At 61.5% G+C, this 55,854-nt stretch carries 51 protein-coding genes, 1 tRNA gene and 8 pseudogenes (1 of these 60 cut by a window edge); 33 read left to right on the top strand and 27 right to left on the bottom strand.

The annotated features are described in order from the left end of the window. From IVB22_RS16835 to IVB22_RS16825, 3 genes are all read right to left on the bottom strand, one after another. Positions 1–721 carry the 5' portion of a carbohydrate ABC transporter permease gene (locus IVB22_RS16835; protein WP_247518431.1) on the bottom strand. The gene continues 131 nt to the left of window position 1, outside the view, so the window shows 721 of its 852 coding nt (coding positions 1–721); its start codon is at positions 719–721; its stop codon lies beyond the left edge, outside the window. Then, entirely contained in the window at positions 718–1,590 is an 873-nt protein-coding gene (locus tag IVB22_RS16830; RefSeq protein WP_247518430.1) for a carbohydrate ABC transporter permease, read from the bottom strand. Before IVB22_RS16830 ends, IVB22_RS16835 begins: the two co-directional genes overlap by 4 nt. A gap of 221 nt (positions 1,591–1,811) precedes the next feature. Then, the gene (locus IVB22_RS16825; protein WP_247518429.1) at positions 1,812–3,197 is read right to left on the bottom strand and encodes an ABC transporter substrate-binding protein; all 1,386 of its coding nucleotides are present in this window, start codon (positions 3,195–3,197) and stop codon (positions 1,812–1,814) included. A gap of 1,164 nt (positions 3,198–4,361) precedes the next feature. On the opposite strand from IVB22_RS16825, the gene IVB22_RS16820 reads away from it, so the two are divergent. Further along, positions 4,362–5,138 carry a ThuA domain-containing protein gene (locus tag IVB22_RS16820; protein ID WP_247518428.1) on the top strand — a complete coding sequence of 259 codons (777 nt, stop codon included), beginning with the start codon at positions 4,362–4,364 and terminating at the stop codon, positions 5,136–5,138. 150 nt (positions 5,139–5,288) lie between these two features. Here IVB22_RS16820 and IVB22_RS16815 read toward each other — a convergent pair whose 3' ends face one another. Beyond that, entirely contained in the window at positions 5,289–5,468 is a 180-nt protein-coding gene (locus tag IVB22_RS16815) for a DUF3072 domain-containing protein (protein WP_247518427.1), read from the bottom strand. Positions 5,469–5,564: 96 nt separating this feature from the next. Between IVB22_RS16815 and IVB22_RS16810 the strand changes: the two genes are divergently transcribed. The 4 genes from IVB22_RS16810 to IVB22_RS16795 all read left to right on the top strand — a co-directional run bounded on the left by IVB22_RS16810 (position 5,565) and on the right by IVB22_RS16795 (position 6,919). Next, a complete protein-coding gene (locus tag IVB22_RS16810; RefSeq protein WP_247518426.1) occupies positions 5,565–5,975 on the top strand; it encodes a hypothetical protein in 411 nt (136 codons plus the stop codon). 147 nt (positions 5,976–6,122) lie between these two features. Continuing rightward, on the top strand, positions 6,123–6,350 hold the full coding sequence (locus IVB22_RS16805; RefSeq protein WP_247518425.1) for a hypothetical protein: 228 nt from the start codon (positions 6,123–6,125) through the stop codon (positions 6,348–6,350). Positions 6,351–6,456: 106 nt separating this feature from the next. After that, on the top strand, positions 6,457–6,687 hold the full coding sequence (locus IVB22_RS16800; RefSeq protein WP_247518424.1) for a hypothetical protein: 231 nt from the start codon (positions 6,457–6,459) through the stop codon (positions 6,685–6,687). Between the two features lie 4 nt (positions 6,688–6,691). Beyond that, positions 6,692–6,919, top strand: coding sequence for a hypothetical protein (locus IVB22_RS16795; RefSeq protein ID WP_247518423.1), 228 nt, complete (start codon positions 6,692–6,694; stop codon positions 6,917–6,919). A gap of 176 nt (positions 6,920–7,095) precedes the next feature. On the opposite strand, the gene IVB22_RS16790 is transcribed toward IVB22_RS16795, so the two are convergent. Further along, complete coding sequence (locus IVB22_RS16790) at positions 7,096–9,021, bottom strand: AsmA family protein (RefSeq protein WP_247518564.1); 1,926 nt, start codon at positions 9,019–9,021, stop codon at positions 7,096–7,098. A gap of 281 nt (positions 9,022–9,302) precedes the next feature. Here IVB22_RS16790 and IVB22_RS16785 point away from each other — a divergent pair, with 281 nt between their 5' ends. From IVB22_RS16785 to IVB22_RS16775, 3 genes are read left to right on the top strand one after another with little or no spacing between them, the layout of a single operon-like run. Further along, complete coding sequence (locus IVB22_RS16785; RefSeq protein ID WP_247518422.1) at positions 9,303–10,010, top strand: CoA transferase subunit A; 708 nt, start codon at positions 9,303–9,305, stop codon at positions 10,008–10,010. A gap of 21 nt (positions 10,011–10,031) precedes the next feature. Then, positions 10,032–10,682, top strand: a complete 651-nt coding sequence (locus tag IVB22_RS16780; RefSeq protein WP_214490657.1) for a 3-oxoacid CoA-transferase subunit B — start codon at positions 10,032–10,034, stop codon at positions 10,680–10,682. Between the two features lie 7 nt (positions 10,683–10,689). Continuing rightward, positions 10,690–11,340 carry a GNAT family N-acetyltransferase gene (locus IVB22_RS16775; protein ID WP_247518421.1) on the top strand — a complete coding sequence of 217 codons (651 nt, stop codon included), beginning with the start codon at positions 10,690–10,692 and terminating at the stop codon, positions 11,338–11,340. 103 nt (positions 11,341–11,443) lie between these two features. Here the strand turns inward: IVB22_RS16775 and IVB22_RS16770 are convergent, their stop codons facing one another. From IVB22_RS16770 to IVB22_RS16760, 3 genes are all read right to left on the bottom strand, one after another. Then, positions 11,444–13,090 (bottom strand): iron ABC transporter permease, encoded by a 1,647-nt coding sequence (locus IVB22_RS16770; RefSeq protein ID WP_247518420.1) that lies wholly within the window; start codon positions 13,088–13,090, stop codon positions 11,444–11,446. Between the two features lie 103 nt (positions 13,091–13,193). Next, positions 13,194–14,219, bottom strand: a complete 1,026-nt coding sequence (locus tag IVB22_RS16765; RefSeq protein ID WP_247518419.1) for a Fe(3+) ABC transporter substrate-binding protein — start codon at positions 14,217–14,219, stop codon at positions 13,194–13,196. A gap of 186 nt (positions 14,220–14,405) precedes the next feature. Then, positions 14,406–15,362, bottom strand: a complete 957-nt coding sequence (locus IVB22_RS16760; protein ID WP_247518418.1) for a threonine/serine dehydratase — start codon at positions 15,360–15,362, stop codon at positions 14,406–14,408. A 55-nt stretch (positions 15,363–15,417) separates the two neighbouring features. Between IVB22_RS16760 and IVB22_RS16755 the strand changes: the two genes are divergently transcribed. Further along, entirely contained in the window at positions 15,418–15,735 is a 318-nt protein-coding gene (locus IVB22_RS16755; RefSeq protein ID WP_247518417.1) for a helix-turn-helix transcriptional regulator, read from the top strand. A 64-nt stretch (positions 15,736–15,799) separates the two neighbouring features. Here IVB22_RS16755 and IVB22_RS16750 read toward each other — a convergent pair whose 3' ends face one another. Genes IVB22_RS16750 through IVB22_RS16740 form a run of 3 tightly spaced genes read right to left on the bottom strand, consistent with a single transcriptional unit; the run spans position 15,800 to position 18,749 of the window. Further along, positions 15,800–17,299: a tripartite tricarboxylate transporter permease gene (locus IVB22_RS16750; RefSeq protein WP_247518416.1), complete on the bottom strand. Its 1,500-nt coding sequence runs from the start codon at positions 17,297–17,299 to the stop codon at positions 15,800–15,802. Then, complete coding sequence (locus IVB22_RS16745; RefSeq protein WP_247518415.1) at positions 17,299–17,784, bottom strand: tripartite tricarboxylate transporter TctB family protein; 486 nt, start codon at positions 17,782–17,784, stop codon at positions 17,299–17,301. The genes IVB22_RS16750 and IVB22_RS16745 overlap by 1 nt, the downstream gene beginning before the upstream one ends. Further along, positions 17,781–18,749, bottom strand: coding sequence for a tripartite tricarboxylate transporter substrate binding protein (locus IVB22_RS16740; protein ID WP_247518414.1), 969 nt, complete (start codon positions 18,747–18,749; stop codon positions 17,781–17,783). Before IVB22_RS16740 ends, IVB22_RS16745 begins: the two co-directional genes overlap by 4 nt. 312 nt (positions 18,750–19,061) lie before the next feature. On the opposite strand from IVB22_RS16740, the gene IVB22_RS16735 reads away from it, so the two are divergent. Further along, a complete protein-coding gene (locus tag IVB22_RS16735) occupies positions 19,062–19,781 on the top strand; it encodes a glutathione S-transferase family protein (protein ID WP_247518413.1) in 720 nt (239 codons plus the stop codon). Between the two features lie 107 nt (positions 19,782–19,888). Here IVB22_RS16735 and IVB22_RS16730 read toward each other — a convergent pair whose 3' ends face one another. Beyond that, positions 19,889–23,074 (bottom strand): PAS domain-containing protein, encoded by a 3,186-nt coding sequence (locus IVB22_RS16730; RefSeq protein WP_374207548.1) that lies wholly within the window; start codon positions 23,072–23,074, stop codon positions 19,889–19,891. A gap of 264 nt (positions 23,075–23,338) precedes the next feature. Here IVB22_RS16730 and IVB22_RS16725 point away from each other — a divergent pair, with 264 nt between their 5' ends. From IVB22_RS16725 to IVB22_RS16695, 7 genes and pseudogenes are all read left to right on the top strand, one after another. Beyond that, on the top strand, positions 23,339–23,722 hold the full coding sequence (locus IVB22_RS16725; protein WP_247518412.1) for a phasin family protein: 384 nt from the start codon (positions 23,339–23,341) through the stop codon (positions 23,720–23,722). Between the two features lie 259 nt (positions 23,723–23,981). Continuing rightward, positions 23,982–24,416: a phasin gene (locus tag IVB22_RS16720; RefSeq protein WP_247518411.1), complete on the top strand. Its 435-nt coding sequence runs from the start codon at positions 23,982–23,984 to the stop codon at positions 24,414–24,416. A 230-nt stretch (positions 24,417–24,646) separates the two neighbouring features. Next, positions 24,647–24,723, top strand: a tRNA-His gene (locus IVB22_RS16715). 106 nt (positions 24,724–24,829) lie between these two features. Then, positions 24,830–25,894, top strand: coding sequence for a site-specific integrase (locus IVB22_RS16710; RefSeq protein ID WP_247518410.1), 1,065 nt, complete (start codon positions 24,830–24,832; stop codon positions 25,892–25,894). Then, positions 25,804–26,259 carry a hypothetical protein gene (locus IVB22_RS16705; RefSeq protein WP_374207547.1) on the top strand — a complete coding sequence of 152 codons (456 nt, stop codon included), beginning with the start codon at positions 25,804–25,806 and terminating at the stop codon, positions 26,257–26,259. Before IVB22_RS16710 ends, IVB22_RS16705 begins: the two co-directional genes overlap by 91 nt. A gap of 3 nt (positions 26,260–26,262) precedes the next feature. Next, a pseudogene (locus IVB22_RS16700) lies at positions 26,263–26,986 on the top strand (SOS response-associated peptidase). 290 nt (positions 26,987–27,276) lie between these two features. Then, a complete protein-coding gene (locus tag IVB22_RS16695) occupies positions 27,277–27,465 on the top strand; it encodes a hypothetical protein (protein WP_247518408.1) in 189 nt (62 codons plus the stop codon). A gap of 57 nt (positions 27,466–27,522) precedes the next feature. On the opposite strand, the gene IVB22_RS16690 is transcribed toward IVB22_RS16695, so the two are convergent. Beyond that, a complete protein-coding gene (locus tag IVB22_RS16690) occupies positions 27,523–28,365 on the bottom strand; it encodes a ribonuclease HII (protein WP_247518407.1) in 843 nt (280 codons plus the stop codon). A 319-nt stretch (positions 28,366–28,684) separates the two neighbouring features. Here IVB22_RS16690 and ligD (IVB22_RS41225) point away from each other — a divergent pair. Continuing rightward, positions 28,685–29,631, top strand: a pseudogene (gene ligD / locus IVB22_RS41225) (non-homologous end-joining DNA ligase). 78 nt (positions 29,632–29,709) lie between these two features. On the opposite strand, the gene IVB22_RS16675 reads toward ligD (IVB22_RS41225), so the two are convergent. Both IVB22_RS16675 and IVB22_RS16670 read right to left on the bottom strand, forming a co-directional pair. After that, positions 29,710–30,168, bottom strand: coding sequence for a metallophosphoesterase family protein (locus IVB22_RS16675; RefSeq protein WP_247518406.1), 459 nt, complete (start codon positions 30,166–30,168; stop codon positions 29,710–29,712). Continuing rightward, a complete protein-coding gene (locus IVB22_RS16670) occupies positions 30,165–30,668 on the bottom strand; it encodes an NUDIX domain-containing protein (protein WP_247518405.1) in 504 nt (167 codons plus the stop codon). Before IVB22_RS16670 ends, IVB22_RS16675 begins: the two co-directional genes overlap by 4 nt. A gap of 374 nt (positions 30,669–31,042) precedes the next feature. Here IVB22_RS16670 and IVB22_RS16665 point away from each other — a divergent pair, with 374 nt between their 5' ends. The 3 genes from IVB22_RS16665 to IVB22_RS16655 are packed head-to-tail and all read left to right on the top strand — an operon-like array spanning position 31,043 to position 33,495. Further along, entirely contained in the window at positions 31,043–31,249 is a 207-nt protein-coding gene (locus IVB22_RS16665) for a hypothetical protein (protein WP_247518404.1), read from the top strand. Continuing rightward, positions 31,250–32,932, top strand: a complete 1,683-nt coding sequence (locus IVB22_RS16660) for a DNA polymerase/3'-5' exonuclease PolX (protein WP_247518403.1) — start codon at positions 31,250–31,252, stop codon at positions 32,930–32,932. It begins immediately after the preceding gene. After that, positions 32,932–33,495, top strand: coding sequence for an MOSC domain-containing protein (locus tag IVB22_RS16655; RefSeq protein WP_247518402.1), 564 nt, complete (start codon positions 32,932–32,934; stop codon positions 33,493–33,495). The genes IVB22_RS16660 and IVB22_RS16655 overlap by 1 nt, the downstream gene beginning before the upstream one ends. A gap of 48 nt (positions 33,496–33,543) precedes the next feature. Here IVB22_RS16655 and IVB22_RS16650 read toward each other — a convergent pair whose 3' ends face one another. Next, positions 33,544–35,748 (bottom strand): exonuclease domain-containing protein, encoded by a 2,205-nt coding sequence (locus IVB22_RS16650; RefSeq protein WP_247518401.1) that lies wholly within the window; start codon positions 35,746–35,748, stop codon positions 33,544–33,546. 106 nt (positions 35,749–35,854) lie between these two features. On the opposite strand from IVB22_RS16650, the gene dinB reads away from it, so the two are divergent. From dinB to IVB22_RS16630, 4 genes and pseudogenes are all read left to right on the top strand, one after another. Next, the gene (gene dinB, locus IVB22_RS16645; RefSeq protein WP_247518400.1) at positions 35,855–36,934 is read left to right on the top strand and encodes a DNA polymerase IV; all 1,080 of its coding nucleotides are present in this window, start codon (positions 35,855–35,857) and stop codon (positions 36,932–36,934) included. A 137-nt stretch (positions 36,935–37,071) separates the two neighbouring features. Next, positions 37,072–37,782 carry a haloacid dehalogenase type II gene (locus IVB22_RS16640; RefSeq protein WP_247518399.1) on the top strand — a complete coding sequence of 237 codons (711 nt, stop codon included), beginning with the start codon at positions 37,072–37,074 and terminating at the stop codon, positions 37,780–37,782. 43 nt (positions 37,783–37,825) lie between these two features. Continuing rightward, positions 37,826–38,277, top strand: a pseudogene (locus tag IVB22_RS16635) (NUDIX domain-containing protein). Then, positions 38,274–38,510, top strand: a pseudogene (locus IVB22_RS16630) (DUF1810 domain-containing protein); the annotation flags it as partial. The pseudogenes IVB22_RS16635 and IVB22_RS16630, both read left to right, overlap by 4 nt. Positions 38,511–39,190: 680 nt before the next feature. Here the strand turns inward: IVB22_RS16630 and IVB22_RS16625 are convergent. Further along, positions 39,191–39,364 carry a hypothetical protein gene (locus IVB22_RS16625; RefSeq protein ID WP_247518398.1) on the bottom strand — a complete coding sequence of 58 codons (174 nt, stop codon included), beginning with the start codon at positions 39,362–39,364 and terminating at the stop codon, positions 39,191–39,193. A gap of 130 nt (positions 39,365–39,494) precedes the next feature. On the opposite strand from IVB22_RS16625, the pseudogene IVB22_RS16620 reads away from it, so the two are divergent. Continuing rightward, a pseudogene (locus IVB22_RS16620) lies at positions 39,495–39,717 on the top strand (pirin-like C-terminal cupin domain-containing protein); the annotation flags it as partial. A gap of 149 nt (positions 39,718–39,866) precedes the next feature. Here the strand turns inward: IVB22_RS16620 and IVB22_RS16615 are convergent. The 4 genes from IVB22_RS16615 to IVB22_RS16600 form a co-directional block, all read right to left on the bottom strand. Continuing rightward, positions 39,867–40,502 (bottom strand): LysE family translocator, encoded by a 636-nt coding sequence (locus IVB22_RS16615; protein ID WP_247518397.1) that lies wholly within the window; start codon positions 40,500–40,502, stop codon positions 39,867–39,869. 220 nt (positions 40,503–40,722) lie between these two features. After that, on the bottom strand, positions 40,723–41,844 hold the full coding sequence (locus tag IVB22_RS16610; protein WP_247518396.1) for a DUF305 domain-containing protein: 1,122 nt from the start codon (positions 41,842–41,844) through the stop codon (positions 40,723–40,725). A gap of 14 nt (positions 41,845–41,858) precedes the next feature. After that, on the bottom strand, positions 41,859–42,038 hold the full coding sequence (locus IVB22_RS16605; RefSeq protein ID WP_247518395.1) for a CsbD family protein: 180 nt from the start codon (positions 42,036–42,038) through the stop codon (positions 41,859–41,861). Positions 42,039–42,051: 13 nt separating this feature from the next. Beyond that, positions 42,052–43,227, bottom strand: a complete 1,176-nt coding sequence (locus IVB22_RS16600) for a zinc-dependent alcohol dehydrogenase (RefSeq protein ID WP_247518394.1) — start codon at positions 43,225–43,227, stop codon at positions 42,052–42,054. A 129-nt stretch (positions 43,228–43,356) separates the two neighbouring features. On the opposite strand from IVB22_RS16600, the gene IVB22_RS16595 reads away from it, so the two are divergent. Then, positions 43,357–44,142, top strand: a complete 786-nt coding sequence (locus IVB22_RS16595; protein WP_247518393.1) for an SDR family oxidoreductase — start codon at positions 43,357–43,359, stop codon at positions 44,140–44,142. A 50-nt stretch (positions 44,143–44,192) separates the two neighbouring features. Here IVB22_RS16595 and ligD (IVB22_RS16590) read toward each other — a convergent pair whose 3' ends face one another. Further along, positions 44,193–46,886: a DNA ligase D gene (gene ligD, locus IVB22_RS16590; protein ID WP_247518392.1), complete on the bottom strand. Its 2,694-nt coding sequence runs from the start codon at positions 46,884–46,886 to the stop codon at positions 44,193–44,195. Between the two features lie 50 nt (positions 46,887–46,936). Between ligD (IVB22_RS16590) and IVB22_RS16585 the strand changes: the two genes are divergently transcribed. The 5 genes from IVB22_RS16585 (at position 46,937) to IVB22_RS16565 (ending at position 50,214) form a co-directional block, all read left to right on the top strand. Then, positions 46,937–47,953, top strand: coding sequence for an ATP-dependent DNA ligase (locus IVB22_RS16585; protein WP_247518561.1), 1,017 nt, complete (start codon positions 46,937–46,939; stop codon positions 47,951–47,953). A gap of 708 nt (positions 47,954–48,661) precedes the next feature. Next, positions 48,662–48,841, top strand: a complete 180-nt coding sequence (locus IVB22_RS16580) for a hypothetical protein (RefSeq protein WP_247518391.1) — start codon at positions 48,662–48,664, stop codon at positions 48,839–48,841. A 35-nt stretch (positions 48,842–48,876) separates the two neighbouring features. Next, a complete protein-coding gene (locus tag IVB22_RS16575; RefSeq protein ID WP_247518390.1) occupies positions 48,877–49,116 on the top strand; it encodes a hypothetical protein in 240 nt (79 codons plus the stop codon). 165 nt (positions 49,117–49,281) lie between these two features. Next, positions 49,282–49,491: a DUF6496 domain-containing protein gene (locus IVB22_RS16570; protein ID WP_256467424.1), complete on the top strand. Its 210-nt coding sequence runs from the start codon at positions 49,282–49,284 to the stop codon at positions 49,489–49,491. Between the two features lie 312 nt (positions 49,492–49,803). Continuing rightward, positions 49,804–50,214, top strand: coding sequence for a hypothetical protein (locus IVB22_RS16565; RefSeq protein WP_247518389.1), 411 nt, complete (start codon positions 49,804–49,806; stop codon positions 50,212–50,214). Between the two features lie 83 nt (positions 50,215–50,297). On the opposite strand, the pseudogene IVB22_RS16560 reads toward IVB22_RS16565, so the two are convergent. The 4 genes and pseudogenes from IVB22_RS16560 to IVB22_RS16545 all read right to left on the bottom strand — a co-directional run bounded on the left by IVB22_RS16560 (position 50,298) and on the right by IVB22_RS16545 (position 53,060). Further along, a pseudogene (locus IVB22_RS16560) lies at positions 50,298–50,728 on the bottom strand (CBS domain-containing protein). Positions 50,729–50,822: 94 nt separating this feature from the next. After that, on the bottom strand, positions 50,823–51,074 hold the full coding sequence (locus IVB22_RS16555; RefSeq protein ID WP_247518388.1) for a hypothetical protein: 252 nt from the start codon (positions 51,072–51,074) through the stop codon (positions 50,823–50,825). 112 nt (positions 51,075–51,186) lie between these two features. Then, positions 51,187–52,434, bottom strand: coding sequence for a DUF763 domain-containing protein (locus IVB22_RS16550; protein WP_247518387.1), 1,248 nt, complete (start codon positions 52,432–52,434; stop codon positions 51,187–51,189). Positions 52,435–52,493: 59 nt separating this feature from the next. Beyond that, positions 52,494–53,060 (bottom strand): alpha-ketoglutarate-dependent dioxygenase AlkB, encoded by a 567-nt coding sequence (locus tag IVB22_RS16545; protein WP_247518386.1) that lies wholly within the window; start codon positions 53,058–53,060, stop codon positions 52,494–52,496. 131 nt (positions 53,061–53,191) lie between these two features. On the opposite strand from IVB22_RS16545, the pseudogene IVB22_RS16540 reads away from it, so the two are divergent. Beyond that, positions 53,192–54,048: pseudogene (locus IVB22_RS16540) on the top strand (SDR family oxidoreductase). 20 nt (positions 54,049–54,068) lie between these two features. Here the strand turns inward: IVB22_RS16540 and IVB22_RS16535 are convergent. After that, positions 54,069–55,847: pseudogene (locus IVB22_RS16535) on the bottom strand (thiamine pyrophosphate-requiring protein); the annotation flags it as partial. Positions 55,848–55,854: the final 7 nt, after the last annotated feature.

The raw sequence follows: 55,854 nt of genomic DNA, 5'->3' as shown, positions 1-55,854 counted from the left end.
CCAGGAAGTTGCCGAGGGCTACGGGAAGCGTGATCTCGGTGTCCTTGGAGAGCAGCAGGAAGGCGTAGAGATATTCGTTCCAGGCGAGCAGGATCGCGTAGGTGCCGATCGCCACCAGCGACGGCATCATCAGTGGCACATAGACCAGACGGAACAATTGCAGCGTGGTCGCGCCGTCCATGGTGGCGGCTTCATCCAGTTCGACCGGCAGCTTGTCGGAGGCCTGCTTCAGCACCCAGATCGCGTAGGGCGAGGCGATGGTGACCATGGCGAGGATCAGCGACCAGTGATTATTGAGCAGGCCGTAATTGCCCATGGTGCGGTACATCGGCACGGCGAGGAACGCCGCCGGGATGAAATAGGTGAACAGCGCCAGATTCATCACCCAGCGCCCGCCGGGCACGCGCAGCCGCGAGATCGAAAACGCCGCGGCAGTCGCGATCATCAACGTCAGCGCGCCCGCCGAAAGCGCGATCACCACCGAATTCAGGAACTGAATCCAGAAATCGCGCAGGAAGTAATGCTGCTGGTGGAACACGATGTTGAAATTGTTCAGCGTCGGATGCGTAGGCCACAGCTTGCCTGAAAACGCGTCCTCCTTCGGCGAGATCGCGAACAGGAACATGTGGTAGATCGGCACCATGGTCCAGATGAACACGGGAATGCCGATCAGCAGAAGTTTTGCTTCGGTACCGATTTCGCGGAGTGTTGGCAGCTTCATCGCGACAACCGTTTCATCATGAAATAGACCAGCGGCAGCACGAAGGGCAGCGCGCAGACGATGGAGGCCATCGCGAGCGAGAGCTGATCGAGCCGGAGATAGCGGATGCCGAGTGTGGCCAGCACGTGGGTGAGATCGGCGGGACCGCCGCCGGTTAAGAGATAGACGCTGTTGAAGTCACCCAGCGTCCAGATCATCGAGAGCAGCGTGCAGGTGATGTAGAGCGTCTGCATCGACGGCCAGGTGATGAAGCGGAACTTCTGCCACCAGCTCGCGCCGTCGACCTCGGCGGCTTCATACAGATCATGCGAGATCGCGAGGCGTCCCGTCATCAGGATCAGGGTCCAGAACGGCAGCGATTTCCAGATGTGCACGCCGATCGCCATGCTAAGCGCCACCGTCGGGTCGTTCAGCCAGTTCGGGCCGTCCTCGCCGGTGAACTTGAAGATCAGCTGGTTGACCACGCCCCATTCCGGATTGAACATGAACCGCACGGAGAGAATGGTCGGGATCGACGGCACCGCCCAGGGCAGGATGAACAGCACCGACAGCCATTTGATCCAGGTGCGCTGCTGGGCGAAGAAGCCGGACAAAAACAGCGCGATCGCCATTTTGATATTGATGCCGACCAGCAGGAAGATCAGCGTGTTGACGGCGGCGCGCGCGAAGATCGGATCGTGCCAGAGCGCGACATAGCTCGCCGGATGCCGCGCCAGCCACAGCCCGTAGCCGACCGGATAGACCACGAACGCCAGGAACACGAGGATATAGGGCGCCAGCAGCACGATGCCCCAGACTTGCGGGGTGGTGAGCCGTGCGGATAGCGGAGGACCGGGTGTCGCGTGGTCGCCCGAAAGCGTGATTGCCATACGTCTACTCTTGCAGGCTTAGGTGATGCCGGCTGCGGCTACGCCGCCGTCCCTGCGAACGCAGGGACCCATAACCACAGGATGTTGTTATTGTGCAAAGTCGTTGACCAGCATCCTTCAAAACGGCCGCCGCGGCGTATGGGTCCCTGCTCCGTGCGCAACCGCGCACTCGGCAGGGACGACGAGGTTACATACTTCCGCAGCGGCCGGCATCGGTTACCTTAACCCGCGACCTGCTTGATGCGGGCGATCAGTTCGTCGACGGCCTTTTCGACCGGCACCTTCTCGCTCACCACGCGGTTCATCGCCTTGGCCCAGACGTTCTCGTTGTTGAGGATCGTGAACTTCCAGTTCTTGGTGAAGTCGAACGGCGTGGTGCCGCCGGTGAACTGATTGTACACGGCCTTGCGATGGCGGTCAGCCTGCCAGAACGGGCTCTGCTGGCTGGCCGTCGTCACCGGGAACCAGCGGCCGAGCGCGCCTTCGATATAGGGCCGAAGGTTTTCCTCCTGCAGCAGGAACTTGATGAACTCCTTGCCCTCGGCCTTGTTCTTGGCGACCGTGAACATCAGCCCGGTCTTGACGTCCGAGCGGTACTTGATCGGCGTGCCGTCCGGCTTGTTGGGGAACGACGCGGTGATGATGGTCTCGTCATAGTTCTTCTTGCCGAGTGCCCGCTGTTCCGGCGTCAGTGCCGCGTTGTTGGAGTCGTCGAGCCATTTCGCCGCGATCGAGATCGTGAAGTTGTGCGTCATCACGATCGTCTTGTTGTGGAAGGCGACGTTGTTGTCCGGGTCCTTCCAGGTGGTGGAGGAGGGCGGCGAGCAGGTCTTGAGGTAGGTATCGGTATAATCCTTCATCGCCTTGATCAGGTTTTCCCGCACCTTGGGATCGTCGACCAGGAGCTTGCCGTCGTCATCGACCAGCTTGACGTTGTAGGCGTCCATGAAGGTGTAGAACGACTGGAAGGCGTCGGTGGATTCCACGCCCATCGGCTGGCCGACGGCGTAGACACGCTGGCCGGTGGCCTTGCGGATCGCGGGCTGCACCTTGTCGCACCAGAACGACCAGTAATCTTCCCACTTGGTCGGGATGTCGCTTTGCTTGAAGCCGGCCTGTTCCAGCATGTCCTGCCAGATCTGGACGTGCATGCTCTGCTGCTTCAGCGGGAAGCCGTAATAGGCTTTCTTCTTGGCGACGTCGTTATAGAGCAGAGCGGTTTCCAGCGTGTTCGGCGCGAACGCCGATTTCATCGGCGTCAGGATGTCGCCGAGATCCTCAAGCTTGCCCTCGAACGCCCATTTGCCCTGCGCCTGCACGTCATAGCTGTCGGAATAGGCGACGTCGGGTACGGTTCCGGAATCCAGCGCAGCCACCGTCTTCGGGATCATGTCCTGGATGGCGTATTGCGACAGTTCGACCTTGATGCCGGTCTTGGCCTCGAATTTCTTGATCGCCTCAAGCAGCGCATCGTCCTCGGATTTGTAAAAGCCCTTGCCGAACCAGACGGTGATGGTTTTTTGCTGGGCGAGCGCGGGTGCCGTTGCGTAAAACAGCCCGACGGCTGCGACCGCGAGTGAAAGCCCACCTAATTTCTTGGATATCACGTTGTTCTCCCTCAAAACCCGGCTTTTAACCGGTTGGATAATGATAGCGCAACCATGCGGCGTTATCCAGATGGCAAACCCCAGACTTGCGTAGGGGAGGGACCGTTTGTGGCGTCATTACGGGCGAAGGCGAATTGTCCGCATTAGCGCAACGGGCGAAAGGAAGCGATCCAGACTCTCGCCGCACAAAAACTGTCATGCTCCGCGAAAGCGGGGCATCCAGTACGCCGCGGCCTATCGATTCAATCACTGCTGTCTCTGGAATACTGGGTCGCCACGCCAAGGCTTCGTCGAGGCCTTTCCTCGCTGGCTTGCCGGAGCTTTAGCGGAGGCGGCAAGCCGGGCGATGACAACTGAATATGCATCCGTAATCTCGCGGCGCGATGCGCCCGAGGCTTGACCGAAGCTCTCGCCCAATGAGGGCGCAGGGAAGACCGGGTGCGCGCTGCACCCGCGGTCTCGTGTGCAATGTGCACAAAGAAGTGCGCACACGAGCATACAGGTCCAGCGGAGAGCATCCGGCCTTCCCTGCGCAATGGTTTTACGGCTTATGCCGCGCTCTCCCCGGAGACGAATTCCTCTTGCCTCCGTCATCGGCGAATTAGCGGTTTTGCGAGACCCGGTTGGGCTTGCGAAAACCTCCGCCGATTTGACACCAGCAACGGGTGCCAGGACCACACAGTTTTGCCGTACGCAGCTTCCTTCACCAAACCATTCAACCGGCTATGTGCGACCGGCCGAAGTTCTGGGCGGAGGCGTTTAAGCGCCGTTCGTCTACACGCTGTCGATCGCTCACGGAAAACCGCCCTGCGAACATGCCTGCGCGCCCAACGCTGCCGCGTCCACCGCACCCCATCCCAACGTTTCGTGACGATCGCGATACGCCCCTCGTTCAAGGGGATGAGGAGCCGGAGTTATGGGCGTGGTTTTGGGGGAAACGGGAAGGGGAATATTTTTGGGGAAGGGGGCTGGACGGGTCGAATGCTGCAAGTAGCCCGCATGAGTAGAGCGATATGCGGGATCCACTTGCTGGCTGGCCATTGACGAATGTCGCTAAGCCGCGGCGCCATGAACTGAACGTGGGCGTTGCATACGACGGAGGGCGATCCCGCAGGGCCAGCGCCGGGCTAGATCTATGCTAAGCTTCTTCCAGCAGATGGTTGGTTGGGTTTCGCGGAGAGGATTGTGAGGCGACGTGAGTTCATCGCGCTCCTCGGCAGCGCGGCGGCAATCCGGCCACTCGGCGCGCATGCCGAGCGCTCGCCGGAGCGCATCCTCTATTTCACACACTCGGCCGGCTACCGGCACGATGTCATACCGCTTTCCAAGACAGTCCTGCATCAGCTTGGAAGCAATTCGGGTGTCTTTGAAGTCAATGCAACGGAAGACACGTCTGAATTTTCCGCCGAAAACCTCGAGCGCTACGCCGCGGTGATGTTCTACACGTCAGGAGAACTTCCGATGAGCGGCGCGCAAAAGACGGCGCTTCTCAACTTTGTGCGCTCAGGCCGCGGGTTCCTCGGCGTTCATTCGGCGACGGACACATTCTACAGCTGGCCGGACTATCTCGATCTGGTCGGCGGCTACTTTAATGGTCATCCCTGGCATCAGGCCGTGACGATCGAGGTAATTGATCCCCGCGATCCCCTGGTGGCTTTTCTCGGGAATTCGTTGCAAATCGAGGACGAGATCTACCAGATCAGCGACTTCGACTATCGCGGATCACGCGTGCTCCTGCGCCTCGACCCAAGCTCGGTGGACGTTGGCAAGGCCGGCGTGCATCGGCGATTCTATGGTTGGCCTCTCGCATGGACGCGAACTTACGGCGAGGGACGCGTATTCTATACGGCGCTAGGCCACGAGCCGTCAGTCTGGCAGGACGCCCGCTACCAGCGAATCTTAGCGAATGCGATCCTCTGGTCTATTCGACGATCGCCCTAGCAAGCGGCCCGCATGAGCACAGCGATACGCGGGATCAGAGACAAGGTCCCGGATGTCGCAGAGCCTGTCACCACTGTGCGAGCGCAATTGCGCTCGTTGCTGGGCACGCAGTCGCGCGAGCCGTTGGCTCATCCGGACTACGCTTGCTTATCAAAACGAATTCGCCAGCTCGATCTCCGCCTTCAGCGCCGCGATCCGCCGCTCGGCTTCCCTTGCCGTCAGATCCCTCTCGAACAACTTCGGCTGATAGGCCTCGGCGCTGAGGGTGCGGAGCGTCGCCAGTTGGCGCGGTGTCATCGGCGCGTCGACCTGGTCGGGGAGGCGGGGCATCGGGAACTCCAAAGAATCTTTGCTTGGGGGCCGACTCTTAACTTGAAATTTGTTCTTTATTTGTTCTTATAGGGTTCAACCCGAGCGAGGTGGCCCATGGACAATAAATTGAATGAAATTCGTAGAAAAATCAGGTTCTTGCGGGCGGAGATGTTGAGCGCGGAGGATAATATCCGCAAACGGGTCAACCGGGATGAGGACTGCTCGGAGGCCGCCATTCACCTGATGTCCATGCGGGTCGTCATGCTCGGGCTCATCAGCGAGCGGAACCGGCTCGGCGGCGAAGAGCGGCTGCTCAATGTCGACGAGCGGCTGAAGCTGGATGTCCGCGCGGCCAGCAGAAAACCCGCGAACGGGGTGCCAGCGCGTTTTCCAGCGAAAGCCGGCCCCGGATTTGATCCGGGGTGGGGACCGGTTCGCGTCAAGAAAACGCGTCCAATCAAAAATCCAGAGCACCGTTTCGATTCAATCGGAACGGAAAAGGCTCGAGGCCGCCGTGAGCGATGATCCGATTCAAGCCCTGCGCCGGCGGATTGCCGAGCTGGACCAGCTTACGCGTCAGCTCGATCAATCCGGCCTCGACAATGCGAGGGCGCAGCTCCTGCTCTCGCGCAAGCGGGCGGAGCTGGAAGACTTCATCAACAGGGGCCAGCGATGTCAGGACCGCTCAGATGGTACGACCACAATGCGGATAACCCGCCATGGATAAAAGCCCTGGCGGAGGTCCGCATCCAGGCGACGCGGGAAGGCTGGTGCCACGCGCATGTGCAGGCGATCATCGTTGCGATCGACCAGTATGCCGAAGCGGCGTTGGGTAACCGGAGTTATTTTCTCAACAAGCCTTATGGGGTTGGGGGTGGCCGGAGCAATGACGTCCCCTAATTGTCTGGAATTTGTATAGCTATGGCCCGATGACAGACTCGGTTCGCCCTCGCAAGTTATCCGACCGGCTATTGACCCTGCCAGACAGGCCCGGCAGGTTCCTGCCATGCGTTTCGAGATTCTTGGTGAAATTTCCGGCATCGAAACCTTCGCGACCGGGTCCGGTATTCGCGAGATTGCGCGACTGCGACGAATCTATGGACGAGGCCGCTGGCGCAAGCGCAAAGGCATTGCCCGCGTAAGATTATCCGATGGCTCGACCCACGTGGCTGAGTTACACTGGTACGAGGCGACTGGGATCGGTCGCAAGGAATTCAAAATCAAGCACCTGCTTTGAGGCCATGACCAAGACACAAGCAAAACAATTGGTCGTTTGCGTTGAAAACGACGGCTATGCGGTTTCGCTTGAGAAGCGCAAGATCTACGTGGCGCTGCGCGATGCCGCAGCCGACAAGCACGATATGCTGCGGATTGTCGATGAATCCGGTGAGGATTACCTCTACCCGAAGGCTTTCTTCCGTTCGATCGCGCTGCCGCAGGCTGTCAGAAGGGCCGTGTTGGCTGCGTAGCCCGCGTATTGCGAAATAGCGAATCCTTACGCCGAGTCAGGCCGCCGATAGCCACACCTTGAACCTGCTGCCAAACAGCAAGTAGCCCGCATGAGCGCTGCGATATGCGGGATCGGAGATAGAATCCCGGATGTCGTTGTCGCTCATCCGGGCTACGCGGCCACGACCAGGCTAGTCTAGTTCGCCTTCGCTCCATCCGCCGTTTCCGGCGCCGCCGGCTGCCGTCCACCGCCGGTAAACCGCTCGATCACCGAGCGCACCGCATCGCGTGTCTTGCGGTCCTTCACGGCATCCAGCAAGGGCGCTGCACCCGGCGAGCGGCGGATCAGGCTTTCGGGATCGGGGAATACCAGGGGATCGTCCCATGGGCCCTGCACCACGAACGGGAGTTCAAATCCCTTGTCGCCGCCGGCCGCCGCAGGCGTCAGGCTGGCGACGCCCTTGAGGTCGTATTCGCGGGATGGCACCGAGGCGGTGCCGGTCAAGGTCAGGCGCGTCGTCGGTCCGTCGACGCGGACGTCCTCGACGGTGGCGATGCCGTCGTTGAAGCGCACCGAGACGTTAAGATTGTCGTAGGGCGTCGAGCCGCTGCGCAGATTGCCGGCGCCGGTTAGCGGCCGGCGCTCCAGCCGCTTCAGGAGTTGTTCGACATTGAAGCCGGCGATCGCGCCATCATGGCCGACCAGCGTGGCGCTGCCGTCGAGCGAGGAGGCGAGGCCGAACGGGCTCGAGCCGGAGGCCGTCAGCGAAACCCCGAGATTGCCGCGGCCGGATAGTTTAGTGATGCCGAACAATTCGTTGGCGCAGGTCTGCAGATCGACGTCGGTGAACTGCAACTGCGCCTTGACGTCGGCCACTGCGTCCGAGCGCGCGATGCCGAATGAGCCCTTGGCAATGCCGCCATACATCTGCGCTTCGCCGACCGAGAGCGCCAGCGCGCCGTTGCGCAGGTTAGCGCCCAGGGCGGTGCGGCCGAGCTTGGTCCCGCCGACCGTCACCTTCGCCGCCGACAGGCGCATGTCGAGATCGGTGGCGGACAACGACGTGAGGTCGAACAATTGCCGGTTCCAGTCCCGCGCGCCGCTCGCCAGCAGGCGCACGGTGGAGATGTAGGGCGTGAAATCGAGGTTGCCGGCAGCGAGGGTGGCCTGCAGCGTCTGGCGGCCGTTGTTGGCCACCGTCATCACGCCTTCGGCGGCGTTGCCGTCGAGTTCGACATTCACGTTGGTCAACGCGACCGAGGCGCCGACGACATTGGCGCGGGCTCTCAGTGTAAAGCGGCCGAAGCCGCCGCTGCCGGGCACCGGCTGTCCCATCCAGCGCATCGCATTGCGCAGCGACAGGCTGTCGACGGTCACGGTGCCTTCCATCATCAGGCTGGTGCGGTTGGCGACCGAGCCGTCGAAGGCCAGTTTCAGCGGCGCGCTCACGAGGCGCGCCTTCAGGCCCGAGCGGTCGCCCGACAGCATCGCGACGAAGTCGCTGGCCGAGATCGAGCCGTCGACGCGCTCGTTGCGCCAGTCGAATTGCCCGGTCGCCGCGAACGAGCGCGAGATCGACGGCCAGGCCAGCGAGAGATCGATGTCGGCGAGCTGTTCTTTGACGTTGTTGGCGGCGTCCTCATATTTGAGCTGGCCGTCCTGGATCCTGATTTCGGAAAACGACACCTGGTTTTCGGCGCCGGGCTTCATCGTGCGCGCGATCCGCTCGACGAACGGCGTCCAGTTGCTCTCGCCGCCCGCTTCCCTGACGACGCGGATATGCGGCCGCAACATCATGACATCTGCGATTTCGAAGCGGCGCAGCAGCAATGGCAGCAGGCGCAGGTTCGCGGTCAGCACATCGACCTGCAGCGCGGGGTCCATGGTGCCGCCGCCCTTCAGCCCGACATTGTGAAAGGAGACGTAGCTTCCCGGAAACACCGAAACGTCGATGGCGCCGGCAACGATCAGATCAAGCCCGGTGACATCGCGGATCTGCGCCTCGACCGCCTGCCGCAGCGCGTCGCGGTTGAGGAACCAGGAGGTTCCGATCAGGGCGAGCACCGCCAAGCCGAACAACGCCGCAATCGGCATCCCGAGGCGCTTCATTCCTTGGGCCATCGTCAATGACATATCCGGATCTGGCTAAACCGAACTCGGGTTGCTGCTACGGGGACTTGTTGATTAAGGGTCTATCATGATTGGGGCAGGCGCCGTGTCGGTAAGCCCGTGCCAACCCACGCAACTTGAAGGGTTTTCTTGACGCTTTCAAGGCCGAGGTGGCGCCCGGTGGGCGGTTCGGCGGCATAATCCCCCTGTCATTGACGCACCGCGAAGAATTCGCCTAATAATCCGGGACATAATGCCGGCCTACGGCCGTTCCCTCCATCAGGTCATATTCCATGAACAAGGTTTATCCCGACGCCAAATCGGCACTCGATGGCGTTCTCAAGGACGGCATGATGATCATGTCCGGTGGTTTCGGTCTGTGCGGTATCGCCGAAACCCTGTCGGACGCGATCCGCGATTCCGGCGTCAAGGGTTTGACGGTCGTCTCCAACAATGCGGGCGTCGACGGCATCGGCCTCTCCAGGCTCCTGGAGACGCGGCAGATCAAAAAGATGATCTCGTCCTATGTCGGCGAGAACAAGCTGTTCGCGCAGCAATACCTCGCAGGTGAACTGGAACTCGAATTCAACCCGCAGGGCACGCTGGCCGAGCGCATCCGCGCCGGCGGCGCCGGTATCCCGGCCTTCTACACCAAGACCGGCGTCGGCACGCTGATCGCCGAAGGCAAGGAAGTGAAGGAATTCGACGGCGAGAAATACATCATGGAGCGTGGCCTGTTCGCTGATCTGGCCATCGTCCACGCCTGGAAGGGCGACACTGCCGGTAACTTGATCTACCGCAAGACCGCGCGCAACTTTAACCCGATGATGGCGACCGCCGCGAAGGTCACGGTGGCCGAGGTCGAGCAACTGGTGCCGGCCGGCGAACTCAATCCCGACCACATCCATACACCCGGCATTTTCGTCAAACGCATCATCGAAGTGGGCACCGGCACGAAGCGGATCGAGTTCCGCAACACCCGCCCGCGGCCCGCAGCATAAGCGCGACACAGGAGAACTGACATGGCCTGGACCCGTGAACAGATGGCCGCGCGCGCCGCGAAAGAGTTGCGCGACGGCTATTACGTCAATCTCGGCATCGGCATCCCGACGCTGGTCTCGAACTACATTCCCGACGGCATCGACGTGAACCTGCAGAGCGAGAACGGCATGCTCGGCATGGGCCCGTTTCCTTACGAGGGCGAGGAAGACGCCGACCTCATCAACGCCGGCAAGCAGACGGTGAGCGAACTGCCGTCGACCAGCTATTTCTCCTCGGCCGATTCCTTCGGCATGGTGCGCGGCGGGCATATCGATCTGTCGATCCTCGGCGCGATGCAGGTCGCGCAGAACGGCGACCTCGCCAACTGGATGATCCCCGGCAAGATGGTGAAGGGCATGGGCGGCGCGATGGACCTCGTCGCCGGCGTCAAGCGCGTCGTCGTCGTCATGGAGCATTCCGCCAAGGACGGTCCGAAGCTTTTGAAGACGTGCAATTTGCCGCTGACCGGCGAGAAGGTCGTCGACATGGTGGTGACGGATCTCGCGGTCTTCACCATCGACAAGCATGGCAAGGACGGCATGGCGCTGATCGAGCTCGCCGACGGCGTTACGCTGGACGAGGTGAAGGCGAAGACCGAAGCCGAGTTCCGCGTCGCGCTGAAGAACGCGTGAGCCGCTGATGGGGCGATCGGCAGTCACGATCCGCCCCGCACGTCCCGAAGACGCAAGCTTCATTGCCCGCAACATCCTGTCGTCGCAGCGCGGCCCGTTCCCGCGCGGCTGGTTCGACATCGCGCTTGGCTGGGACGAACCGCAATGCCTTGCGTTCGTCGAATGCATCGCGATCGCGCCAACGCAATCGTGGTGGCACATCACCCAATTCATCGTCGCTGAGGTCGAGGGTGAACCGGCCGCATCGCTCTGCGCGCTGCCCGCTGAAGGCACCGAGGCTGCCGCGCGGGCGGCGATCCGGGAGGTGGCGACCGCGATAGGGCTGAGCGCCGCCGATCTGATGGCGATCTTCCGGCGTGGCGCCTATGGAGCGAATTGCTGGGTGCAGGGCGGCGACGGCGAATGGCTGATCGAGCATGTCGCCACGCTGCCGGAATTTCGTGGGCGCGGGTTGGTGCAGGCCTCGATCGATCACGCCCTCGCCGCCGGCAGGGCTGCGGGATTCGAGCGGGCCTCGATCTCTTTTTTGATCGGCAACGAGGCGGCGGAGCGATGTTACGCCAAAGCGGGTTTTACATTCGCTGAAGAGAAGCGCGACCCGGCGTTCGAGGCGATCACGGGTTCACCGGGCTTCCGCCGCTTCGCGCGCGCGATCTAGAAAATTTCGTAGGGTGGGCAAAGCGCAGCGTGCCCACCATCTATCCTCGACCATTATCCTGAATGGTGGGCACGCTGCGCTTTGCCCACCCTACGATTCTCGACTACGCCGGCCCTGACGGTATGTCCGAGAACCGCGTCAGCCACGCCACCGGGCCGATGCTGGCGGCGACGATCAGTAACGCCGCCAGCGCGCCTTCCTCAAAACTGCCGCGGCTGGCGTACTGGTAGATCGAGGTGGCCAGCGTTTCGACGTTGAGCGGCCGCAGCAACAGCGTTGCCGGCAACTCCTTCAGGCAATCCACGAACACCACGATGACAGCGCCGAGCATGGCAGGGCGCAGCAGCGGCAGATGGATCAGCCGCATCGTCGTGGTCTGGCCGGCGCCGACGGCGCGCGCGCTGTCGTCGTAATCGCGCGGAATCCGCTCGAACCCTGCCTTGATGAATCCGGTTGGTACCGCGAGAAACCGGATCACATAGGCGATGACGACGGCGGCGCCGGAGCCGACCAGGATCAGTCCCGGCATCGATCGTCCGAGCGATGCGGCGAGCGTGTTCAGCGCGTTGTCGATGGCGAGCAGTGGCGCCAGCAGCCCGAGCGCCAGCACGAGCCCGGGCAGCGTGTAACCCAATTGCGCGATGTTCATCGCAACGAAGCGCAGCCTGTTCGGCCGCCAGCGCCAGGCCAGAATGGTCGCGAATCCCAGCAGCAGCGCGGCGAGTGTGGCAAGGCTCGCGAACGCTATCGAGTTGAAGGCATCGCGCCACAACGCCATGTCGAAATTCGCAAACAGCCCGCGCTTGAAACTCTGATGCGCGAGATACAACAGCGGCACCAGAAATCCGAGGCACACCGGCAGCAGGCAAGCCGCGAATGCTAGACCGCCCTTGATGCCGGCAAGCGTCGTCCGTTGCGTCAGCCGCGGGCTCTCGGCGGAAAATTCCGTCGTGACGTTGCGCCGTCCGTAACGCTCGATCGCGATCAGGCCTGCCACGATCGCCAGCATGAAGCAGGACAACTGCGCGGCGCCGGCAAGGCTGCCGCGGTTGAGCCAGGTCGTGAACACCGAGACCGTGAGCGTGCGGACGCCGAGATATTCGCTGGCGCCGATGTCGTTCAGCGTTTCCAGCGATACCAGCGCGACGCCGACCGCAAGCGCCGGCCGTGCCATCGGCAGCGAGATGCGCCAGAAGGTGGTCCAGCGGCCGGCGCCGAGCGTCTTCGCGGCCTCGGCGAACTCCGCGCTCTGGAACTGAAACATCGTGCGCGCCGAAAGATAGACGTAAGGGTAGAGCACCAGCGCGATTACGATGATGGCGCCGGGCAGCGAGCGCAAATTGGGAAGCACGCGCACCGCGTCCTGCAGCGGCAGCCAAAGTGCGAGCGTCTTGTGGACCAGGCCGAGCGGCTCGAACAAATCGACATAGACATAGGCCGCGAGGTAGGTGGGGATCGCGAGCGGCAGCGGCAGCAGCCAGAGCAGCATTTGCCGGCCGCGGAACTCATGCAGCGAGATCAGCCACGCCGTGCCGGTGCCGATCGCGAGCGACAGGGCGGCGACGCCGAAGAGCAGGAGCGCGGTGTCGAGAAGGCTCCGCGGCAGCACGTATTTGATGAGGGTCTGCCAGACATCAGGCGCAGGCTGCATCGCCAGCACGATGATGGAGATGACGGGAGCGGCAACAAGGATGGCGGTCGCGACCGCGATCAATGCGGCGATCCGGCCCGAGCGCGTGGTCCGGGTCACGCCAGCTCACATCGGCAAGAAGCCGGAAGCCCATGCAGCATTATGCCCTCTCCCGGGGTGGGAGAGGGCATGTTGGCGTAATTACTGTCGCGACTTGGTGCGATCAATTATCGAATCCGACCTTGTCCACCAGCGTCGAGGCTGCCTTGCGGTTGGCGGCGATCTTGGCGATCGGGAGCGGATCGGCGGTGAGCTTGCCGTAGCCCGCAATCGTCGGGTTGACGCCGACGCCGGCGCGGACCGGGTACTCGTAGTTGGAGTCGGCGTAGATCTTCTGCGCCTTGTCGCCGACGAGCCACTCGATCAGCTTGACGCCATTGGCCTTGTTCGGCGCGTTCTTCGCCAAGAGGACGCCCGAGAGGTTGACGTGGGTGCCGCCGCCCTCGAAGGTCGGCAGGATCACCTTAGTTGCTTCCGCCCACGGCTTCTTCTCGGGATCGTTGTTCATCATCAGCGCCCAGTAGTAGGTGTTGCCGATGCCGATGTCGCACTTGCCGGCCGCGACGTCGCGCGCGGCTTCGCGGTCGCCGCCGGAGGGCTTTTGCGCCAGATTGGCCTTCAGGCCTTTCAGCCATTCCTCGGCCTTGGCCTCGCCGTACTTCGCCGTGTAGGCCGCGAACAGGCCGTTGTTGTAGATGTGCTGGCCGGAACGGATGCAGATCTTGCCCTTCCACTTGGGATCGGCGAGCTCTTCATAGGTGATCTTGTCCTGCTTGACGCGGTCCTTCGAGGCGTAGATCACGCGCGCGCGCATCGAAATGCCGGCCCAGTGTCCGTCAGGATCGCGGTACTGCGCCGGCACGATCTCGTCGATCACGACGGATTTGATCGGCTGGGTGACGTCGGCCTTCACGGCGTCGTCGAGACGGCCGAGATCGACCGTGAGCAGTACGTCGGCGGGGCTGTTGGCCCCTTCGGCTTTCATGCGCTGCTCGAGACCTGAGCTTGCCGAGACCACGTTGACCTTGATGCCGGTGTCCTTGGTGAAGGCATCGAACAGCGGCTGGATCAGCTTGGTTTCGCGATAGGTGTAGACATTGACCTCGCCGTCGGCGGACGCCGGCGAAGCTCCGAACGCGGTCAAACAAAGCAACGCTGCGGTTGCGGCGGTAGCGCGAAATTTGGTCATGAGAGTTGCCCGACAAAGCTGGTGAAGATGCCGGTGTCAGTAGCGCAGCGGCTGCCATGCCGTCAGCGACTGGATGTCGCGAACGGCCCGATTTAGAAGGATTCCAGCGTTATGATTTAGAGTGATTCCAAAGTGGACGAGCTGCCACCGTGTGCGAACCGTGTGCGGGGACGCAACCATCGGCGCTCAATGGGTGAGGTCGAAATTGACGGCAGCGGTGTTGCCGCCGCTGATGATGATGGCAACGCGCTCGCCCGTGACGGGCCTGTAGGCGCCCGACAGGATCGCCGAGAATGCCGCTGCGCCACCCGGTTCTGCCACGATGCGCAAGGCGCGCCAAAGCGTCGCCTGTGCGTCGGCGATTGCGGCGTCCGAAACCAGCACGGTTTGTCGTGCGTATTTCTGGACGATCGGAAAGACCCGTTCACCCACGCGTCTCGGCGCCAGTGAATCCGCCGCCAGCCCACCGGCCTCCGCATCGACCGGATGGCCAGCCTCAAAAGCCCGGGTCAGCGTGGGCGAAGCAAGCGGCTCGACGCCGATCACCTTGATACGGCCAGCGTACCAGGCGGCAAGTCCTGCGACCAGTCCGCCGCCGCCCACCGATACCAGCAGCGTATCGATATCCGGCGCCTGGTCGGCGAGTTCGAGGCCGAGCGTTCCCTGTCCCATGATGGTCTCGTTCTGGTCGAAGGCCGGCACTTGCAATGCGCCGGTTTGCTGCGCCCATATCTCGCTTGCCGCGAGCGCGTCGGCATAGCGATCGCCCTCGATCGCGAGGTCGGCGCCATAGTCGCGGATACGCTGCAGCTTCGCCGGCGAAGAGATGTTCGGAACGAAAATCTTGGCCGGCTTGCCAAGCTTCATCGCGGCATAGGCGACCGCCGCGCCGTGGTTGCCTCCGGACGCCGCGACCACGCCGGCCTTCGGTACGTCACGGGTCAAAAGATTGGCGAACGCGCCGCGCGCCTTGAACGAGCCGGAGTGCTGAAGCAGCTCCAGCTTGAGCGTCAGCGTCTGGCCGGGAAGGCCGAACTCGGTCGCATCGACGTCGACGACCGGCGTTCGCCGGATGAGGGGCCGAATGAGCCTCTCGCATTGTTCGATCGTTTCCGAAGTTACCGCATCCACCGGCGCGTTCATTCCCAAGTCCCCCACGGCTTGTTGACAGAAATTAGTCATTTAGCTAATTAGCAATATGGCTTCTTTCGAGGATGACGTCGAGTCTGCTTTTCGCGCGCTCGCCAGCGATCGGCGGCTGTTGATCCTGGAATGGCTGAAACGCCCCCGGGCGCATTTTCGCCCGCAGGTCGACGGCGATCTGGTCAAGGACGGGGTCTGCGGGGTGTTGATTGCCGAGAAGCTCGGCGTCAGCCAGCCCACCGTGAGCGAGCATCTGAAGATATTGTCGCAGGCCGGACTGGTGAGCGCCAAGCGCGTCAAGCAGTGGACGTTCTACAAGCGCGATGAAGCGCGCATCGCCAAGCTAAAAGCCGCCATGCTCGAAAAGATCTGATGCTCGGTCTTCGGCCGAATTCTGTCGGCCGTGATCTCAAACGGGATTATCCCTGATAGAGGGACTAATCCTCGCTCGCCTTGAACCGGTTCATCCCCTTCAGCACGAACGGCGCCAGCAGCGCGATCAGCGCAATGCCGAGCAGCGTGGCCGACATCGGACTTTGCAGCAGCACCATGGGATCGCCGAGGCTGATGGCGAGCGCGCGGCGCAACTGGCTTTCGGCGATTGGCCCTAAGATGAGACCGACGACGACAGGCGCGATCGGAAAATCGAACCGGCGCATCAGAAAGCCCAGCACGCCAAAACCCGCCAGCATCGACAGTTCGACGACCGATGGCTTTGCCGCGATGGTGCCCATGGTCGCGAACACGAGAATGCCTGCGTACAGCCACGGCTGCGGGATCGCGAGCAGTTTTACCCACAGGCCGACCAGCGGAAGGTTGAGAACCAGCAGCATGACGTTGGCGATGAACAGGCTGGCGATCAGGCCCCACACCAGGTCGGGCCGCTCGGCGAACAGCAGCGGTCCCGGGTTCAGGCCGTATTGCTGAAATCCCGCCAACATCATCGCAGCCGTTGCCGAGGTCGGAAGGCCCAGCGTCAGCAAAGGCACGAGCGTACCGGCGGCGGAGGCGTTGTTGGCGGCTTCCGGCCCGGCGACACCTTCGATCGCGCCCTTGCCGAATTCCTCCGGATGTTTCGTCAGCCGCTTCTCGGTCGAATAGGACAGGAATGTCGGAATTTCGGCCCCGCCGGCGGGGAGCGCGCCGATCGGAAAACCGAACATCGTCCCGCGCAGCCACGGTTTCCATGACCGCTTCCAGTCCAGTTTCGTCATCCACAGCGAGCCGCGCACCGGCTCGATCTTCTCCTCGGCGTGATGGCGGCGCGAGGCGACGTAGAGCGCTTCGCCGAGCGCGAACAGGCCGACCGCAAGTGTCGTCACTTCGACGCCGTCGAGCAGTTCGGGGATGCCGAACGCAAGCCGGGCCTGGCCGGTGAGCTTGTCGATACCGATCAGGCCGAGCGTCAGCCCGATGAACAGGCTGGTCAGTCCGCGGATCGGCGAATCTCCGAAGGTTGCGGACACCGTGATAAAGGCCACGCACATCAGCGCGAAATAATCCTCAGGCCCGAAGCGCACCGCGAAATCCACCAGCCACGGCGCCAGAAAGGCGAGGCCGATGGTGGCGATGGTGCCCGCGACGAACGAGCCGATCGCCGCCGTCGCCAGCGCCGGCCCGCCGCGGCCGGCCTTGGCCATCTTGTTGCCCTCGAGCGCCGTCGCCATCGATGCGCTCTCGCCGGGCGTGTTGATCAGGATGGCGGTGGTCGATCCGCCATACATGCCGCCGTAATAGATGCCGGCGAACATGATCAGCGAGCCGCCGGGATCGAGCTTGTAGGTAACCGGCAGCAGCAACGCGACCGTGAGCGCCGGACCGATGCCGGGCAGCACGCCGACCGCGGTGCCGAGGAACACGCCGATCAGCGCGTAGAGCAGGTTCATCGGCTGCACGGCGACAGCCATGCCATGCGCGAGCGCAGCGAAAGTTTCCATTACAGCAGTCTTTCCAGAGGCCCGGTGGGGAGGCTCAACGTCAGCAGCCGATCGAAAGCGAGATAGATCAGGGTGGTCATCACGATGGCGATGGCGGAGTCGGCGAAAATGGCGCGCCGTCCGAAAGCAGCCGAGGTAGTGACGAACAAGGCCGAGGTCGCAAGGATGAAGCCGCCGCCAAGGCCGATGATGGCGATCAAAAGCGCCAGGCCCCCGAGGATCAGCAGCACGGCCGTGGGATCGGCGCTCTCGCGCTCCGGCAGGTTGCCGCGCAGCGCGTCGATCAGATTGCCGATCGCGAGAAGGCCAAGCCCGATGGCGATGACGACCGGCATCACCTCGGGCCCCATCCCGTACATCGTCGTGGCCGGCAGTTGCCTTGAGTCCCATACCAGCACCACGGCAAGTGCCGCGAGCGCGAGCGCAATGACGACACCGGCGCGATCGACGCGCCGCGCCGCCGGACCTTGCGGAAGATCCGTCATGATTTGACGAGGCCGACCGACTTCAGCACGTCGGTGACGCGCGCGGTTTCCTTCTTCAGGAAATCGGCGAACGCATCGCCGCCGAGATAAGCGTCATCCCAGCCCTTCTGCTTGAGGATGTCCTTCCAGGCGTCCGACTTGACCATGTTCTCCACCGCATTGCTCAGGGTCTTGCGCTGTTCCGGCGTGATGCCGGGAGGCGCGACCACCGAGCGCCAGTTGGCCAGCACGAGGTCGATGCCTTGTTCCTTGAAGGTCGGAATGTCGCTGCCGGCGATACGCTTCTCCGACGTCACGCCGAGCGCGCGCAGCTTGCCGGACTTGATCTGGCCTTCGTATTCGCTCAGTCCCGAAATGCCCGCGGTGACTTTGCCGCCAAGAATGGCCGCCAGCGACTCGCCGCCTCCGGAGAATGGAATGTAGTTGACCTTCTTGGCGTCAGCGCCGATCGCGCCCGCAAACAGCGCCGCCATCACATGGTCGACGCCGCCGGCCGAGCCGCCGGCGAAGGTCACCTTGGCGATGTCGGCCTTCACGGCAGCGGCAAGATCCTGCGCCGTCTTGATCGGCGAATTCGCCGGCACGACGATCACCTGGATCTCCTCGGTGAGGCGCGCAATCGGCGTCACCTGTTCGAGCGTCACCGGCGACTTGTTCATGGCGAGCGCGCCGACCATGACGAAGCCGTTCACCATCATCTGGTTACCGTCGCCCTTGGCGCCGTTGACGAACTGCGCGATGCCGACACTGCCGCCAGCGCCGGCCACGTTGGTGACCTGCACGCTGCGGGCGATCTTGGCGGCGACCAGCGCCTGCTGCATCGACCGGGCGGTCTGATCCCATCCGCCGCCGGGTGCGGCGGGCGCCATGATCTTGAGCTCGAGCTGCTGCGAGAGGGCAGGTGCTGCGGCTGCAAGCGTCAACGCGAAGACCGCGCCGAACAGGCGCGTATGAAACGGGATCATGGGGGTTTCCTCCAGGCTCACACAGAGCGGCTCTGTGTCAATTCGCCGCATATCAGCCGGAAAAGGCGCCGCTGTCCAGAAGGACCTTACGTGTCCGAACCGGATCTCAAAGATTTCGCTAGGGCTTTGAAGCGTGTGCGTTTTTGGCCTTCGGCACTTGCCTTGAACGAAGTGAAACGCCAACTGCTCGGCACGTCCGAAGAGGAGCCGTGCTTTGCTTCGCCTTGGCTAGGGCGCCTGAGTAGAACGCGATGACGAAGGGTGGCCAGGACCTCGGGGTCGAACGCGCCGGCGATGATGGAAGGGAAATCAATGCACGAGAATTCTCAATCCGGCCGAGAAGCCGATCGAAGCAGCGGCCGCAAGATGCGGCTGTTCTCCGCCGCCTTGAGCATGTTCGGCGCCAAGGTTCAGATTGCTGCGCACGAGAAGGACATCGACTTCGAGCTGGTCATGGTCCCCTTCACCCAGAAGGAGGGTTATGCGCCAAAGCATCCGGAAGTCCTGCGCATCAATCCGAAGCGCCAGGTCCCGGTGCTGATCGACGGTGACCTCGAGATTTTCGATTCCACCCAGATCTTCGAGTATCTCGAAGACATCATGCCGAATCCTGCGCTGTGGCCCGCGACTCCGGCAGCGCGAGCCTGGGCTCGCCGGCTGGAGCATGAATCGGACGAGGTCTATTTCCCGCATATCATCAAATTGATGCCGCTCTGGAATACGCCAGACGATCCCGCCGGGAAGCCCGCGCGCGAGGCCGCTGCCGCTTTTTACCGAACGATGGAGCGCGCGCTTGGCGACCGCGAGTTTCTCGCCGGCGAATATTCCTTTGCCGATATCGCGTTCTATATGGCCCAGCTGTTCGGCGCCCGCATGGGGGCCGACATGACCAATGAGACGCCAAACCTTCTGCAATGGCGGCAGCGCATGACGGCAAGACCGGCTGTCATCAAAGTCGTCGCACCGATGGCCGATTATTTGCGCAGCGATGGCCGCAGCGTTCCAGCGTTTCTCTCGCCAATAGCGAGGTGATCGACGCTAGAGCCTTTCGGTTCTGATTGAATCAGAACCGGGCTCTAGATTCTTGTTTTGACGCGTTTTCTTGACGCGAACCGGTGTCCACTTCGCTCGAAAACGCTCTAAGTGCGCACCACCGCGTGCGGGAACACGATCTCGATCAGCGTGCCGGAATGGCCGCCGGTCTTGATCTGGAATTTGGCGCGGTTGGCTTCGACAAGGGCTTTGGTCAGCGACAGGCTGACGGCCGAACTCTCGGCCCGATCCGATGGCGCAGCCGTCCGGAACGGCTGGAGCGCGGCGGCAACCTCATTATCGTTGAGGCCGTTGCCGGTGTCGCGGACCCGCAGCATCACCTCGCCGAAATCGGACAGCGCGGTCGAGACGATGACCTGGCCGCCGGCATTGGCGAGATGGATCGAATTGCCGATCAGGTTCAGCGTGATCTGGCGCAAGGCCCGCGCATCCGCGATCACAGGCGGCAACATGCGCGCGAGTGACGTGCGGATGATGATGCGCTCGCGATTGGCCTGCGGCTGCAACACCGCCACGCAGCTCTCGACCAGTTCGTTGAGGTTCTGGTTGGTGAAAGCCAGATCGAGTTTGCCAGTTTCGATCCGGGACAGGTCGAGCAGGTCGTTGACGATGGCGATCACGCGTTCGCCGGAGGCGCGGATGTCCTTCATGTATTCGAGGTAGCGCTCGTTGCCGAGCGCGCCGAAACGCTCGCCGATCATCACTTCGGAAAAGCCGATGATAGCGTTCAGCGGCGTCCGCACCTCGTGGCTGATTCGCGCCAGCACGTCGGCCTTGGCATTGGCGGCGCGTTCGGCCAGCCGCCGTGCCTCGCGCAATTCGCTCTCGTTGTGCTTGGCTTGCGAGAGATCGCGGAACACCGCGAAGAAATTAGGGCCGTCAGGGCGGGTGCGGCCCATGGTCATCGACAGCGCGATGATGCCGCCCTTGCTTTCGCGGCCCAGCACCTCGCGGCCGTGATCGAGCAGGCTGGCGACGCCGGAAGCCTTGATGCCGGCGAGATATTCGAACACGCCGTGCTGGCTTTCGGGCGCGAACAGCTCCGAGAGATTGCGTCGTGCAAGTTCGTTGCCGTCATGGCCGAACAGCGCTTCGGCGCTGCGGTTGGCCGCATGGATGTTGCCCTCGGCGTCGAACATCAGGATGCCTTCGGCCGTGGTGTCGAGGATGGCGGCGAGGTCTTCGGCGTTGGCATGCCCGACATCCGACGGTTCGGGAGCGTCAGGTTCGGATACCGACGCGAAGACGTCAGGCTCCGATACCGCCGGTTCGGACACCGATACCGGCTCGGCTCGCGCGATGGCGGCCGCGATCGCCGCGCCCTCATGGCGCGTGCCCGAGAAGATCAAGGCCAGCGCCGAATCGCCGTCCCACGAGATGGTGTAGAGGCGCGCGTCGGCCGCCGCTGCCGGCGTATCCGCGTCCGCGGGCTGGCTTGCTGAAATCGTCACCGGCTTGCCGGTGTCCGATGTCGAGGAGGCGTTTGATACGCCGGGTTCGACATAGAGCGCGTCGAGGCCGCCGGCATCTTCCAGCGCGTGCAGGCCCGGATAGCCCATCTGCGTCAGGAAGGCGGGGTTGGCATAGAGCAGCCGGTCGAGCCGGTAGATCAGGATGCCGACCGGCAGCAAATCGAGCAGCGCTCTGTCGCGCGCCGTTTCGCCTCGCGCCGGCGGCTCGGGCGGCGCCAGCCATTCCGGCGGCGCGGGAGCCGGTTCGCGCGCGGCCAGCGGTTCAAAGATGGTTTCGCCGTCGGCGTCCACCGCCTCGTTGCCGTTCTCGGTGTGGAGCCGCGCCGACAATTGCCGCGCCAGTTCGTCGAAGGCGCTGTTTTCAACCGGCGTCAGCGCTGGCTGCTGCTTCGCTTCGCCCGGGGCGCGGAACGGCAAGACGTTTGCAGCGGCGTCTGCCGGCAACTCCGTTGCGGTTTCCGTCAGCGTGTCCTTGGCGATTTCTCGAACGCTTTCTCGAACGCTTTCTTGGACGCTTTCGCTGACGATTTCCTGGACGCTTTCCTCTAAGGCTTCCTTGGGAGGTTCCACGGGCGTTTCCAAATCTTCTTGATGTGAAGGCTCTGCAGCAGAAGCCTCTGCAGCAGAAGGCTTGGCAGCAACCGGTTCGGGCAATTCGTCTGATGAAGGCGATGCAACGCTGGCCGGCTCGGCAGATGGCGCAGCGGACGGTTCTTGCGGCGTCACCATTTCACCGGACAATTCCGCCAGGCGCCTGGCGGCGAGCCGCGCCAGCGCATCGAAATCGCGGCAGACGCCGAAGCCGCGATAGCCGATGAAATTCCGTGCCTCATCGAAGATCGGCAGGCCGGACAGTTCGACGGGCAATGTGCCGCCGCCATCGACTGGCCAGTTCAGCGTGATGCCGCTCCAGGTGGCGCCCGTCGCAAAGGCCTGCATCATCCGGCCGGTCGAATCGAATCCGAAGGTCTCGGCGATCTCGCGCCATGGCCGGCCGAAAGCGGCCGTGGTGCGCGGGCCGATCAGGCCCAAAAATTCGTCGGTGCCGAGTGTGAAGCGGCCGTTGCGATCCATCTGCCAGGTGAAGCGCAGCGGCAGGCGGCGCGCCTGCGGCTGGCCGGCAAACGCTTCGATGGCAGGTGGTGGCGCGCGCGCAATGGTCTCAGTCGCGGGTGGTTCGTCTGCGGCGACAGGTTCGGTAAACGCATCGAACAACGCAAACCCGGCGGGCGCTTCGCCCGATGGTGCCGGCTGCGGGTAGTCGGGAGCCGGTTGCGGCACGACCGGTTGCTCCATGACGGGTGCGCTCGGCTGCAAAACTGGCTCTGACAAGACTGGCTCTGATGCCGCGGTGGCTGGCTGCATCTCGTTATCGGACTGCGCCTGCGCCGGTCGCGGCGCGATCAGCGCGATGTTGCCGGCGGCGATCAGAACGCCGTGGCTGCCGTTGGGAAAGTCGAACCGCGAAGCGCCGCAGGTCGCAAGCCCGCCGGGCGCCGCGCCAAATCCCTGCAAGCGTTCTAGCCGGATGGCGCCGTTGGCGAGCAACCGGCCTGCGAGCCGTGCAATCTGCCGCCGGTGCCGGTCGGCCGGCCCGAAGGTTTTTTCGGCAAGGGCTGCAGCACTCGCTGCGCCCAACACGCGGACGCCGGCCGGATTGGCCCACAGGATCCGCGTGCCGTCGGCGGTCCACAGCCATGCGGGCAGGGGGCTCGCCGCGTAAGCCGCCAATCGGGGATCGCTCAAGGCCAGCCACTGAAATTCCCCATCCTTCATCGCAACCACATGACCGCCCAGCATCAGGATCGGCAGCCAGATGCCGACAGCGTTAAGGGAACATTACTATCGCAAGCCGGCAGCGGCAGGTCCACGGCCCGGCAGGTTGGCGGAAATTAAGCAGCGGATAACCTTAACCCGGCGGGACCCTTTGGCCGGCCGCGGCGTTGGGTGGTTGCAAACGGCCGTCACGGGTTCAAAGAGGAACCTCCCCGGCGCCGCATCCGTCCCCGGAGCGGCCCCCTGACGTATCCGGACGCAATCCCTGCCAATGCAAAGGAACGCACCATGAGTGACGAAGTGCGAGACCGATTCGAGATACCCAAGGAAATGCGATCGATGGCGGAAGCGAGCGTCGAGCAGGCCCGCAAGGCTTTTGAGAAATTCGTCACCGCCGCGCAGACCACCGCCGATACCATCGAGGAGCGCAACGCCACGGTTCGCGCGGGCGCCAAGGATGTCAGCGGCAAGGCGATCACCTATGCCGAGAGGAACATGCAGGCCTCGCTCGATCACGCGCAGTCACTTCTGAAGGCCAAGGACCTACCCGAGGTGATGCGGCTGCATGGCGAATATGTGCAGGCGCAGATGCGCTCGCTGGCGGAGCAGGCCAGCGAAATGAGCCAGGTCGTCGGCAAGGCCGCCATGGACGCGGCCAGGCCGAAAGCCTGACCGGCCGCCACTGGCGGGAGCTACCGCTGGATCGCCTGTTGGAACCCGCATGCCGCGTTAAATTTGTGGCGACGCACCAGAAATTGCAGTGCAATGCACAAATTTGACACGATATGGGTGCGTATTGGGCGAGCCCGCGAATGGGCACTTTCCGTGAGTGTGTGTGTGAGTACGTGATCCCTTCGGCGTCCCGGCTGATTACCTGCCCGGCGTCCGCGAGGGGGAACAGTGTTTAACCCCATTGTGAAGGATGCAAGCCGTGACCAGCTCCACCGATCCCTTCTCTGCCTCCATCATTCCCTTCGAAGTCCCCGAGCAGATGCGCGCGCTTGCCGAAAAGGGCGTTTCGCAGGCTCGCGACAGCTACGCCAAGTTCAAGGATGCGGCCGAAACCCATAACGGCACCATCGAGGCCGTGTTCACCTCGGCCAGCAAGGGCGCCAGCGAGTACAACGCCAAGCTGATCGAGTTCTTCAAGGCCAACACCTCTGCTGAGCTCGATTTCGCGCAGGAGCTGTTCGGCGTGAAGACGCCGGCGGCGGCGATGGAGCTGTGGACCTCGCATGCCCGCAAGCAGTACGAGACCCTCACGGCGCAAGCCAAGGAGCTCGCCGAACTCGGCCAGAAGGTCGCGACCGAGACCGTCGAGCCGATCAAGGCCTCGGCCTCGAAGCTCTACAAGCCGGCCGCCTGACAGTTTCAGCTATTAATCACGAAAAGCCCGGGCCAAGCGACCCGGGCTTTTTGCTGCGCGGGGTGATTTTGGCAGGCTGCCGGGGCTTGGCCGAGGGGCCCGTCAATTGAACGCAAAATGCCCTCGGGACGACTATAATCAGACGCTTCGCGGCCTTGCCAAAGCGAGGCGTTGCACCTAGTTTCCGGCCCATTCGCAGGCCCCCTTTTTGAGGACCTCGCGTGAGAGATGCAGTTGTAGCTCAGTTGGTTAGAGCGCCTGTCTGTGGAACAGGAGGTCGGTGGTTCGAGCCCACCCAACTGTACCAACAAGATCAGACAGTTAGAGAGCACCTTCGGAAGAGGGGACCTTCTTAGCTACCACCCAGCTACCATCAAGCACGAAGGTTTGTCTTTGGTCGAGACGATTCAATTTTGATCGCTGGCTTACTTCGCCTGCTTCGCTGTTCACCCCTAACGCCCGCTCAGCACCGCCGCTTCCTGTTCGGCGACCAAGTCCGGGCTTTCCTCGAAAGCAAGAATCTGACGCTTGCGCCCACAACCTTCGACTCATTCGTCAAAGAGTATCTCGAGGCGAAAACCCAAGCTGAGAGCGTATTGGCGCGCAACGCACGAGGCGACTTCAGCCCCGACCGGAGCGCCGACAGATTTCCCGAATGGACTCCCATGTCCGACGAGCAGCGGCTGGCGAAACTATGGGAAGAGTTCGTCGCCGATCGCCAAGTATCGCGGAGCACGCGGAAGAAGTACAAAGGCATCCTGGACGGCTTGGTCGCGCGCATGGGAACGGACGACATGTCGGCGGTGACCGAAGTGCACCTCGCGGAGTGGATCGACGAGCTCAAGAAGAGCAAGTCGAGGAAGACCGTCAAAGAGGGGTATGCCGCCGCGTTGAAATCCTTCTTCGGCTGGGCGCGGCGCAACAAGAAGCTTCCTGCCAACCCCGCCGCGGAAATCTTCGTCGAGCCTACGGCGCGAACGCCGCAACGGAAACGTGGCTTCAACGATGCTGAGGCGAGCCTCATCCTTGCCGCGACGCTCGCGCCGGTCAGTCGCCTGATGACGCCCGAAAACGTCGCGGCCCGCCGATGGGTGCCGTGGCTCTGTGCGTACACCGGCGGGCGCGTCAACGAGATGACGCAGCTGCGGGTGAACGACGTTTTCTTGGTCCTCGGTCTTCCGTGCATCCGGATCACCCCGGAGGCGGGTTCGGTGAAGGATACGAAGACGAGGATCGTCCCGCTTCATCCTCACCTCATCGATCAAGGTTTCCTAAAATACGTTGGGTCCCGTCCCAAGGGAGCGCCACTTTTCTACTCGCTCGCGAGACAGCGGAAGAAGGATCGTGTCAACCCGATTTATGCAAGCGTGGGCAACAAACTTGCCGAATGGGTCCGCGGTCTCGGCATCGACGACCCCAACGTAGCGCCCTCCCACGGATGGCGACATCGCTTCAAGACTGTAAGGCGCGCGCGATGACCAACATCCTGGCCGCCCAGTCGGCGGAGATGCGGGCCAAGGGCGAGGCAATGCCTCAGCAGGCCGACAAGCTGCTCTGCGAAAGCTGGAACGAGCGGATGTGGTCGGACGGCGAGCCGATCGATCCGTCACCGACGATCGACCAGGCCGTCAACGCCGGCTTTTCCTGGTTGGAGATCCGCTGCGCGCGGTGCAAGACGCCCAGCGACGTCGACCTCGCAGCCATGAAACATCCGCCGACGACCTTCGTCCACGACCTCGCGAGCCGGCTGCGCTGCCGCAAATGCGCCAAGGCGGGCCGGCGCCCATCAGCGACTCTGTTACAATTAGGGTGGCAGCCGCGCCATCCTCGAACCGAAGCCTGAACGATGTGCAATCTGTATTCGATCACGACCAACCAGGCCGCCATCAGCGCGCTCTTTCGCGTCGTTAACCGATACGTTGGCAACCTGGCGCCGATGCCGGGCGTGTTCCCGACTACAAGGCGCCGATCGAGCGCAACAGTGCCGACGGTCGCGAGCTCGCCACGGCGCGGTGGGGCATGCCATCGTCATCGAAGGCGTTGATGGACGCCACCAAAAAGCGTGCCGAAAAGCTGCAGGCCAAGGCAAGACCGTCGACTTCAAGGAACTGCTTCGCATGGAGCCGGACGGCGGCACGACCAACATCCGCAATTTAAACAGCAAACACTGGACGCGTTGGCTAGGAGTCGAGAACCGCTGCGTGGTGCCGTTTAATTCCTTCAGTGAGTTCAACAAGGCCGAGGGCGGTGACATCTGGTTCGCGCTCAACGAGGCCCGCCCGCTTGCCTGCTTCGCCGGCATCTGGACCAACTGGACCTCCATGCGCAAGGTTAAGGAGGGCGAGACCACCAACGACTTGTACGCCTTCCTCACGACGGAGGCGAACGCCGAGGTCGGCGCTGTCCACCCCAAGGCAATGCCGGTCATCCTGACGACGGCCGATGAGGTCGAGACCTGGATGACGGCCACTCCGGATGAGGCTCTCAAGCTGAAGCGGCCGCTGCCGGACGGGGCGCTGCGGATCGTCGCCCGCGGCGTCAAGGAAGAGCCGATCAGATCAGCGACGTGACGTTCGAAGAGGACGGCCGCCAAGATGGGCCGTGGTCTGCATTGAGTGCCAAAGCGGAAATCGACCTTGGCCCATTCGACTCCGATTTTGCCCCAGCCAGTGTCTTAGGGGAGATGCTGCTTGTAATCTTCGATGGCGGGTTTTCCGCTGTTTAGCGACTCCATTACGCCGGGAGGCCACGAGCCTCAAACGGAACTGGAACAATGTCCGAGCGAGCTGATTGGAAATTTTTGCTGGGATAGACAAGAAAGTATTCTTGGAGAACCGTGTTTATCAGGGAAGGAAATCAAATGAACAACGAGCGAAAATCATCAAAAGCGGGGGAACGGGCCGCTGAAGGCTTGCGCGAGGCAACTGCTAAGGACGAAGCGAAAAACGAGAGCAAGACGGGACACGATCTAGCTAAGGGCGCTGATCGCTTCGAAGAACGCTCTAAAAGCTCCGATGGAAGGAGCGCACAAGAAAAACAGAAAGAGTGAACGAACTATACGGCAGATCCGGCGCCGCGTTTCCGTGCAACTCGGTGGCTGCAGGCCTTATGCCTCAGGCCCTGACGTGGCACTGGCGCGTTCCGATGCCACGGGCCAGGGCGGTAGCGGCGGCAAGCCAAGGACCTCGCGCACAGGGCCAAACGAACGTCTATGAGCAGGGCACGCACCCAGCTGAGCTAAGGCATTGTAGTGAGCGCGAACAGGATAACCCTTGTGATCGGCGAAGCCGTAACCGGGATGACGCGTGTCGAGCGTTCGCATCAGCGCATCGCGCGAGACCTTCGCTAGAATGGAAGCAGCCGCGATACTGGCGGATTTCGCGTCACCCTTGATAATCGCCTGCTGCGGGATCGCTATCTCTTTCAAACGTTTCGCGTCGATCAGGAGATGCTGCGGGACTACTCCCAGGCCTTCAACAGCCCGCCGCATCGCGAGAACGCCCGCCCAGTAGATGTTGATGGTGTCTATCTCCTCGACTTCGACAAACGCGACAGACCATGAAGCCGCCTTTTCTTTGATTTCCTTCGCAAGAGCCTCACGCGAATTCGCATCCAGCTTTTTCGAGTCGTCGATACCGGCGATGCGCGTGCCGGGCTTTAGGATAACCGCGGCAGCGGCGACGGGTCCCGCAAGCGGGCTCATTCCGGCCTCGTCGACGCCCGCAACGGCATCCTGCCCCTCATCCCACAAAAGCGTCTCAAAGCGCAGCATCTTGCGAAGCCGCTGCCCTTCAGACCGGTTTTCAAAGCGGCGCTTTTCAATCGAAGCAAGGATAGCGCGCGCTCCCGCTCGGGTGTCGGCGCGCAGGATTTCTTCGAGGCTCGCCTCCAGCGGCCTACCCTCAATAATATAACGCTGACGTAGTTCATCCAGTGAGTAGCGGGTCACGATAGCCTCAAGCTGCGCCGCCGAGGTGTCGCCGAGCTTTGTGGCGAATGTCTGAAAGGGGCGCTCTGAGCCAGTGGAACTTCACGGAAAGGCGTAAGGCCGCCTCATCAACGAAGCAGTGATCGCCTGGTCGAAGCAGCCCAGCGACGTCTGGTAGGTTTAGTCTTCTAGCCATCTGTCTCGCCGCCCTCCTGGATCATGAACGCCCGCGCCCTTGTTGTCCGGCGCATGACGGAACATGGCGCAGCCCTGGAGCGTTCCCTAATCCTTGAAGGACGTCCATGCCTTACGCAACGAGTTCTGAAGGATTGTCCCGCGAATGAGCCGGACGTTGATCCTGCCCAAGCGCCTGCAGCCGATGCTCGCTACGCTCACCGACGCGCCGTTCGACGACACCGGCTGGGTTTTCGAGGACAAGTATGACGGCTTCCGGATGATCGCGGAAATCCGGCGGGGCAAGGTTGCACTCTACAGCCGCAACGGCAAGATCATCAGCCACAGCTATATCGAGGTCGCCAAAGCGCTGGAGGGCGTGAAGGGCGACGCCGTGATCGACGGCGAACTCGTCGCGATCGGAAGGACGGCGTCTCGCATTTCCAGCTGCTTCAAAACGCGCTGCGCCATGAAGCAAAGCTGCTGTATTGCGCCTTCGACCTCATGTTCGAGAACGCAGCGGACTTGCGCAGGCAGCCTCTCCTTGAGCGTAAGAAGCGGCTGAAGGCGATTTTGCCGCGCGACAAGCTGATCGCCTTCAGCGCTCACCGCAAAGGGGACGGTACGAAATTCTTCACCGAGGCCGAGCGGAAGGGCCTCGAAGGGATCATGGCCAAGCGCGCCGACAGCGTTTATGCGTCCGGAAGCCGGACCCCGGATTGGCTGAAGATCAAGACGGCAAAGCGACAGGAAGTGGTGATCGCCGGCTTCACGGCGCCCAGGCGCACCAGGTCGTTCTTCGGCGCCCTGGTCCTCGCCGTGCGGGAAGGCGACGCATGGCGCTACATCGGTCATGTCGGCACCGGCTTCAGCCACAAGGTCCTGGAAGACCTCCATGTCAAGCTCGTGAAGCTGACGGCCTCGAAGTCACCCTTTCCTGCCAAAGTGAAGGACGAGGCCAACACGACCTGGGTCAAGCCCTCGCTAGTTGCCGAGGTCAAATTCGCAGAGTGGACGAGCAAGGGCGAACTGCGCCAGCCGGTCTATCTCGGGCTCCGGACCGACAAGCGGGCGAGGGATGTCGTGCGCGAGCGAGAACGTCCGCGCAAATAGCGTTTCTGCGTAGCCGGCGGACGGAACGAATTTATGCATTCGCCTCTCCGCTGTGAATTCCCTGCCGCGATAGCGAGTCTAGCTGCCTCCAAGGTCGTGGATTGCCGGTCGCATGCCCGCAGGCGTGACTTCAAGCGTCGCAAGCGTGATAGGCAGCTTGAAGCGCCGCCGTCCCGCGCTGCCGGGATTGAGGTAAAGCACCCCGCCGACGGTGTCGATCTTCGGCACGTGGGAATGCCCAGAGATGATGACGTCGACGCCGGGATCGGCCTGCAGCGTCTTCAGGTCGTGCAGAACATAGATCGACTTTCCCGCCAGGCGCACGAGTTTCGTGTCGGGATATTGGTGGGCCCACTCGCCGCTGTCCACGTTTCCACGGATGGCCGTGACAGGCGCGATCCGGCGAAGCGCGTCGACGATCTCGGGGCGCCCGATGTCGCCGGCATGAATGATGTGATCGACGCCCGCCAGGCCTCGTTCCGCCTCGGGCCTCAACAGGCCGTGCGTGTCCGAAATGATTCCAATCCTGAACGTCATTTCCCGGCGCTCTCAACCGCGATCGCCACAAGACGATCGAGAAGCTCTACCTGCCCGGACAGCATCTTCGTCCGCGCGAACTCGATATTGAACCATTCCGCGCGGTCGACTTCGGGAAAGCTCTGCCGTCGACCGCTTCGTGGCGGCCATTCGATCTCGAAGGTATTGCTGGTCAGCGCCGCCGGGTCAAAATCGCCCTCGCCAGCGAATGCGACGACGCGCTTCCCTCCTCGCTGTCGGATCTCCCCCAGCGGCCGGAGTGGACCAATCGAAGCGCTCGGGCCGAGCTCCTCGGCAAACTCACGCCGCGCGACCTGTTCTGGAGCATCAGCGCCATCCATTTCGCCCTTCGGAATAGACCAGGCACCACCATCTTTCTTGCGCCAGAACGGACCGCCGGGGTGAACGAGCAGGACCTCGAGCCCGCGAGCGCCTTTCCGGTAGGCCAGAACGCCCGCGCTCGTTGTCGATCTTCCGGAGGTGGTTTTCAGCGCAGCCATATCGCTTCCATTCTGCAGAGCAATCGAGCGCCGAGCAACGGCGGAGGAGACGGGACGACGCTGATTCCGCGGCAGAGATCGTTCGAAGCAGCACAGTAGCGCAGCGGGCCTTGGATACACCTCAGCGCGCCGACTTTCTGCAATGCCGGAGGACGCCAAGCTCCCGCGGTGAGGGGTTCCAAACGAGCCGCCGACCGCGGGCTCCCGCCAGTTCCGGGCGTGAACCCCGGAGCAGGCCGCCTACGATTCTCACGACCGCCGACAGAACTAAAGGTCAGAGCTGGCGTTTTATCAATATGTCGGACGCATTTGACTACTTCCGGGCGTACGCCGTCCGAGCTCTTGGCAAGGCGCGATCAATGCCGCATGGCAGGATGAAGCGTCTGCAGCTAATGGCCGGCCGCATCTATAATCTGCTCAAGAAAGAAGCCGCTTATAGCCCGAACACGCAGCATCTCGAGGACTTCCGGGTAGCGCAGAAGCTTGAGCGATCCGTCGAAGGTGGGGCGGATGTCGGTTCGACTGTTCAAGGTCGCTTTGACCCGCCGAGGCGCCAGAACGCCGGACGGGAGGCTCGTTGAGTGCCCTCCCTCGACGCTCGCGCCATAGCAAGTCTCCTGCGAGAGTACGCGCAGCGAACCGCGTTGCGCGGCGGCAACCCCTATAGGGCCAAAGCCTATGGGCGCGCCGCCGATAGTTTGACGGCGCTCGCTGTACCTCTGCATGTGCTCGTCGCCGAAGACCGGCTTACGGAGATACCCGGGGTCGGCGATGCCATAGCTGACATCATCACCAAGCTTAGCAAATCGGGTACTCATCCGAGTCTTGAAAAGCTCCGGAAGGAGATCCCCGAGGGAGTGCTCGAGTTGCTTGCCGTGCCAGGTCTCCGCCCCGAAAAAGTGCTGCGTCTCTACAAGGATCTCGGCATCGCCTCGCTCGCCGAGCTGGAAGCCGCGGCCAAAGACGATCGCGTCAAGAAGGCCAAAGGATTAGGCGCTGCGCTGCAGACCAAGATCCTACAGAACTTGGCCATCGCAAAAAACGGAGAAGGTCGCCTCCACCTGCATCGAGCCGCCGCTCTTCTCGCGCACGCCAAGGATTCGCTCCGTAAGGCCCGGCCCGAGCTCAAGCGCGTTGCAGTCGCAGGCGACTTCCGCCGAGGCTGCGAACTCGTCGGTGAACTCATGATCGTCGCAGAAGCGCCCAAGGTAGCCAAAACGTCGAAGGCGTCCCTGGCCGATGGATTGCAGATCCGCTTGACCGACCGAAAGCACTTCGGCGCTGCCCTTCTCTTCGCCACCGGCTCTGCCGCTCACGTTGCCCAGCTCCAGGCGTTGGCTGCCGAGAAGGAAATGCGGTTAGAGGCCGACGGCTTGCACAAGGGCCGCTCCCTGATCGCCGGCGACGAAACCGAGATCTATCGCGCCCTCGGCCTGCCCTTCATCGATCCCGAACTCCGGGAGGGGCGCGGCGAGGTCGAGCTTGCTCTGAAGGGCAAGTTGCCGAAGCTCGTTAACGACCAGGACCTGCGCGGGATCCTTCACTGCCACACGGATGCCTCCGACGGCACCGAGACCCTGGAGGCAATGGCCAAAGCTACGCGTCAGCGCGGTTTTGAGTATTTCGGCGTCGCCGACCATTCAAAGTCCGCGCACTACGCCGGTGGTCTCTCGGTCGACGAGATCGCGCAGCAGCACCGGGAAGCGGACCGCTTGAACAAGCGCTTCGGCAAAGATTTTCGGATCCTCAAAGGCATCGAGTCCGACATTTTGGCGGACGGATCGCTCGATTATGAAAACGACGTGTTGGAAGGCTTCGATTTTGTGGTCGCGAGCATCCATGGCCGATTCAAATTGGACGGTAAAGCACAGACTTTGCGCCTGCTTCGGGCCATCTCGCATCCTCATACTAACATCATCGGACACATGACCGGGCGCCAGCTCCAGCGGCGGCCAGGCTACGAAATCGACATCGAGAAAGTGCTGCGTGCCTGCGCCAAGCATGACGTCGTTGTCGAGATCAACGCTCATCCATGGCGGCTCGATCTGGATTGGCGCTGGCACCAGGCCGCCCTTGAGTTCGGCTGCATGCTCAGCATCAATCCGGACGCGCACTCGATCCCCGAGCTCGACCACATGCACTGGGGCGTCGCGATGGCGCGCAAGGGCGGTGTCCCCGCCGACCGCGTCCTCAACGCGATGCCTCTTCCGGAAATCACGCGATACCTCCGTCAGAAGCGGCGCTCGCTCGCCCGGGCGGCCTGATGACGCAGCAGGACGCGCTCTCATTGGAGGGCACTGTGGTCGCGGTCGCCGCCGATGGCGGTCACCGCTTCAGCAAGCAAACTCGGGATCGGATCGTGCTGTTGGAAGGCCATGGCGTCGAAGGCGACGCACACGCAGGTTCATTTGTCCGACACCGTTATCTGGCCCGCCGCCGGCCCCGCGTACCCAATCTCAGACAGGTCCACTTGATCCCGTCCGAGCTCTTTAGATCCCTCTCGGAAGCGGGCTTCGAGGTCGCAGCGGGTGACCTGGGCGAGAATATCACGACAACCGGCCTGGACCTCGAGCGGATGCCGCTCGGGACGCTGATTGAGCTCGGACCCATGGCGATGATCGAGCTGACCGGCCTCCGGACGCCGTGTGTCCTCATCGACCGTTTCCAGGCGGGCTTAAAACGGCAGGTGCTCTCGTCGGATGAAACGGGCCCTCCGTTCAAATGTGGGGTGCTGGGCGTGGTACGGTCCGGCGGACCGGTCGCGGCCGGCGACGCCGCGCGGGTTCGGCTACCGTCGTCCCGGTTTCGCGCCTTGCCGGCTCTGTAATAGTAAGCGCACGTCCACCGGCCGCTCCAAATTTATAGATTCTCGCCCTTAGGCCGCGTCTTCAAGTGCTGACGGCAGGGCTGCTTCACGCTTTTGATTGATAAGGTTTAGAAGATGGCCCGTTGCACGGGCATCGCACAGCGCACGGTGGTGCGTTTTGAGTTCGATCCCGTAGAATTCACAGAGTTTTCCAAGGCTATATGACTTATGCCCCGGATAGCGCCGACGCATTCCTGCGACGGTGCATAGCTTCGGAAAACGAAAGCGGCGCTCAAGCCGTTCATATTCGTAGCTGATGAAACAGTAGTCGAAATTGACGTTGTGCGCGACGAAGATACCGTCGCCCATGAACTGCATGAAGCTGTCCGCGACTTCCGCGAATATCGGCGCATCGCGAACCATCTCGTTCGTGATGTTCGTGATCTGCGTTATTCTTGCCGGAATGGTCCGCTGCGGATTCAACAGGGAATGCCATTCGTCGACGACCTGATGGTTGCGAACTTTAACCGCGCCGATTTCCGTTATCCGATCCCCCGCCGCCCAACTGCCGGTCGTCTCCACGTCGACCACGACATAATCCTGCTCGGGGTCGAAGCGGTAATCGACCCTCCCGATTTCCGCACGGATGCCGGCGTTCCCAAGCTGTTTCAACCGCGTGAGTTGATTGCGTCGGATAACGTCGCCCTCGGCTTTAATCTCCATGAATGAGACGGTGCCGTCCTTCTCCAGCATGAGATCCGGGAATCCGTCCCGCATGTCGCGAAAGTTCTGGCATAACGAGCGGACGATCGTCGCGATTCCTTCCCCGCTGGTTCCCGACAGCAGCAGCCGCAACGCGTCGACGTCGACATGATCCCAGGCGAAGATGCCGTTCGGACGGCCCCAGTTTGCCGCAAGCGGGCGTAGCAGCAGATTGAGAGCACTTCCGGATCGAACGGCATCCAGCTTGTCGTCAATCTGGGCGGCAAACCGACGCGCGAAGCTTCGGTCCTTGAGGCAATGAGGCACCCAATCGAAACTGCTGGGAAGCAGCTCGGACTCGAAAAGCTCGTCCCAAAACAGCAACCCGAACAGCGAATGCCAAAGTGTATTTTCCGCGAAGAAAACCCGGTAGCCCCGGCGGCGCATCACACCGGCGACACCCCCTTCCGGGTTGCCGCGGAAAACGTCATCGACCGTGAGAGTGACTCCCGCGCGAAGCAGATCGGTGCACGATCCAGTCCGGCGACCGCCGAATTTCCGAGAATAGAAATCAGTAGCGAAGACAAATTCGCCGTCGCTGGCCGGATCGTCGATCATCCGCCGCAGCAGATCTTCCGCGTCCTCCTTATCTCCGGCGCCGTAAAGCAGGCGGACCAACCGCTCATTGCATTCCGGCGACGAATCCGCACGATAAAGCTGCCTGGCGAGATCCGTTTCAGCCCTCTTCTCGAAAAACTGACCGACCAGCCAGGCGGCGCGACTGCGGAGATCAGCGGCATAATCGCTAGAGCAACCGGGCCCGCCGAAGATGTCGGTGACTGCATCCTGGTAGATGGTCAACGATTTGACTTCGAGCCGATCGAGGAGGCGGCTATAATGAAAGCAAGCCCGTGCCTCGTCGCCATCCGTGAAACGGGCCTTGAACGAAGTGGCCTTGTTGGTCCGCATGATTCCCAGATCACGCAGCGCGAAGTTCTTCAAGTCGTTCTCGGTCTTGCCGAAGTAGAGGTAAAGCAGGAACTCGAGCGGCCGAATGTCGTCCAACGCGATGAACTTCGACGCGGTACAATGCTCGGCGGCGACCTCAAAAGGAACCTGCGCCAAAAAATAATCGGCCAGCTTCGCTTTCGGCCATGAGACGCGGACGTCCGTCCGGCCCGCCGCCTTCGCACCGGAGAGCAGGACGTCCTTTGGCAGGCACGCCAGGAACGCGGAATAGTCCTCGTCCCTGAGAAATCGCGCTTGGCCGCACGCCAATAGGTCGTCGACCGCGCGTTCCAGATCCGAAATCTCAGCGTACCTGAAGAGCGACCGATTGAAGATCGTACCCCGCCGATTGACCATCCGGATCAGCAGGCATTGCGCATCCTTGGAAAGATGCTGGAAACGCGTGACGAAGGCCTCGTGCTCATCCGTCAGGATCGAGCCGTAGGTAGCTCTGACGAACGCGAGCATCTCGACGAAATGGTCGTGGTAATAATAGATAGGTAGATCCGGCCGTTTCATCCGCAGCGCCCTTGGGCCTTCCTGGATCACACGCAAGAGCGCCATGCCACGCGCAGTCGGTTGCCGCTGCGCCGGAGATGTTCTATCTTTGTTCTAAAGCAGGCCGATTTGTCAAGGTCCGCTCGAGGCGGCCGCAAATCACTGGAGTGCAATGGACGAAACCCGTCAGCGGAAGATCATTCACGTCGACATGGACGCCTTCTACGCGTCGGTCGAGCAGCGGGACAATCCGGATCTCCGCGGCAAGCCGGTCGCCGTCGGCGGATCCCGCGAGCGCGGCGTCGTGGCGGCAGCCAGCTACGAAGCCCGCAAGTTCGGCGTCAGGTCGGCGATGCCGTCGGTGACGGCCAAAAGGCAGTGTCCGGACCTGATCTTCGTCAAGCCGCGCTTCGAGGTCTACAAGGCGGTATCGCAGCAGATCCGCGAGATATTCGCCGAGCACACGCCGATCATCGAGCCGCTATCGCTCGACGAAGCCTATCTCGACGTCACGGAGAACCTGCGGGGAATTCCGCTGGCGCGCGACGTCGCGCTCGCGATCCGCGCGAAGATCAAGGAGGTGACCGGCCTCAACGCCTCGGCCGGCATCTCCTACAACAAGTTCCTGGCGAAGCTCGCTTCCGACCACCGCAAACCGAACGGCCAGTACGTCATCACGCCGGAGATGGGGGCAGCGTTCGTCGAGACGCTGCCGGTCGGCAAATTCCACGGTATCGGGCCGGCGACCAGCGCGAAGATGAACTCTCTCGGTCTCCACACCGGCCTCGACATGCGCAACCAGTCCCTCGAATTCATGCAGGCGAATTTCGGCAAGGCCGGCAGCTACTACTTCTGGATCTCGCGCGGCATCGATAACTGCGAAGTTCGGCCCGACAGAATCCGGAAATCCGTCGGTGCCGAAAATACATTCTTCACCGACCTCACCGAGTTCGAGGCGATGGTGTCGGAACTGCAGCCGTTGATCGACAAGGTCTGGCGCCATTGCGAGAATAAGGGCACGCGCGGCCGGACGGTGACGCTCAAGGTGAAATTCGCCGACTTCGAGTTGATCTCAAGGAGCCGAACGGTTGTCGCTCCGGTCGTGCGCCGCGAGGAGTTGGCGAACGTGATAACCGAATTGTTGATAGCACTCTTCCCGATGAAGAAACCCGTCAGACTGCTCGGCGTGTCAGTCTCCGGGTTTGTCGGGGAGGATACCGACGATCCAGCGCAAATCGCGCTTAAACTATGAAGCCCACGCCCACCATATCACTCACGGCTCCGGGCGATATAAATGCTTAATTCCGGTAAGACAGGCTGTCTGTTTGGACCCCGACTCTAGCGAAATCTCTTCGGAGAGCTCGCGCTCCCAGTGTAGGAACCAGCAAAGTGTCAGGGTCTCCCCTCGATCTCACCCGCGTCACCACCCTCACCTTTGATTGCTACGGCACGCTGATCGACTGGGAAGCGGGCGTGATCGACGTGCTGAGGCCGTTGCTGGCACGATATGGGATTGCCCAGTCGGACGACGAAATCGTCGCGACCTTCCAAGACATCGAGGCACCGCTGTGTGAGCCGCCCTACAGGTCGTATCGCACGGTGCTTGCCGACGTGGTCGAGCGCTTCGGGCGGCGCTTCGGCTTCCCAGTCGGGTACGCTGAGCGAGAGGAGCTCGCGGTATCGGTCGCGTCATGGCGACCGTTCCCCGACACCGTGCGCGCGCTACGCGCCCTCGAGGCGCGCTACAGGCTCGCTATAATCTCCAACATTGACGACGACCTGTTCAAGACCACCGTGCCGCAGCTCGGTGTCTTCTTCGATTGCGTCGTCACGGCGCAGGCAGCGCGGTGCTACAAGCCGGACCAGGCCATCTTCGAGCTGGCGCTCGGGCGTCTCGGGGTAAAAGGGCATCAGGTCGCCCATGTCGCAGAGGGCGTCACAGAAATCTCGCCCGCACGGCGGCTCGGCTGCGCGACCGTCTGGGTGCGCCGGCGCGGCCGCTCCGCCCGGCTGCTGACCGAGGTACCCGACCTCGAAGTGCCTGACCTGTCGTCCTTGTTACCGGAAGTCGGCAGCGACGCGGAAGGCATCGTTGTCTGACCTGAAATCCCGGCGCCGGTCCGTACCGAGTGCGGGGATCTTAATGTACCGGCGAGCCGGTGAAGACCTGGAGGTGCTCCTGGTGCATCCAGGCGGCCCCTACTGGCGCAAGAAGGATGAAGGGGCATGGTCGATCCCCAAGGGCGAGATGGATGAAGGCGAGGACGCCGAAGCTGCTGCGCGCCGCGAGTTCATGGAGGAAACCGGCCTCGCCCACTTGGGGCCGCTGGATTCGCTCGGCGAGATTCGCCAGCGTGGCGGCAAGCGGGTGATTGCGTTCGCCGTCGAAGGCGATGTCGACGTCCAGACCATAAGAAGCAACACTTTCGAAATCGAATGGCCGCCGAAAGGCGGACGGATGAAGAGTTTTCCTGAGATAGATCGCGCCAGTGGTTCGACCTGCCATCCGCCCATGCAAAGATTCTCGAGCGCCAGCGTCCACTTCTCGATCGGCTCGCCGCATTCGTTAACCAACGTGGAAGGAGCGCGCCATGACGGACGCCTTCGATCTCCAGCGCTTCCTCGATGCGCAGACGCCAATCTACGCGCGGGTCCTCGCCGAATTGCGCCGCAGCCAGAAGCAAAGCCATTGGATGTGGTTCATCTTCCCGCAGGTTGCCGGACTCGGACATAGCGCGATGGCCCAACGCTTCGCAATCGCCTCTCGGGGAGAGGCCGTGGCCTATCTTGGCCATGCCGTCCTCGGATTCCGGCTTAAGGAATGCACGGAAGGCGATGCCATCCGGTATCTTAAGCATTCGATCTGGTCTCGCCGGGTCCGGGGCCCGCGTCGCGCCCGCGACCGGCTGCCGCCGCGCGAGCGCACGGACATGCGGCTCCGACGAGTGACCAGCAGGGCGGCGATGCGCGGAGGCCGTTCGACCGGTCGGTCCCGGCTTCCCGCCTTTAGCGCGCGGCCGGCGCGCCGCCCGGCCCGGCGCGTGCCGCCGCTGGCGTCCGGCGGCGGGGTTCGGGAATTCGAGTCCTTGGAAACCGAATTCCAAGGATTTGAGTTTTCAAGGACTCGAACTTCGTGAATTCGAATCCTTGAAATCGAGTCCTTAAAAATTGAATCCTTGAAAGCGCGTCAATTTCGAATCCTTGAAGAACGAGTCCTTGAAAATTGAATCCTTGAAAAATCGAATTCTTTGACACGAGTCCTCTGGAAACTAGACTAGTGCGGGCCGCAGACCCCGCCGCGGCGGACCGGGCCCGGCCCGGCGCCGCCCGGCGCGGCCGGCGGGGCCCCGCGGCCAGCGCCGGATCTTCCGTCAGCCGGCCAGGTCGGAAACGGTCGCAATGCGCCGAGGCGCCGCGCATCGGCGTCGGGGGTAGAATCGCGCCGGAGGAAGTCCCCTCTGCGTCTCTTGCGAGGGCGCCTCGAGCTTTGCCGCGAGCGCCGCAATTCTTACTTGCGCGTGAGATGACGGATCGTTGCGACGTCGTCGTGAACTTGCGAATGCCCGAGATCCGCCACGACTTTTAGCGGGTATTGGCCCACGGGACGGGCGCTTTCGATCGAGAGATTTCCTCCTGATTTCGCGACCAGCGACTGCAGGCGTTCGAATTCGCCACACACCATAACGTTTCCATGTCGCGATCCCGCCCCGGGTCACGCGTTTCCGCCGGAATCCCGATGCCCACGGCCCTCACCTGCAAGACATCCGACTGCGACCCACCGGAGAGTTCGACTCCATATCCGGGATTGGACGATGGTCTTCAGGTCTGGTGACAGGATCACCGTCGCGGCCGGCGGACGAGGTGTACGGCTGATGATCCTCGGCGGCGCACCGCTCAGCGGACCGCGCTATATCTGGGTGGAACTTCGTCGCCTCCTCGAAGGACCGCATCGAAGAACCGAAGGCCGAATGGCGCGCCGAGGACTGGGGGCAGCGTTTCGATCTCCCGGTCGATGATCGGGATGAGCACATTCCCTTCCGGAATGACCGGCGCCGGCAAGGGGACGGCAGTTTGTCTTTCGCTAGTCGCTCGATAACACTGTCGATGACGGCTCCATCATATTCGGTCGTTTCAACGCAATAATGGGCGTGCGACTAAGGCTGTTGCGGCTAGTTCCAGGCCAACTAGCGGCTGGCACCGCCACCAAGAGCCATTCGAATGCCAAGACCAACGATGAAAAAGCCTGCGACCCGCTGTTGCCAGAGCCTCACACGAGGTCGCTTCATGATCCAAGAACCGAGGCTGCCAGATGCCACGGCATAGGCGCCCAACACCAATGCACCCGTCATTTTCTGAGTAGCGCCTAACACGAGGAGTTGCAGACCTACGGAACCGGCATGCGCATCTATGAACTGCGGAAGGAAGGCGACCATAAACGTAATGGGCCAAGGATTAATCAAGTTGGCGATCATTCCTTCTCGGGCCGCTACAAACGGGCTAATTCCGTGCACGATCTGCTGGACTGGCATGTCCTTGGTCCTGAAGACTAGCCGTAGTCCTATCCAAACGAGATAGGCAGCTCCTAACCATTGAAGCATCGCGAATGCAAACGGGGATGCTCTCACGAGAGACGAGACACCGAGCGCGAGCAACGGCAGTTGCACCATGCCCGCACCGGCTGTCATCCCCAACACGGTGAACAGCGCAACTAGACGCCCTTGTCCGATTCCGCGCGCCATCACCAGCATGCTGTCCGGCCCTGGAGGCATCTGCATCACGATGACCGTCCCGACGAACGCTATCCAGAGGGCGGAGTCCATGAGCAGTCCGTGGTGTCCTAGGTTTGTGTGCGGTGACATCGCTCGGCAGCGTCGCGATTGGAGGATCGAGCCGCAACTGGCGCTCCTCCCGCTGGCGTCCCTCAAGGCGCGAGATGCACACGAGCAGAACCAGAATACGCACCGCGAACCGTTCGCTATGAACAAAAGCGACAATCGCGTGCAGATGAATAGGTTCCAATTCCGGCTGGACTAGCAAGAATCAACGATTGACGTTGTCCGCGATCATATTCCGGAGTGAGGCGTAGACCGCATCAAACCCGCTGGCACTGTGCATGAGGTAGATCTCGCCCTGCTGTCCGTGACGGATCGCGTGCGCCATAACGCGGAGCCGAGGATCGCCTTGCCCACGCCAGGCTTGATCGGCCATCTTCACTGCGCCGGCGTGATGGATGCTCATGAGATGGATGAACAGGGTATCGAATTGGTCTGGCGCAGCCGATTTGATCTGCTGCATTTGACCGTCGGAAAGCAGATCTGGCATGGCCGCGAGTTCGGACGCCGAGCATAGCGGCATCGACGCATCGAACCAGCTGCGCCACCAACGCTCGAAAATTCTGACTTCTCCAGTTTGGCTCGCGACCATCAGCATGCTAAGTGAACGAAGATGCGGGTCGCGGGCACGGCTGACGGCGAGATTTGCCAACTCGATTCCTTGGGCATGGTGCGTTGTCATATGGCGCATATAATTCTGGTCGGATTGCTGGTCGGCGCCCATCCATGGCAACTCGCGGTCGAGCGAAGCGAAAATCGCCAGGCCTGTCAGCACGGCGATTGTTGCCAGTGCCGCCGTGCCCCAGGCCTTGGCGGTAACGACATCGGTCGTGTTCGGTGCGCGGCCGAGTGGATAGCGCAGCCAGCTGAAAACGGGATACATTGCGGCCGAGCTCATATGGACCAACAACCCTATCCAGTAGGGTTGTTGCAGCGTGAAGAGGGGCTGCCAGAATGGCAACAGTGGCACCAGCAAGAGCCATTCAGTCGCCGACGTGAATACCGCCCACGGCATCGCCAGCAAAAAAATCGTCAGCGGCCGAAGCCCGGCGGTCCAGCGCCCGAGCACGCCGAAAAACACCAGCGCCCAGGAGAAATCGGCCCATTGATGGAATGCGATCCCGATTAAAATCGAGCTCCAGGAAGGCTCGGTGCTGATGGCCCAGTCACGGGCCGGGATCGCTGCAACCGTCATCCAGTCGACCGCCGCGTCGCGTCCAATCCGAGCGGCAAATAGGTGGCTGACGATGGTGGAGAATGTGCTGCTGACCAGACCGAGTTCGACGGCTGCGAGCCAATTCGATTTTGGCGTCGACATGACGGCGACCAAGGATTTGCGCATCCTCAGGTCAATTTGTCGAGGTTGCCAAAAGGCTTGAAGTCGGCCGGCTCGTTGCGCTCTTCGCGGCCCTGGCGTTCCTGCGCATTGCCTTCGTCGTGAAGTTTCTGGTCACCCAGAACCTCACCCACAAGGCGCTTCGCTTTGCCGGCGATTTCGTTCTTGACGGATTTTGCCTTGGCCATAACCACGGCCTCCTTATCCGAACGGCTTCATGACGACCTTGATACAGCCGTCCTTTTTCGCCCGGAACATCTTGTAGAGCTCCGGCCCTTCCTCAAGGGCGGCGCGGTGCGTGATGACAAAGGATGGATCAATTTCTTCCTTTTCGATCCGCTCCATCAGCTTCGGCATGTAATGCTGGACCGGTGTCTGCGCCATTTTGAAGGTGAGGCCTCGATTGATCGCGCTGCCCATTGGAATCTTGTCCAGCATGCCGCCGTAGACGCCGACGATCGAAACCGTACCGAAGTTGCGGCAGCATTGGATGGCTTGGCGCAGGACATGTGGCCGGTCGGTGCCCATGAATGTCGCTACTTTGATACGATCCATGACTGAATCCATGCTGGCTTTGGTCTCGGGCTCCGTGCCGACTGCATCGATGCAGGCATCGGCGCCGCGGCCTTCCGTCAATTCCTGGATGCGGTCATAAATGTCCTCTTTCATGAAATCGAGCGTGGTGGCTCCCGACTGTTGCGCCAGAGCCAAGCGCTCGGGCACCGTGTCGATCGCAATCACCCGATCTGCGCCGAGCAGGAAGGCACTTTTGATTGCGAACTGGCCGACGGGGCCGCAGCCCCACACCGCAACCGTCTCGCCGCCTTTCAAATTGCAGAAATCGGCCGCCATGTAGCCGGTCGGAAAAATATCCGACAGAAACAGCACCTGTTCGTCGGTTAAGCCTTCCGGCACCTTGTAGGGGCCCACATCCGCGTACGGAACCCGCATGTATTCCGCCTGGCCGCCTGCGAAGCCGCCAAGCATGTGCGAGTATCCGAACAGACCGGCAGGCGAATGGCCCCACATCTTCTCGGCTTCCTTGGCATTTGGATTGGAGCGCTCGCAGCCCGAATAGAAGCCTTTCCTGCAAAAGAAGCATTCGCCGCACGAGATCGTAAAGGGCACTACGACCCGGTCGCCGACTTTCAGTTTCTTGTTGTCCTTGCCGACCTCAACTACTTCGCCCATCGTCTCATGGCCGAGCACGTCACCTCTTTCCATGGTTGGCATGATGCCGTCGAACAGGTGCAAATCCGAACCGCAAATGGCACAGGCGGTCACCTTGATGATCGCATCGCGCCCGTCCTGGATTTTTGGATCGGGTACCGATTCACATCGGACGTCGCTTTTGCCATGCCAGGTGAGGGCTTTCATACGGGTGCTCCAGGTAAGTCCACTTAGATAAAGTGTCCTTCCCGCGCTCGGTTCCAAACGAAAGTTAGGAACGCTGCGGTGCCGAGTTCATTAAAGACGGAAACAATCTAGAGTCATCGGAGACGCCGTATGGCTGGACAACTGGCTATCGTGACTGGAGCTTCAACCGGTATCGGCTTCGAACTCGCGCGGCTCTGTGCCCGGGAAGGCTATGACTTGCTGATAGCTGCTGACGAACCCGAGATTCACGACGCGGCCCAGAAGCTTCGAAATGAAAAGGATGCCGGCGCCATTGAGGCCCTGCACGTCGACCTCGCTACCACGGAAGGCGTCGATCAGCTTTACGCAGCGGCCAAGGGCAGACCGGTGAATGTGTTGATGGCCAACGCCGGTCGCGGGCTCGGCCACGCCTTCCTCGACCAGGAATGGCCGCGAGCCCGGGAAGTCATCGATACCAACGTAACCGGTACGACCTATCTGATCCATAAAGTGGGCCGAGATATGCGCCAGGCCAACCAAGGCCGTATCCTGATCACAGGCTCGATCGCCGGATTTACGCCTGGCAGTTTCCAGGCGGTCTACAACGCGACCAAGTCCTATCTGAATTCCTTTTCCTTCGCACTGCGTGAAGAATTGCGCGACACCAAGGTGAGTGTCACCTGCCTGATGCCGGGCGCCACCGAAACCGAATTTTTCGCGCGTGCTGATATGCTCGATACCAAGGTAGGCTCGGAAGCAAAGGATGACGCCGCGATGGTCGCCAAAACCGGCTTCGACGCGATGATGAAAGGCGAAGGCGATGTTGTTAGTGGACTCAAAAACAAAATACAGTCGGCGGTCGCCAATGTGACGCCAGCCGAGCGGTTGGCCAAGCAACACCGCCAGATGGCGGAACCCGGAACCGCAAAATCCTGAATCACGGCCGCTGCGCGGGGAGATCGACATAAAGAAGGTTGCGACGGCTGCTACGCAGCGAGCTTGATTACGCCATTTTTTAACTGCGAAATCGCCCCGCTAAGCGGCCGTTCGCATTCGCAATAATCATTCCACGCTTTTGATTTCTTCAGCAATTGGGGGACCGATTTAAGCGTGTACTTCAGCGGATTGAGACCCCTGCGCACCTGCGCCCATGTCAGCGGCATCGAGACGGGAGCATGCGGCCTGCCACGCGGCGACAGCGGTGCGACCGCGGTCGAGAAACGGTCATTTCGAAGATAGTCAAGGAAGATCTTTCCCGTTCGCTTCGCTTTGGACATGTTGACAAGGAAGCGATCGGGCGAGTCCGAGGCCATGGCCGCGGACACATCGCGAGAAAAGTTCTTTGCCGTTGGCCAGTCAAGCTTCTCGCCTTTTCGTGGCCGTGCCAACGGCGTCACCACATGCAACCCTTTGCCGCCTGTGGTTTTGCAGAAAGAGACCAAACCAAGCCGCGCTAATCGATCCCTGAGCTCCAGGGCTGCCTCAATAACCCGATCGAATTCAACGTCGGGCGCGGGGTCTAGATCGAACACAAGGCGACCGGGAAGAGCGGGGTCGCCCGGTTGATTATTCCACGGATGAAGCTCAACGCCGGCGCTCTGCGCTACCGCTGCGAGTCCCTCGATGCGATCGATTTGAATGTATGGTTTGCGGTCGCCGCCGACCGACACTTGCTCCAACAGGTTCGAGCCGCCTTTCATGGCGTGCCGCTGAAAGAAGCGTTCGCCGCCTATGCCATCAGGGGCGCGGATAACGGAGCAGGGGCGGCCTTTCAAATGGCCCATCATCCATGCGCCGACCTCCGCGTAGTATTCGGCGAGCTCCAGTTTGGTTATCGCCCCTTCGCCATCGTCAGGCCAGAGCACTTTGTCTGGCCGGCTTAGCGGCACGCCCATGACGACGTCGTTTGCTGCAGGCTTGCGAACGCTTGCCCGCTTTGTAACAGGTTTGGGGACCTCGACTGTCTCGAGCGGGGCCGGTGTTTCGGCCTCCACCTCTGTGGCTGGTCTATCCTCCCGCAAGCCCTTGAAGGCGGCTTGGCGGATCATGCCTGACCCGGTCCAGCCCGCGAATTCGATCTCGGCGACGAGGGCAGGCTTGAGCCAGTGCATGCCAGTTTTCTTCCTGGGTGCGTCTTTCCCGCCGAAGGGATTAACGTCCGAGGCCAGCGGCTTCAGCCTCGGTATGAGACGGCTCACCTTATCGCCGCCATAGCCCGTGCCAATGTTGCCGACATAGACAAGGTGGTTACCCCGATAGACTCCAGCCATCAGCGAGCGAAATGTCGAGCCATTGCTGTTCCAGCCGCCGATGACGACCTCGTGCCCAGCCCGGCATTTGGCCTTGGTCCAATGGGCAGTCCGGCCGGATATATAGGGCGTATTCAATTCCTTCGAAATGATGCCCTCAAGCGACATACGACAGGCCGACTTCAGCACGGCATCGCCGCCACTTTCAAAATGCTCGACATAGCGGATCTCCTGTTCCTTCTTTCCGAATGTCTTCACCAACAGTTTCTGCAGGGCCTGCTTTCGTTCGCCTAGTGCTTTCCGGCGAAGATCCATGTCGCGTTCAAACATCAGATCGAACGCATAGAAGATCAGGTCATCGGTCTTTTCCTCCGACAACGCTGCCTGCAATCCCGCGAAGTCGGGCGAGCCGCGATGATCCAGTGCCACGATTTCACCGTCGATCAGGCAGTCAGGCAGACTAGCGGCGGCTCTCGCGATCGCCGGGAACTTTCTTGTCCAATCGAGACCCTTGCGGGTCTTGAGCGTAACCTGGCCGCCGGCGACGCGCATCTGGATCCGGTAACCGTCGAACTTGATCTCGTGGACCCATGCATTTCCCGAAGGAGGACGATCGACCGAGGTACACAGCTGCGGCGCTATGAATGCCGGAAGATGTCCGCTGGACGGCGTGTTCTTGCCGCGCTTGGCTGGTTTGGCTGATGAGCGCTTAACCGGCGCGGGTGCAGAGGCAGCGGCACTTTTTGAACGCCATATTGCCTTGGCCGGCCGCCTCGCGCGAGTGGCGCTCAGGAAGGGTCTGGGGCCTTTGCCCTTTCCTTGCGTAATCTCGGCCATGGAACGACCGGAGGCCACCGAACGATCGTCTTCGAGAATGGTGTTTTTCTTGCCTTCGCGAGATGCTTCGTCGCGATGTTTGATCAGAAGCCAGTTGGTACGTTTCTCACCATGACGCGGCCGCATGCGTGTGAGAATCCAGCCTCCAGTGAGCTTGTCTCCCTCAAGTGAAAAGTCGAGCTTTCCCTTGCGGTAGCTTTCCTGCGGTTCTTCGCATTCCCAATAGCCATGGTCCCACAACATCACGGTGCCGCCGCCATATTGGCCTTTCGGGATTGTGCCTTCGAAATCACCATAATCAAGCGGGTGATCCTCGACTTCGACGGCAAGACGCTTGTCAGCGGGATCGAGCGAAGGTCCTTTCGTCACCGCCCACGATTTGAAAACACCGTCGATTTCGAGACGGAGATCGTAATGCAGGCGAGAGGCTGCATGCTTCTGAACGACAAAACGCAGGCGTTTCGAAGCCTTGACGGGCTTGGTGCCGCGCGGCTCGCTCGTCTTTTCAAAGTCCCGCTTGGCTTGGTAGCGGGCGAGCAATTTCTTGACCACAGGCCTCTCCGATCGCTTCTGGAACAGAAAGCCGGCGCCCATGTTAAAGTTCCAGTTCAGGAGTTCGCGCGGAGGAGGCAGTCGTGCTCGCGATGGAGGCCCGTTCGGTCGACAGCCTGCCGCGCGGAGCCGAGTGGCAATATGAGCCGAAATGGGATGGCTTCCGTTGCCTGCTGATCCGCCGCGGCGACCGCGTTCGGATGCAGTCCAAGTCCGGACGCGACCTTGCCCGCTATTTTCCCGAAGTGGTGATTGTAGCGAAAGGCATTGGTGAGACGCAATTCACGCTGGATGGCGAATTGGTGATTCCGGTCGGCGAACGGTTTTCCTTCGACGACCTGTTACAGCGAATTCATCCCGCGGCGAGCCGCATCAAGCGCCTCGCCGACGAGACACCGGCAGTATTCCTTGCGTTCGATCTTCTTCGCTGTGGCGCGAACGATCTGGTGACGCTGCCGCTCACGAAAAGGCGACCGGCGCTCGAACGGTTCGCCAAACGGCATTTCAAGAACGATCAGGTCTTCCGACTTTCACCGGCGAGCCGGAATTACGCTGACGCGAAGCGGTGGCTCGATTCAGCGGGAGGCGGGAGCGATGGCGTCATCGCCAAACGCGTTGATCTTCCATATCAAGCCGGCAATCGCGACGGCATGCAAAAGATCAAACGCATGCGCTCCGCGGACTGCGTGATCGGAGGATTTCGTTACGGGGAAAAACGCGCTGGCGGACGCAAAGTAGTGGGTTCACTCTTGCTGGGGCTCTACGACGTCGAAGGCCGGTTGAATCATGTGGGCTTTAGCTCAGGGCTTAAATCGGCACAGAAGGCGGCGCTGACGGATAAACTGGAGGCCATCGCCAGCGACCGCAGCTTTACCGGGAATGCCCCTGGTGGCCCAAGCCGCTGGTCGACCAGGCGGTCGGCGGAATGGCAGCCGCTCAAGCCGAAATTTGTCGTCGAGGTGTCCTACGACCATTTCACCGGGGGGCGCTTTCGGCACGGCACGACCGTCCTGCGCTGGCGGCCCGACAAGAAACCGCGACAATGCACCATGGAGCAGCTCCAGCAGAAGTCGGTGCTGCCGGCAACGTTGCTCCGCAAGCGAGGCTAGGGTTGCGTTCGGCCGGACGCTTTTGTGGACGATAATGTCGCGTCACGAGCGCAAGGAATTGCAATGCCCTTCCGGGTTGATGCTGAGTGCGAGAGATGCTGAGTGTGAGAAGGGTGGGACCGCCAGGCAATATAAGCGACGTCGTGTCAGGTCGTTACCCGGCGGCGCAGCCTAACCTCTTTTGGGGGCTTTCGCTCTTCGGTTATAGGGCGAACGATTCACCGGCCTGAGAGACATCCCCTCACGCTGGGCCTTGCTGCGGATCGCCGCAATTGGCCGTTGAAGTTTAACGCTCATCACGCCGGTCGGGGTGTTGCCCTTTGCGAGTTGCTTCAGCTTGTTCACGTCCGTCGTCGACCAGGGCTGCCGTGACCGACGTTTGTACGAGGGGTTTACTTTCCGCGGACCCTTCTTGCCGATCGGCGAGCCGGGCCGCTTCCATGCTGCTCTTGCCATTGAAATCCTCCGTCAAGTGGCGATCTAACGACGGAATCAGCAAAAATGTTCCGCCGCGCGCTATCGGATCCGGCAGGACGCATCGGCGATTGCGTGCACCGGGACCATGTTTCTCCGTCGCGTTAGGAACGGCGTTTCTACCAATGGATTGAGATGGAACGCAGAAAGGTTGGGCGTGGGAACGACGAGGGCATCGTGAACGCGCCTGCCGGTTTTGGCTATGGCCGAGAAGCGGGAGATACGGAGACCGAAATGCCGTCGACCCTGGATGAAAAGCTGAAAGAAGCAATCGTTGGCGAGTTGAAGCGGCAGGCCGCCGACAGGCCGCAAACGCTTAGCGTGAGCGATACCCCCGATCTCTACGTCAACGGCAAAATAGATCTCGATGCCCTGATCATGGTCGTCGCCGGTTCGGTCGCAGGCGGTCCGTAGGCATCCGCCAATGTGCATTGAGGAGATAGTCCGGGATGGCGGGCGACAACAGGAAATTTCATTTTAATCTGGTGGATCAGAACGGATTGGCGCATCCAACCGGCGAGCCAGTGAACGATAGAGACCAGGCTTTTGCCGTCGCAAAACGTCTTGCCATCGATATTGCGGAAACGCGGCAAGAATATCTTGGCAAGGGCTGCTTCGTCTCTGTGGTCGACGATGCCGGAATCGAAATCCATCGGGAAGGCGTTGATAGTGCGGAGAAGAGCGGCTGAAGTTAACTGAAAGGAATCCCTATGCTCCGGCGGATTGGTCCGCCGGATTTTGGGCTAGTCGTTATCCCTTCTCGGACAGCCATTCCTGTGTGGATGAAATGAACCTTTGTCCCAACTGCGAGTTCCCATTGGTTGCTTGAACAAAATCAGTTGACGGATCGGTGCATGGCTAAGAAGGCAAAGAAGCGGAAATATTCCAAAGGTGCGGCGAAGAAGGTCGGCCGAGCCATGAAAAAGCGAAAGGCCGGAACGCTTAGGAGTGGAAGATCCGGTCGGAAAGTCAAAAGCAAGAAGCAGGCGATCGCTATCGGGCTTTCGGAAGCGCGAAAGAAAGGCGCCAAGGTCCCGAAGAAGAAGCGATCAAAGAAATCATAGCGCTTCAGTCAGATGACGGATCAGCTGCTGGAGCGGAGACCATCCAGTCATCCAGCAGTTCGTCCGAACCGGATTCATCGAGCCTGCGGGGCTTTTGGCCCCTGAGGTTGCGCGCGCGAGATAGTCTCAAGCCCTTGGCTGGTACGGATTTCCGTTTCATCTGGCTTGCCGCTCCGTCGGCATCTGCCTGCCTCATAGGTCACTCTAAACAACCGGCGGCATGCCGAAGTTCCTAAGGGAGCGTGAAATGCTTCCAGGCTCGGTGTGCCTGGACCCCCGTGACGGGCGCCGCGCCCAGCAGCGGGCGAGCAAATGGTGGAATACGATCCAAAAAACGATGTCGCGATACCCAAGGTCGGTGCTGACTTAACGCCGACAGCGCCGTTTGGCGTTCGGGAAACTAATCGATTGTATCGCCTGCGGGCTGCGCGGGCGGTTGCCGTCGTTGCGGCCTACATGGAAGATGAGGCGCGCGCGTTGGCGACGCGTCATGACTTGCAGGGCCGTGACTGGCACAGCCCCGCATTTGCATCGGCTGAGGTGGACGAAACGACCGAGAAACATGTGTTTGGAGATGTCGTGATCTCTCGCTTCATTTGGACTCGCCCTTTCGCCAAAAGCCAAATCTCCGCCCGACGATGTGCGGACTCAATCAGATACGACATAGGTCATTCGCCAGTAGATCACCGCTGCAAGAGCAACGATCCCGGCGATAATCAGTAACCATGGAAGATACTGATTCATCGATCGATGGCCCTCGGCTTCGCCAGTTGATCTGGGGCGAAGCCTGTCCGTCCGTCTTGGGTTTATAGCTGGGCGTGCTGTCCACCCGGCCGGGATATCTGGCTGAGTGCTTCACCAGTGCCATTGCCCGCTTGTGCCTGCGCGATGTCGCCGAGCGCGATAATACCGACCAGCCGCTTTTCGCGACTGAGCACCGGCAGCCGCCTGACCTGGATCTCGCCCATGTTTGCTGTGACCTCGTCGAGATCCTGGTCGTCATAGCAGTACTTGACCTCGGCGGTCATGACGTCGCCGACCCTCGAATCGGGCCCACGGCCCAGGGCAACCCCGCGGACGGCAATATCGCGGTCGGAAATCATTCCGACCAGACACTCATATCGGTGACCGGGAGCAAGCCGACGCCAAGTGCTGCCATCGCTTCGGCCGCATCTTTTAAGGTGTCATCGGGCGTACAGAGCTGAACCTCAGGAGTCATTGCGTCACGAACCTTCATGGCCGATCGGTTCTGCCGCTAACGGCTTCTGCCGACCAGCGTTCCAGGTTAGTCCGGCATTTTGCGCAGTGCGGTAGTCAAACGGCGGCATTTCTCACCGCGAAACCAGCGTGAGTTCAATGGTTCGCGCCCGTCGATATTCCCTGAAGGCAGCTATCGCACGGTTCGAAAGCGCCAGCCTGTTTCGCTGACCCTGCCCGATCATTTGTTCAATTTTGCCTGTCAGGAAATGATTGACGTCCCCGGCATCATCGATCTCGCCGCTGCGTTCGAGAAACTCCCAAGCGATCTGTTTTGCTTCCATGAGTAGCTGTGGATTGGCGTCGTCCCTGAACCATGTCGACATCATTTTTCCTCGACTTTGGCCGAGGAACCACGCGGATCGGGATTGGTTCCCAAAAATGCTGTTGCGGAAAGAGAGATTTGGATGGTCGGCAGTTTTGGAAAGGGAAGACTCGCTATTCAGGCTTCTGAGACTGCCCTTTGGGGAAATCAATTTCCCAGCCAAAAACCGATCGTCCGCCGAGTGAGGCTGAGCGGTTGCTCTCCGCCGCGACGTGGGCTTCGAACGATGGTCCGGTTGCCGTTCGTTCCAACCGGCGAGCTTGGTCATCCAGACGCTTAAGGGCCTGCATCTCGTCGTCGCGCCCGAGTTTAGCCCGCTGCACCGCGGATTTCAGCACGCGGATGGTCTCATCATAGACCTTGATCGGTACCGGGTAAGGATGGCGGTCCTTGCCGCCGTGGGCGAGCGAGAAACGGGCGGGATCGCGAAAGCGGTAGGGCGCGCCGTGCACGACTTCCGCGACCATGGCGAGTGACTGTACGGTGCGGGCGCCGACGCCCGGCGTCAGCAACAACTCCGGAAAGTCCAGCGGACCGCGCTCGGCGGCTGCGGCAAGCGTGCCATGGAGGCGGCGGGTGAAAACGTCGCTGGAGCGGACGTCGTGATGAGCGGGCATGACGAGGTGGGGCAATTCGGGCTGGGTCGCGACCTCGTGCGAGAGCGCCGCATATTCGCGGGCAATGCCGTCCGGCCCAAGCGTGGCGAGCAGGTCGAGCTGCGCCGTGCGGGAATTTTCAGCCCGACGATCGGTCAGATTGATGATTTCACCTTGCGCGGGCCCGTCGATCGCGCTGTGGGGTTCGTCGACAAAACTGCGCAGGCTTTCGGAATGCCAGTGATAGCGGCGGGCCTGCCGCTTCTCGCCATTCATGCCTTGCTGCACCACGGTCCATTTGCCGTCATCGGTGACAAAGAAACCGTGCAGATAAAGTTCAAAACCATCCTGCACCGCCGCGCTGTCGACCTTGGCGACCAGTCGGCTGGCGCGTGTCAACGCCTGACCATCGATGCCAGTTCGCTCGCCGATTGCAGTCAATTCGTCCGGCGTGCGCCGCGAATGCTTGCCCCGGCCGCCGCAGACGTAAATCCCGAGTTCGCCTTGGAGCGGCGTCAGGCCGCGCTTCAAGGCGCCGATCACACTGGTGGTAATGCCGGATGAGTGCCAGTCCATGCCCATCACGGCGCCAAACGATTGGAACCAGAACGGATGCGACAGCCGCTGCAGGAACTCATCACGCCCATAGTGGTGAACCACAGCCTGGGTGATGATCGCGCCCAACGAGGCCATTCGTTCAGCCAGCCAGGGCGGGACGCGGCCGCCGTGGAGGGGTAGATCGGCACTGCCGGTTCGTCGTGTCATGGGTTTCCGAAAGGCTGAATCGACCAAAGTATATCAGGCATGGCGTTCGACGGTCAGGATCAATCTACCATGGTCCGAAAGGTGATCGAATGTCGCGGAGCCTCCACGGCCGGAATGCTGTGCTCCCATTCCTGTCGGGCGGCGCCCGCCATCATGTAGATCGACCGAGCAGCCGCATCGAGCGCAAAGCGTTCCCATTTGTCACCCACCGCCCGCCGAAAACGGAACTTGCACGGCGAGCCCAGCGAAAGCCCGAATATCCGGTCGAAGTGCGGTTTGTCGCGGTGCCAGCCGATGCCGACGCCGGTATCGTACTCGGTACAAAGAATCTGGGCGATTTTAGTGCCCGGGCCGCCGAATCCTTCGACGCGTTGGATCAGCGGCGTCAGCCATGGCGGGATCGGATCGGCCTCCTGCAGGCGGCGCAGCGTGTAGTCGTAGCGGAAGCCGAACGACGCCACGCGCCGCTTGCCCTCATATTGGCCGAACTGAAACGGCTGCAGCGGAAGCGCTGCGACACGTCCGATCAAATCCCGTTCGGTCGCCGGCGAAATGAATTCGTCGGCGTAAAGCAGCCCCTCCGGAGCGCGAGACGGATTAGCAAATAGCGCAAGCTGCTCGGCCAAGCCGGCGGTCCTTCTAAAAGATCAAGAGGCTGATTTCATATAGGGCGAAGTAGCCCGGACGGAAGCCCATCGCTTCAAGGGAACACTTGGGTCGGCTCGTGATTGAAGTGCCGAACAACCGGAGACAACCCATGGCAGACTATCCGAAACCGCCATACCCGTCCCAGCGGCAGCCGATGCCCGGATCGACCGCGAACATGGACCCGCGGCCTGACCACGGTGAAACCAGCTACAAGGGGTCTGGGAAGCTCAAGGGAAAGAAAGCGGTGATCACCGGCGGCGACAGCGGTATTGGCCGGGCGGTGGCAATTGCCTACGCGCGCGAGGGTGCCGATATCCTGATCGCCTATCTCGACGAGCATGACGATGCGCGCGAGGTCAAGGCGCTGGTCGAACAAGAGGGCCGCAAGGCCGTGCTGGTCGCGGGCGACCTGCGCAGTCCGGAGCACTGCCGCTCCGTCATCAAGTAGTCTGTCGAGGCATTGGGGGGCGTCGATATCCTTGTTAACAACGCGGCTCATCAGGCCACCTTCAAGGACATCGGCGACATCAGCGATGAGGAATGGCAGCTGACGTTTGAGGTAAACATCCACGCGATGTTCTATCTAACCAAGGCAGCGGTCCCCCACATGAAGCCCGGCAGCGCGGTCATCAATACCGCATCGGTCAATTCCGATATGCCTAATCCGATCCTGTTGGCCTATGCGACGACAAAGGGCGCTATCCAGAACTTCACCGGCGGACTGGCACAAATGCTGGCTGCGAAGGGCATTCGCGCCAACGCGGTAGCGCCTGGCCCGGTCTGGACACCGTTGATCCCCTCGACGATGCCTGAGGACGCCGTGAAGAATTTCGGCAAGCAGGTGCCCGTGCAGCGTGCAGGTCAACCGGCTGAACTGGCCACGGCCTATGTGATGTTGGCTGATCCGGCATCGAGCACACATCCGGCACCACCGTGGCCGTCACCGGCGGCAAGCCGTTTATCTGAGCCGCGCAGAAGTCATTTTTTCCGGGCAGGACGGTCTCCAAAACCTGCCGCGCCACGCCGCGGATGACGCCAGCCTCGTCGGGATCGCCTTTGGCGAGTGCGATCGACAAATTCTTCGCCTGCTGGAATGTGATGTGCGGCGGCAATGGAAATACTTCGGGGTCCGTTTTGAACTCCAGCACCACTGGAACGTCGCTGGCTAACGCCTGATCCCACGCCGATCCAACCAGTTCAGGCCGATCGATATAAATCCCGCGCAAGCCGATCAGCTCCGCGAAGCGTCAGTACGAAACGTTCGGTATCTGCTGCGAGGCCTCGAATTTCGGGTCGCCATTAATGATCCGTTGCTCCCATGTGACCTGATTGAGATCCTCATTGTTGAAGACGCACACAATCCAGCGATGGTCTTGCCATTGCCGCCAATATTTGGCGACCGTGATCAGCTCGGCCATGTTGTTCATCTGCATAGCCCCGTCGCCCACCAGCGCGATCACGGGGCGATCCGGCTCGGCATATTTGGCAGCGATCGCATAGGGCACCGCGGCTCCCATCGATGCCAGCCCTCCCGAAAGAGAAGCTTTCATCCCGTTGCGCATTTTCAAATCGCGCGCAAACCAATTCGCGCAGGAGCCGGAATCGCAGGTAATGATCGCGCGTTCCGGCAATCGCGGCGACAATTCCCAGGCCACGCGTTGCGGATTGACAGGTTCAGCCGGTTGCCGGGCGCGGTCTTCCAGCGTCTCCCACCAGTCCCTGACGCTGGTTTCGATGGTCTTGCGCCATTCTCCAGCCGGCTTTTGACGAAGCCGCGGGAGCAGCGCACGTAGCGTTTCGGCGGCATCGCCAACCAGTCCGACTTCCATGGGAAATCGAATCGACAGCATGCTCGCATCGATGTCGATCTGTACGCCGCGAGCCCCGCCTTCCTCTGGAAGAAACTCGGAATAGGGAAATGCCGATCCAATCATGAGCAGCGTGTCGCATTCCGTCATCAGTTTGTAGCTGGGCTCGGTTCCGAGCAGACCGATCGAGCCTGTTACCCAAGGCAAATCGTCGGGAAGAACGGCTTTGCCGAGCAGCGTCTTGGCGCAACCCGCGGCTAACTTGTCAGCTACCGCGATGACCTCATTCGATGCGCCGAGCGCGCCGGCCCCGACCAGTATCGCGACCTTTTCGCCCGCGTTCAGCACCTCGGCAGCCCGGTCGAGCTCAGCGTCATGTGGCACGATCTTCGGTGGCGCGTAACCGACCCCAGAGTGCAGCGTACCATGCGCGCGAGTCGGTTCCTCATAGGGCTCATCCTGCAGGTCGTTAGGCAGGATGATCACGGTCACGGTCCGGCGCGACAGCGCGATCCGGGCGGCGCGATCGATCAAATGTCGGACCTGCGCCGGAGAGGACGCCTGCGCGACATAGGCGCTGGCAACGTCCTTGAACATCGAGACCAGGTCGAGCTCCTGCTGGTACTGCCCGCCCAGTGCATTGCGTGCCTGCTGACCGACGATGGCCAGAACCGGCTGGTGATCCAGCAGCGCATCATACAGCCCTGTGATCAGATGGGAGGCGCCAGGACCCGAAGTCGCGATGCAAACGCCGAGCCGACCGGAAAACTTGGCATAAGCCGACGCCATAAAAGCTGCCATCTCCTCGTGCCGGGCCTGGATGAACTGGATTTTTCCACCGGCGCGATTCAGGGCGCCGAACACGCCATTGATGCCATCGCCGGGATAACCGAAGATATGGCTCACGTCCCAGTCGTGAAGACGCTGAACGACAAAATCGCCTACGGTTTGGGACACGGAAAAC

The sequence above is a fragment of the Bradyrhizobium sp. 190 genome, from assembly GCF_023073415.1.
Lineage (GTDB): Bacteria > Pseudomonadota > Alphaproteobacteria > Rhizobiales > Xanthobacteraceae > Bradyrhizobium.
This window is presented reverse-complemented; position numbering and strand designations above follow the sequence as displayed.

Excerpts from the sequence above, each read along its gene's own strand:
- IVB22_RS16830 (WP_247518430.1), bottom strand. The coding sequence starts at position 1,590 with ATGGCAATCACGCTTTCGGGCGACCACGCGACACCCGGTCCTCCGCTA.
- IVB22_RS16815 (WP_247518427.1), bottom strand. The coding sequence starts at position 5,468 with ATGCCCCGCCTCCCCGACCAGGTCGACGCGCCGATGACACCGCGCCAA.
- IVB22_RS16810 (WP_247518426.1), top strand. The coding sequence starts at position 5,565 with ATGGACAATAAATTGAATGAAATTCGTAGAAAAATCAGGTTCTTGCGG.
- IVB22_RS16805 (WP_247518425.1), top strand. The coding sequence starts at position 6,123 with ATGTCAGGACCGCTCAGATGGTACGACCACAATGCGGATAACCCGCCA.
- IVB22_RS16800 (WP_247518424.1), top strand. The coding sequence starts at position 6,457 with ATGCGTTTCGAGATTCTTGGTGAAATTTCCGGCATCGAAACCTTCGCG.
- IVB22_RS16795 (WP_247518423.1), top strand. The coding sequence starts at position 6,692 with ATGACCAAGACACAAGCAAAACAATTGGTCGTTTGCGTTGAAAACGAC.
- IVB22_RS16790 (WP_247518564.1), bottom strand. The coding sequence starts at position 9,021 with ATGGCCCAAGGAATGAAGCGCCTCGGGATGCCGATTGCGGCGTTGTTC.
- IVB22_RS16785 (WP_247518422.1), top strand. The coding sequence starts at position 9,303 with ATGAACAAGGTTTATCCCGACGCCAAATCGGCACTCGATGGCGTTCTC.
- IVB22_RS16780 (WP_214490657.1), top strand. The coding sequence starts at position 10,032 with ATGGCCTGGACCCGTGAACAGATGGCCGCGCGCGCCGCGAAAGAGTTG.
- IVB22_RS16775 (WP_247518421.1), top strand. The coding sequence starts at position 10,690 with ATGGGGCGATCGGCAGTCACGATCCGCCCCGCACGTCCCGAAGACGCA.
- IVB22_RS16765 (WP_247518419.1), bottom strand. The coding sequence starts at position 14,219 with ATGACCAAATTTCGCGCTACCGCCGCAACCGCAGCGTTGCTTTGTTTG.
- IVB22_RS16760 (WP_247518418.1), bottom strand. The coding sequence starts at position 15,362 with ATGAACGCGCCGGTGGATGCGGTAACTTCGGAAACGATCGAACAATGC.
- IVB22_RS16755 (WP_247518417.1), top strand. The coding sequence starts at position 15,418 with ATGGCTTCTTTCGAGGATGACGTCGAGTCTGCTTTTCGCGCGCTCGCC.
- IVB22_RS16750 (WP_247518416.1), bottom strand. The coding sequence starts at position 17,299 with ATGGAAACTTTCGCTGCGCTCGCGCATGGCATGGCTGTCGCCGTGCAG.
- IVB22_RS16745 (WP_247518415.1), bottom strand. The coding sequence starts at position 17,784 with ATGACGGATCTTCCGCAAGGTCCGGCGGCGCGGCGCGTCGATCGCGCC.
- IVB22_RS16740 (WP_247518414.1), bottom strand. The coding sequence starts at position 18,749 with ATGATCCCGTTTCATACGCGCCTGTTCGGCGCGGTCTTCGCGTTGACG.
- IVB22_RS16735 (WP_247518413.1), top strand. The coding sequence starts at position 19,062 with ATGCACGAGAATTCTCAATCCGGCCGAGAAGCCGATCGAAGCAGCGGC.
- IVB22_RS16730 (WP_374207548.1), bottom strand. The coding sequence starts at position 23,074 with ATGCTGGGCGGTCATGTGGTTGCGATGAAGGATGGGGAATTTCAGTGG.
- IVB22_RS16725 (WP_247518412.1), top strand. The coding sequence starts at position 23,339 with ATGAGTGACGAAGTGCGAGACCGATTCGAGATACCCAAGGAAATGCGA.
- IVB22_RS16705 (WP_374207547.1), top strand. The coding sequence starts at position 25,804 with ATGGGTCCGCGGTCTCGGCATCGACGACCCCAACGTAGCGCCCTCCCA.
- IVB22_RS16695 (WP_247518408.1), top strand. The coding sequence starts at position 27,277 with ATGAACAACGAGCGAAAATCATCAAAAGCGGGGGAACGGGCCGCTGAA.
- IVB22_RS16675 (WP_247518406.1), bottom strand. The coding sequence starts at position 30,168 with ATGACGTTCAGGATTGGAATCATTTCGGACACGCACGGCCTGTTGAGG.
- IVB22_RS16670 (WP_247518405.1), bottom strand. The coding sequence starts at position 30,668 with ATGGCTGCGCTGAAAACCACCTCCGGAAGATCGACAACGAGCGCGGGC.
- IVB22_RS16665 (WP_247518404.1), top strand. The coding sequence starts at position 31,043 with ATGAAGCGTCTGCAGCTAATGGCCGGCCGCATCTATAATCTGCTCAAG.
- IVB22_RS16655 (WP_247518402.1), top strand. The coding sequence starts at position 32,932 with ATGACGCAGCAGGACGCGCTCTCATTGGAGGGCACTGTGGTCGCGGTC.
- IVB22_RS16650 (WP_247518401.1), bottom strand. The coding sequence starts at position 35,748 with ATGGCGCTCTTGCGTGTGATCCAGGAAGGCCCAAGGGCGCTGCGGATG.
- dinB (WP_247518400.1), top strand. The coding sequence starts at position 35,855 with ATGGACGAAACCCGTCAGCGGAAGATCATTCACGTCGACATGGACGCC.
- IVB22_RS16625 (WP_247518398.1), bottom strand. The coding sequence starts at position 39,364 with ATGGTGTGTGGCGAATTCGAACGCCTGCAGTCGCTGGTCGCGAAATCA.
- IVB22_RS16615 (WP_247518397.1), bottom strand. The coding sequence starts at position 40,502 with ATGGACTCCGCCCTCTGGATAGCGTTCGTCGGGACGGTCATCGTGATG.
- IVB22_RS16605 (WP_247518395.1), bottom strand. The coding sequence starts at position 42,038 with ATGGCCAAGGCAAAATCCGTCAAGAACGAAATCGCCGGCAAAGCGAAG.
- IVB22_RS16600 (WP_247518394.1), bottom strand. The coding sequence starts at position 43,227 with ATGAAAGCCCTCACCTGGCATGGCAAAAGCGACGTCCGATGTGAATCG.
- IVB22_RS16595 (WP_247518393.1), top strand. The coding sequence starts at position 43,357 with ATGGCTGGACAACTGGCTATCGTGACTGGAGCTTCAACCGGTATCGGC.
- ligD (WP_247518392.1), bottom strand. The coding sequence starts at position 46,886 with ATGGGCGCCGGCTTTCTGTTCCAGAAGCGATCGGAGAGGCCTGTGGTC.
- IVB22_RS16585 (WP_247518561.1), top strand. The coding sequence starts at position 46,937 with ATGGAGGCCCGTTCGGTCGACAGCCTGCCGCGCGGAGCCGAGTGGCAA.
- IVB22_RS16580 (WP_247518391.1), top strand. The coding sequence starts at position 48,662 with ATGCCGTCGACCCTGGATGAAAAGCTGAAAGAAGCAATCGTTGGCGAG.
- IVB22_RS16575 (WP_247518390.1), top strand. The coding sequence starts at position 48,877 with ATGGCGGGCGACAACAGGAAATTTCATTTTAATCTGGTGGATCAGAAC.
- IVB22_RS16570 (WP_256467424.1), top strand. The coding sequence starts at position 49,282 with ATGGCTAAGAAGGCAAAGAAGCGGAAATATTCCAAAGGTGCGGCGAAG.
- IVB22_RS16565 (WP_247518389.1), top strand. The coding sequence starts at position 49,804 with ATGGTGGAATACGATCCAAAAAACGATGTCGCGATACCCAAGGTCGGT.
- IVB22_RS16555 (WP_247518388.1), bottom strand. The coding sequence starts at position 51,074 with ATGTCGACATGGTTCAGGGACGACGCCAATCCACAGCTACTCATGGAA.
- IVB22_RS16550 (WP_247518387.1), bottom strand. The coding sequence starts at position 52,434 with ATGACACGACGAACCGGCAGTGCCGATCTACCCCTCCACGGCGGCCGC.